This is a genomic window from Microcoleus sp. POL10_C6, assembly GCF_036701585.1.
Lineage (GTDB): Bacteria > Cyanobacteriota > Cyanobacteriia > Cyanobacteriales > Microcoleaceae > Microcoleus.
The window spans coordinates 56,870-114,540 of the sequence record NZ_JAUBRB010000015.1 but is presented as its reverse complement, the minus strand read 5'-3'; the positions used below and the strand labels follow the sequence as shown (position 1 = coordinate 114,540).

Genomic DNA, 57,671 nt, shown 5'->3' with positions numbered 1-57,671 from the left:
TCAACTTTAGACCGTTACCGAAACGAAGTAAATGTAGTAGTTTGGAAGTCTAGGCAGGATGAAAATCTTGCTCTGACAGATTAAACTGTGGCAATCTGGTGTCAGTGAAAACTCTTAGAAGAAGCACTCATTTACTCTAAAACACCCTTAAGTGATATCTGTATGTAGATTCACTGGTGTGGAGCCTCTTCTTTAGGTTTGACGATCGCCCTCAATATAGCAGGCTCGCGATCGTCTATTCGCGTCACGGCAACATGGCATTTAGGGCATTTTCCGCCTTACTACCTAACAATACTGGAGGAATCAGGGTTATGACTACCTTAACGCTAGTCAAAAAAACATCTTTTACAGTCGCCAGCTTGGCAACCACAATGTTGCTCGGCATCTGCTCGCCCGTCCGAGCTTTCATGTTTGGCACTGGCGGCATCCAGTTCGAGCAAGATACAAAGATCAACTTTAGATTCAACAAGTCTGTCAGCCCTTACCAGTCAAGCTTGTGGGTTGCCCAAGCTGAGCCAGAAAACAATGGCTACACCAACATCGCCAGACTGTTTTACGAGACTAAACCTTCAGATAACGGCTCTGCCAACAACTGGGAAGGAACCTTCGGCAACGCAGTCACCTCCGAAAACGGCTCCATCACCCAAACCTTCACATTTTTGCAGGATCAAATTTATGCCCTGCTGCTGTGGAGTGACACGGGGAGCGGCAGGCCTTTCGAGCAATACGTCTCGTCGAGTACCTTCATGAACAGCCCCCAATGGTTTGCCCCCGGCACTCAGTTCCGAAGAGATGAATGTCTGGTGGCGGGATGTCAGCTTGCTGTGTTTGGTGACTTTATGCTCGACTACAACTCCAGCGACTCATTTGCAAACATCAACGGCGGTAAAGGCCCAGAGCAATTTTCATCGCTCACAAAGGAGCAACTGGCTAAGGGCACAACAAGAATCTCCTTCGACGATGCCAAAAAAGGAACCGAGCTTGACTTCAAAGACTTCACCGTGTCGGCTGAGTTAGTCCCCGAACCTGTCCCCGAACCTGTCACAGTGTTCGGGACTATGCTGGGTATCGGGGCTTTGGCTGCGACTCGCAGGAAAAAAAAGCGAGGGTAGGAACCATAAAAATGACTCTTAACGAGCTCCATACAAATCTAAATAGTGCGTCTGTTCAGTGGTAATCTGAGGAATAGCATTTCTAAATGTTAAGACTTTTTCCATAACGGGAAAAATAGCATCCTAACAAAGGCACTATTCATGGTATCCACCGCAACAAAAACGAACGTAGGCTACATCACCCAAATCATTGGGCCGGTTGTAGACGTAAAATTCCCAGGCGGCAAACTGCCCCAAATCTATAACGCTCTCACGATTTCCGGCAAAAACGAAGCAGGTCAAGAGATTGCCGTTACCTGCGAAGTTCAGCAACTGCTCGGAGACAGCCAAGTGCGTGCAGTTTCCATGAGTACCACCGACGGCTTGGTGCGTGGCATGGAAGTAGTAGATACCGGGGCATCGATCCAAGTTCCCGTCGGAATCCCAACTCTCGGCCGGATTTTTAACGTCATCGGCCAACCCGTAGACAACCTCGGCCCGGTCAATACTTCCGAAAGTATGCCCATCCACCGCAACCCGCCGGCTTTCACCGAACTGGAAACCAAGCCTTCGGTGTTTGAAACTGGGATCAAGGTGATTGACCTGCTGGCCCCCTACCGTCGCGGCGGCAAAATCGGTTTGTTCGGCGGCGCAGGCGTCGGCAAAACGGTGATTATGATGGAACTCGTGAACAACATCGCCAAGGCTCACGGCGGCGTGTCCGTGTTCGGTGGTGTAGGCGAGCGCACCCGCGAAGGTAATGACCTCTACAAAGAAATGATCGAGTCGGGGGTTATTAACGAAGAAGACCGCAGCAAATCAAAAATTGCTCTGGTTTACGGTCAAATGAACGAGCCGCCTGGTGCTCGGATGCGCGTGGGCCTGTCGGCTCTGGCGATGGCCGAATACTTCCGTGATGTCAGCAAGCAAGACGTGCTGCTGTTCATTGACAATATCTTCCGGTTCGTGCAAGCGGGCTCTGAGGTATCGGCTCTGTTGGGTCGGATGCCTTCGGCTGTGGGATATCAGCCGACTCTCGGTACAGACATGGGCGACTTGCAAGAACGGATTACTTCGACTACCGAAGGTTCTATTACTTCGGTTCAAGCTGTGTACGTACCTGCGGATGACTTGACTGACCCCGCACCGGCTACGACTTTTGCTCACTTGGACGCTACAACTGTGTTGTCTCGCGGTTTGGCTGCGAAGGGGATTTATCCTGCGGTTGACCCGTTGGATTCTACGTCTACGATGTTGCAAGTTAGCGTTGTCGGCGAAGAACACTATGGTGTTGCTCGTCAGGTGCAGTCTACTCTGCAACGCTATAAGGAATTGCAAGACATTATTGCAATTTTGGGCTTGGACGAGCTGTCGGAAGATGACCGCTTGACAGTTTCTCGCGCTCGCAAAATTGAACGGTTCTTGTCTCAACCGTTCTTTGTGGCTGAAGTGTTCACAGGTTCCCCCGGCAAGTACGTCAAGCTGGCAGACACCATTAAGGGCTTCCAGATGATTTTGGCTGGCGAACTTGATGAATTACCTGAACAAGCTTTCTATTTGGTGGGCGATATCAACGAAGCGATCGCCAAAGCTGAAAAAATGAAAGCTGACGCCAAGTAATTTTAGTCATTAGTCAGTAGTCAGCAGTCATTAGTCATTGGTCATTAGTTGTTAACTATTAACAGTTAACAACTAAGTGACTGATGATGGCCGACGGCTGACTACTGACTAATTACTAATGACTGCTGACTGCTGACTAATGACTAATGACTAATGACTAAGGACAATTTATGACATTAACTGTGCGCGTAGTGGCCCCAGACAAAACTGTTTGGGATTCTAATGCTGAAGAAGTAATTCTGCCGAGCACCACAGGCCAACTGGGTATTTTAAGCGGTCACGCTCCAATGTTGACAGCTTTGGATACCGGAGTGATGCGCGTCCGTCCCGGCAAGGAATGGGTGTCTATTGCTCTGATGGGTGGCTTTGCAGAAATCCAAGAAAACAAAGTTACTATTCTTGTCAACGGCGCTGAAAAAGGCGAAACCATTGATAAAGAAGCTGCTCGTACTGCTTACACCGAAGCAGAAGCTCGTTTGCAAAAGGCTACTACCGGCACTTTGCAAGAGCAAATTCAAGCTAAGCAAGCAATCAAACGCGCGAGAGCTCGTTTCCAAGCTGCCGGCGGCACGCTCTAGCTCTAAGGTTAAGGACATAGTGCTTTTGTAGTAGGGACACAACATTGTTGTGTCCCTACTGTTTTTCTCACGTTGTGTCCCTAATGTTTCGCTAAACTCCCGCCTCGGACAATAGAGATTGCATTGTTTCCCAAGATAACCCCTGCTGAAGATAGCGGGGGTTATTTGGATTGTAGGGACTCTCCACGCGAGCGACACTGACAATTTTTGCTTCCTCGGGCAAAACAGGAACCTCTGGATCGAAAGCGGTCGATCGCGTCAGGGAGCTAGAAAAGCCTTTAAAAATAGCAATTTCATCGAATTCGCCGTTAATTTCGGCCTTAACGATTAAAACTTCGTGCGATCGTTTTACCGTGTATTGTTCCAAGCGACGAGCAATAGAGTCAGCCATAGCAAATCTCACTTTCCTGAAATCTGCTATAATATAGCTTAATTTTGTGGCTAATTTCAGGGACAGCCCGCTAAATTTTTATTTTTAATTCGACCTTTTTTAACCGCAAGAAGTAAGCACACATAATATAAATTTTGTAAAAAACATCTGCAATATTTCCCGTCGGCAAAACCTACTTGTTCAATATTTTACAGCATGTTCCATGTAGATTTAGTACGGAGAAACCGGGTTTCGATCAACAGAATCAGTACCAGATGTGAGAACTGTAAAGAAACCCCGTGAGAGCGCGGTATAATTCATCAACCTGGAATATTCTGTATGATGCAGGAACAGAACAAAGCATTCAACTAAAACAGGCAAATGCTGCTGAATTTCAAAAATGTCTGGAGCTTTATTTCGAGAAAAATTTTACTGAGACGCAAAAAATATTCAATAAGATTTGCGAAAGAAAGCCTCAAGATAAGTTAGCAGCAATTTACTCTCAGCGCTCTCTAAAGAATGGAATGTCTGGAGTGCCTGAAGGATAGTGGGGGATAGAAGCTTCGGATGAAAAGTAGTGATACAGATATATTGTATGTGAACATCGGTTGGGACAGGGAAATGCCTTGTCTGGCGCGGAAAGTAGCACACGGAAATCCCGTGTCTCTACGGTTCGCTTTGACTGTTAATAATTTGCTATAAGATGAAAGATTGTAGAAACGAGATCGGCTCTTCCTTGTGTAAGTTGTGTTTAAGTACAAAATGGTTTATAATACTTACCAGCGGTAAGAACTCGCTCCAAGTATTAACTGGGTTTTTCAACCTAAACTAATGTTATGTCCACTCCTTCTCTCAAGCACTTAGTGGCAAAACTTTCAAGAAAAGCAACGCTGCAAACCGTACTCATAGTTCCGTTTGTCTTGCAAGTATTTGCAGCGGTGGGTATTGTAGGATATTTATCATTTAGGAACTCTCAAAGAGCAGTGAATGACCTGGCGGATCAATTGATGGGGGAGGTGAGCAATCGCATTGAGCAAAATTTGAGAACTTATCTGCAAACCCCGCACCAAATCAATCAAAGCAAGCTGGATGCGGTAAAACTGGGTTTTGTAAACATGAAAGACTTGTCCGCTTGGGAAAATTATCTGTGGCGACAAGTGCAATTATATCCTTATATCAATTTTACGTCGATCGCTAATCAAGATGGAGAATATCGCACTGGCGAAAAGATGTCTAACGGCACTTTATTGATTAACGCATCGGGCCCGTCTACAAATTTTGATTTTTATTCTTACAATACTAATGATACGGGCGATCGCACTACAGTAGCCGCCTCCGTTAAAAACTTCGACATCCGGCAGCACCCTTCCTACGCCTATGCGGCTCTAGAAGCCAAACCAACTTGGAGTTCAGTCTATATATCCTTCCTAGAACCGACCTTGATTCTCAGCGCCCTGCAACCAGTTTACAACAGCCAGAAACAGCTAGAAGGAGTATTAATTGCTGCGTTACGTCTCGACAGTATTGGTCAATTTTTAAACAGCCTCAAAATAGGTAAATCTGGTCAAACATTTATTATCGAAAGAAACGGCACGCTGCTGGCAACTTCCACACACGAAAAACCTTTCCGCAGCCAAAACGGTCAAAAAGAACTGTTTAAAGTTACAGAAAGCAGCGATGCAGTAACGCAAACTACAGCTAAATATTTAGAAACTCACTTTCAAAACTTCCACCAAATTACAAAAGCGCAGCAAATAAATGTTGAGATAAACGACCAGAAGAAATTTTTAAAACTCCTGCCCTTCCAAGACGACAAGGGTTTAGATTTGCTGATTGTAGTCGTCGTTCCAGAAGCCGACTTTATGGAACAAATTCATGCCGGCAACCGAACTACAGTTTTGCTATGCTTGGCAGCTTTGGGCATGGCAACTGTGTTAGGACTTCTCACTTCTCGCTGGATTATCAAACCTCTTATAAAATTAAAAAATGCAGCAATAGCTTTATCTGAAGGACAATTTGACCAAACTGTAAAGCTTGATCGCTCCGACGAGTTGGGCGTACTTGCCGCTGCTTTTAACAGCATGGCAGCACAACTGCAAGCATCTTTTACTGCCTTAGAAACTAAAAATATCGAATTGCAGCGACTCGACAAACTGAAAGACGAATTTTTAGCTAATACTTCCCACGAACTTCGCACTCCCCTCAACGGCATTATTGGGATTGCAGAATCTTTAATAGACGGTGCTACCGGAAAACTGCCAGACTCAACAAATTTTAACTTAGCTTTGATTACATCCTCGGGGAAAAGATTGTCTTCTTTAATTAACGATCTTCTGGATTTTTCTCAGCTCAAACACAAAAAGCTCGAACTGCAAATTAAGTCCATAGGCCTTCGAGAAATCGTCTCTGTAATTCTCACTTTGTCTCAGCCATTAGTAGGCAAAAAAAACTTGCAGTTGATTAACTCAGTCGCTCCTGAATTGCCGCCAATAGCAGCAGACGAGAATCGGTTGCAGCAAATACTTTACAACTTAATCGGCAATGCGATTAAATTTACCGAAAGTGGCAGAGTAGAAATTTCAGCAGAATTGGTAACTGGCAAGGCACAATCACCCCTTAATTCCCAATTAGCAATTACTGTATCCGACACCGGTATTGGCATCCCCGAAGATAAATTAGAGCGAATTTTTGAATCCTTTGAACAAGCTGACGGTTCCACTGCTAGAGAATATGGCGGCACTGGTTTAGGGTTAACGGTTGCCCAACAATTAGTGGAATTGCACGGAGGTAAAATTTGGGTATCTTCAACTGTAGGCGTCGGTTCCCAATTCATATTTACTTTGCCCGTATCTGAGAGTCAACCGGATGTTAGCAGCCGGCAGCCGCTTTTAAGCGAGAATTCTCCCATTTTTATCACTCCTGAATTGGGCCGCAAATCATCTCTAATAAATTCTCCGATCTCAGACAATAGCGACTTGCTAGAAACTGAAAAAATAAAAGTTTTGGTAGTCGATGATGAACCCATTAATATTCAGGTTATCATCAACAGTCTTTCTATAGAAAACTACGAAATAACTCAAGCGGGCAACGGCTTAGAAGCTGTAAATCTGATTGAATCAGGATTTAAGCCGGACTTAATTTTACTCGATGTAATGATGCCGCAGATGACTGGTTATGAAGTGTGTCGAGAAGTCCGCAAAAAATACTCGCCGTTAGAAATGCCGATTCTGATGCTGACGGCCAAAAATCTAACTACCGACTTGGTAGAAGCTTTTAACTTAGAAGCAAATGATTATGTAACTAAACCTTTTATCAAAAAGGAATTGTTGGCAAGGATTAATACGCAAATTCGCCTAGCAAAACTGAATGCAGCCTACGGCAGGTTCGTGCCACACGATTTTCTAAACTTGCTGGAAAAGCCGAGTATTATTGAAGTAAAACTAGGCGAAAATCAGGAAAGAGATATGACAGTGCTGTTTGCTGATATTCGCTCGTTTACGGCGCTTTCAGAACAGATGACGCCACCGGAAAATTTTGCATTTATTAATACTTATTTGGGAAAGGTTAGCCCTGCAATCAGGAAGAACCACGGGTTTATTGATAAATACATTGGTGATGCAGTCATGGCACTGTTTCCTACATCTCCTGATGATGGTGTACGAGCAGCAATTGATATGCAGAAAGAAGTGAATATCTACAACCAGCAGCGAGAAAAAAATGGCTTGTTTTCGATCGCGATCGGCGTCGGTTTACACGCGGGCAACTTGATGTTGGGTACAATTGGGGAGCGAGAACGGATGGAAAGTACGGTGATTGCTGATGCCGTCAATCTCGCGTCTCGTTTGGAAGGATTGACTAAGGTTTACGGATCCGGCATTCTAGTTAGCGGTGCAATTATCGATCGCCTCGACGATCCAGAAAAATATAAGTACAGATTTGTCGATCGAGTAATGGTGAAAGGAAAGACAAATGCTGTGTCGGTGTTTGAAATTTACGATACAGAAACAGAGGAAAGCATTGTACTCAAGCAGCAAACGGCGGAGGTTTTTCAAGAAGCCCTCAATTTTTACTACGAGCAAAAATTTGTTGCCGCCCAAAAAGTATTTCAGAATATTTTACAAATCAATCCGGACGATCGGGTAGCAATGCTGTATTTCAAACGCTCTCGCAAGTATCGAATGTACGGAGCGCCGGAGGGGTGGTCTGGGGTGGAAACTTCGACGGAAAAATAGGGCGCACACTGCACGCCCTACTCTCTTTAACAGATGGTTGCACAAACTTTAAAATATATTTGTACAAACACCCAACTTATTCCATGTTTTAGGGCCGACAATGCCATCAGCAACGATTTGTTGTTTGTTTTGAAAATTGATAACGGCTTGTTGGGTTTTTGGGCCGAATCCTCCATCAGTATTTACAGAAAATCCGCTGGCGTTCAAGAGTCGCTGAAGGTAGCGAACGTCCTCATTTTGGGTGACGCCATCGTTGCGTTTGAGTAGGGGAAAATAACGGCAGGAAGGTAATTCAGTGCGAATTGCGTTTGTGGTTTGCATGGTTTGATTCTCCATTGGTTGTTTGCAAGTTGTTTAAAAGCAGAGAATTGCAGAAAAGATGTTAATTAATAGTCCTGGATGCACTTTTGACGGGCATAAACGAGGTTTCGGCTTCGCTCAACCACCAGGTTTTTTAGCGTTTATGAGGGCGTAAAAGAAGTATTGCTGTGAAAAAACCCAGTTTCTTGCTACCCGTGGGCCTAGGATTAGTTAACTTGGATTTAACATCCGGGTTCACCTGTATAACAAGCGCCTAAGAGACTCCAAGTTTGAGGGCCGACAATGCCATCAACAGCAATCTTATTGTCCTTTTGAAATTTGATGACTGCTTGTTCGGTTTTTGGGCCGAAGAATCCATCAGTTGCGACGGGATATCCCTTTTTAACTAAGGATTGTTGGAGATAGCGCACGTTCTGATTGACAGTGGTACTATTATTTCGTTGCAGTGTGGGCAGTGAAGAGCAAAGAGGCAATTGAGCGTAAATTGAATTTGTGGTTTGCATGGTTTGATTGGGGATTAGTGGTTTGCAAGTCGTTTGAACTTGCTATTCCCCAGTTGTAGCTGTGGGGGGAAGTGCTTTAACAGTCGCTTTTTATAGTGACGCTTATCTGGGGTAGCTCAGATGAGTGACAGGCAGCTATCAAATCCGTTTTGTATAAAATAATTGTCAAAGGCAAACAGCAGCGAATTTCCATTGTTTATCAACTTGTAAAATCTTTGCCACCAGCCCCACACCATAAGTAAGTCGCCGCCAAAAAACGCCCCTATGAAACAAGGGCAAAGTCTCCAAAGGCTCTCTACTGGCTGACTTAAACCTGTTTACATAGTGTTACATTATTCGGTTTAATCCCGCCTACCTACTTACCGGTACGGCTGTTAGTGCCGGGATGGATAGGCTGATTGACGTAGAGAAAGCGAGGCAATCAATCCTGTCACAGTGTAATCGCACCACTGTTGTATAAGCTGAGTAAGGGTCTTTTCTATAGAGAAGGCAAAAATACTGTATTTAAAGCTAGTTAACCATTGGAGCGAAAAGGGCGATCGGGAAAATAGCTCTGGGGTTGGGACTTTAACTTAGAAGTGATATCGTAGAATCGGTAGATAGTAGACTTCCGGCTGTCAAACAACTTGAGAATTGAATCAATAACAATTTCTGTAACTATCGGGTTAAAGCCGGAAATAAAGTCGTCGGCGTTTAGATTTTCTCGAAAAAAGTCCTTAGCTCGATCGCACTGATAGCGCATTTCGTCAAAGCCAACAATTTTTACCACAAACGTTGTCAGGGGCGAACTCTCCAAATCGGTATTAGAAGTGCTTTTAGCCCGCCCATTTTCTAATAAATTCAATACTTCCGCTTCTAAACTAATTTTAGGTTTATAAGGTTTCTCTATTTCGGGAAAAAAGCTTTCCAGCCGCACGCAGTTAGGAGCTTGAGCCGGAATTCCTCCCATCATCATCGCCAGAGAAACCTCAATCCCCAAATCCGAAGAAAGAGCTTCTAGCAGGGCTAGGGCAGACAGTTTGCACCCCAAATAAAGCTTCGCAATTTCGAGATTGTACTTAGCAGTAGTTTCCCAGCGTTGATATGTGCGCTCGTCTGGATATCCCTCAAACTGTCGGAAAATTATTTCTGGCTTGAGATAATTCAGAAAACCTTCCATCTTGAGCAAAGCAACTCGGTAGTCGCGAATCGTGTAAAAACCACAGCAGATGAGATTGTGATTGGTTTCCGGCAGTAAATTCCAGGTATTTGCCAAAAAATGGGCTGAACTATGGTGAGCAAAACTCATAACATCCCGGTTAGAGATTCGCACAGATTTTTTGACCGTTTCCCGCATTTCCTCGTCAGTCAAACTGAGGTTAAATAAGCCATTAATTGCTTGTAAGCGGTTATAGAGGCGCTGGCTTACCGTTACTCCAGAATCGGCGGTGCGAAACGGAATTGTTGCTTCAATGCAGCCTGCAATTTGAAGCAATTGCTCGCGTTTTAGAAATGGTTCTAGAGCTTTTGCTGCTACGACAGCGCTGAGAAATTCGTTTTGTCCGGCGAAAGGATTGAGGATTTCGCCCGGTACAAAATTGAATACCAGCATTACCATCTCGAAGATAGCATCCGCAGGCAGTTCAGATTGATCCCGAATTTGTAGTTGTTTGTTAACCTCTTTTGCAACAGGAGTGATGTAGTAGCTGACGTTAAAGTTAATGCTGCGATCAACTTGCACGTAGACGGTATCGTGAAATAAAGCTGCCAAAACCTCGATCGCGTCTTCCTTTCCCCCCACATCAAAAATATGTTCGGGAGTGTGAAAAAACCGCCAGGGGCCCATCATCGGCTGAACAATCAGTTCGGCAATCCGAGCGAGTTCACTTGGTTCGACTTTTGCTTCGAGGCGATCGATCGCCCAAATCAGCCTTTCTAAGCACTGTAAGTATGCTTGTTTGCTATCCATCACAGTCTTTCCCAATAACATTGCTGTCAGTCGATTTTAGATTTTAGATTTTAGATTTTAGATTTCTTCCACAGATGAATCTGGAAGCTTGAACCTTAGTCTAAAATTTTTATATCTCCACGACATGAGTCGGCGGCTTGTATCCGTTTTTGGGCGGCGTCACGTCAGCTACTCTGCTGTTAGTTCGATTCTTTCGTATATGCGCCCGGTTTTTTTTTTGATTTTTGAGTGTTTTTTTGAAGACTTTAGCTGCTATTTAGGAGGCAAATACGTACTTAAAATTAACTTAATTTCCGGTAGCTGACCTCCCCTGTTTTCCTAGTCTAATAAGCACAAAGTATGACAAGTAAATTACATAGATTCCTAAACCTATCAGACCCAACAATCCAAAAAATTGAGGGCTTGCCGTAGGGTGAAACATTTGTTTATAGAGCCAAGGTGGGTCTAACCAAATGCGGCAAAAAGGTTCATCAATTACCTCAATTTGCGATTTAAAAGCACAGCTTAAGAAGGGAAGTTGAGCAAGAGCGCCCAAACCGCTGTAAACAGTAATCGCCCACCGCCAAGCTGTAAAAGCTAATTTCAGGGGCGACTGCGGTCGATCGGCAATTTCTTCGTTTAAATCCTCCCAAAACCACAGACTAGCAGGAATTAAGGCCCTCCCAATCACCGACGATACAAAGCTCACAGGCAGCGCAGCCATCATCAGGTAAAGTGTAATTGCCAGCAAACTCGCCACCCGCCAATAAATAATCGACAAACGGACGATCGCATCAGCTTTTGCCACAACAGCCCAAATCAGCACTACCAGCGGGATCGAAATTGTTAATAACACAGACAACCGGTAATCCATCCAGACTAGCGGTTGAAACCAAGGCCCGGTGGCTGCCAATAAAAGACTCAACATCTTTGGGAAAATATACTCACTTATTTGTCACAAATTTTACTACAAAAATGCTAAAAAATCAGCAACCCGAACACGGTCTTAATGTTTTAGTTACTGCTACCTTTTCTAAGGTACTTGGCGCGCTTTGAAGGCTACTTGAGACACGATAGACGGCAATACGCTTGAGTTAAAACTGTTTATTCTTGAGATATCTCCTTCCCATCCTCGCCCCTTTGGGGGACGCAAGAGTAAATGCTTGTCACCCTTGGGGGGCGAGGGGGAAGCTGGCGGATTTGAACCGTATTGGGATAGAGAGCAAATCTCGCCATTATTTCAAGGCTCAACCCCTAAAATAAAATTCTCCCGCGCCAAAAGTTAGATTTCGGCGCGGGAGGGAAGGCATAGAGCTAAATGGCTCGTTTATTCCTCGTAGATGCGGCACTCAGCAGCGTCAGGATTGTCGTCGCAAAATTTTTCAAAGGAATTCTTAGGTTTGACTTGCTTTTGGTGGGAAGCTTCTGCTTGCAGTTCTTCAACTGCGTCCCACGCCGCCGCGCATTCCCCGGAAGTTGCGCCCTTGAGGTCACAGACGGTACGAGCGCTTTCTAGTTCTTCTTCAATTTTCTCTTGGATGTTGCCTGCGGGTGTTGTTGTCATAAAAATTGTTGGTAGGAAAGTGTAGGAGAATATGGTTGTCCCCGACCTATTTCTAGGTAATGTTAGCACGCGCCTTTGTTTAGTGAGCTTGTTCGGCTAACGGCACGTCCTTAACCCAAATAAAGATGTTTAACCGTTAACGACTGAGCAAGGGACTAGCTAAGCAGCCACTTGGTGTCATAACTCAAAAAACCTAGACTTCTAAAGTATACGGCGGGTCAACAGTGGTTTAAGTCTTAGGCTCGAAGCGAGCGTGTCTTTAGACCTGGGTAGTTGACCTTATTAAGTAAGAAAGGTTTTCTTTTTGGATGTTAGTTTGGGTGGGATTTGCTGTTTCGGTCTGGCGACCCCAGCTAATAATAGCTTGAGATGCGCTGCGGTTGCAGCAGCCCAGAGACAAACCATCCATAACTGCGATCGCAGCAGCCGTCTCTACTTCCTGCTTTTCTCTACCCCGTGGGCGGGGGAAGAGTCCCCAGGCATCAATGTAGGTCGAGCTGACCTTACTTTTGATGAAAACATTACACGAGGTTGGTGTGTCAAACTGTATTGAGCTTTATCTTTTAAGATTTAGCTGAATACGGCATTTTACACTAAACAGATTAATGGGACACTCATGTTAACTTATGTTAACACAAGAACGGCAATCGATGGGGAATCGATCGCCCAAGAATAGCGTCCCCCCAGTGGCCAGTTCCAGTTAGCCTAATGTATAGAGATAGTTTTATAGAGAAGTTTGTCTTATGTACACTCAAAACCAAATGCAATGGGTCAGCGCTTTATCAACCCGTCCCTCTTTGGAATCCGCCCTCAAAGAAGTTATAGAACAAGCCGATCGCGACCTAGAAGGCCCGGCTGATTTAGCGCTGATATTTATTTCGTCTGCCTTTGCCAGCGAGTATTCTCGGTTGATGCCTTTACTCCGAGAAATGCTGCCAGTGCCCGCGATCCTGGGATGTGGCGGGGGAGGAGTCATCGGCACGAACCGGGGCGGCCTCACCGAAGAAGTCGAGGGAGCTCCCGCAGTCAGCCTGAGTCTAGCGCGCTTGCCGGGAGTGAATGTCAGAACTTTTCACGTCGGTGCAGAAGAACTGCCGGACTTAGATAGTCCCCCGGATACTTGGGTGGATCTCTTGGGCGTGCCGGCCCAGGAAGAACCGCAGTTCATCATCTTGGCTGACCCCTTTTCCGCAAAAATTAACGATTTGCTCCAAGGGCTAGATTATGCCTATCCGGGCGCGGCGAAGGTAGGGGGACTAGCCGGGGGGGACGGTGCGGGCAGGGGCGCGGCGCTGTTTTGCGACTATCAGCTTCACCGAGAAGGGACGGTTGGGGTAGCTTTGAGCGGCAATATAGTTTTGGAAACGATCGTCGCTCAAGGCTGCAGGCCGATCGGGCATCCTTATCGGGTGACGGAAGGAGATCGCAATATTTTGCTGAAACTCGAAGAACAAACCGACGATACCGGCAGCGGGGGCATCGAGCGATCGCCCTTAGAGGCCTTGCGAGAGTTAGTTCAAACTTTGAGCGAAGAAGACCGAGAATTAGCTCAGCACTCGTTATTTGTAGGCTTAGTTAGCGATGAATTCAAGCTGAAATTAGAGCCAGGAGATTTTTTAATCCGCAATCTGTTGGGAGTCGATCCGAAAGTGGGAGCAATTGCGATCGGCGATCGAGTCCGTCCCGGACAGCGCATCCAATTTCACCTGCGGGACGCGCGCACCTCCGCAGAAGACCTAGAAATGCTGCTCGATCGCTATCAGCGGGCCGCCGAGTACAGTGGTACATCCAGCGCCGGCGCCTTGATGTTCTCTTGTCTGGGGCGCGGTGAAGGGCTTTACGGCGAATCAAACTTTGACTCCCGACTGTTCGGCCGATACCTCAAAAACATCCCCCTGAGCGGCTTTTTCTGCAACGGCGAAATCGGCCCCGTCGGCGGTAGCACATTTCTGCACGGCTACACCTCCGTATTCGGGATTTGCCGCCAAAATTCATAATTTGTGAACTGTTGACTGATGACTGATGACTGTTGACTGTTGACTGATGACTGTTGAAAATCTAAAATCTAAAATCTAAAATCTAAAATCGATCGACTGATGACCAATAAATAAAAGCGGCAGTCGCCTGCCGCTTTTAGCTGTAACTAGATGTCTGGAAACCTTAGAAACTAAAGGTAGTACGGAGGAGTCCGACCCAGATATCCTCGTTGTTGTTGTTGTGTTCGGGATTCAGAATCACGTACACGCCCGGTGTCACCGAAATAAAGTCATTGACTTGGAAGCGATAGAAACCTTCTAAGTGATAAGAGGTGTCGCGGTTTCTGGCGACATCGCTCTCGGTAACTTTTGGCGGTACACCGAAGACGAAGCCGAGGAGGTTGCCTTGCCGGCCAAAATCTGCCAGGGCCAAAGTGATAGCACCATTCTGGATCGTCGCGTCATTGTTGCCGCCCCGCAGTTGCTCAGCCTTCGTATAACCGTACCAGCCGCCAATCTGAAAGCGACTGCTGGGTTTGAAGTTAACTTGCACGCCATAGTTATCTGCTTGAGTGGGTGCTTGACCGAAGGGCCGGTTAGCCAAAGAACTGCCGGTGCCACCCATGATGCCAACATCGCCTGCGCGATTGTATTTGTGGGTGTAAGTCAGGCTCAAATCAAACGGTCTGCTAAAAAAGCCGATCTGACCCAAAGCGCTGAAAGAACCGTCGAAAACGCCCCTGCCGTTTGCGGGGTCGGGAGCATCGCCGTCGGAGGCGAGATAGCCCGCAGTAGCTCGGAAGTTGCCGAAGTTGTAACTCATACTTGCGCCTGCTCCCTGCGGACCGCGGTGTACGGCCGGGTTGCGAACTCCAAATCTGGATAGAGTGCCATTACCCGTAGAGTCCCTAAAGGTACTAGTAGCAGCCACGTCTCCAATTTCATTTAGGTCAAGTCCTTTAGGACCGACCAAGAATGTAGCGTTACCTAGCGGGAACTGATACCACACTTCATCTAATGTGAAATTGTTGTTCTCAGCCCCATCCTGGGCTACGCGAGTCATGTTAGTACCCGTAAATGTTGAATAGTTAGGGACGTTACCCGCTTGCAAGCGGGTTCTGAGCAAGTCTCGACCGGTGAAGCTTGTCAATAAGTTCAAGCGCACCCGGTAGCTGAAGTCGGTGACTGTTTTGTCGTCGTGAAGGCCGACACCATCTCCGAAGGTGTCGGTGACGGCAAAAACGGCTTCTCCAGCCAATTTGGTGGTGGTCGAGAACTGGTTGGCTTCGAGTTCTGCGGTGCGGGCTTCTAGGCCGTCTACTCGTGCGCGGAGGGTAGCTAGTTCGGCTGCAAATTCTTCTTGCAGGCGTTGCAGGATGGCTAAGTCGTCTCGGGTAACCAAGTTACCTGTTGACCCAATTAGTTTGGTTATGCTGTCTAAGCAAGCGTTGACGCCTGCTGCAAATTCGTAGCGAGTCAGGGCGCGGTTGCCGCGGTAGGTGCCGTCGGGATAACCTACGATACAACTGTAGCGTTCGACTAGGGATTGCAGGGCTTGGAATGCCCAATCTGTCGGGCGCACGTCGGAGAGCTGAGTGACTGATGTCACCTGGGACATGGTTCCCGACGGTTGAGCCGGCAGCGCTTGGGGAGCGACAGGGACGATGGGGCCGCCCATTCCGGCGGCTGGTGTCTGAGCAATTTCTACCTTAGTAGCTGGGGTGCTGGCGACTGCTGGCACTTCAATTTTCCCAGCTACTTCTGTCTGGCTGCTTTGCACTGCCAAGTCTGATGCTTGGGGCGAGGGTTCGGCTGTGCCTGCTGCTGCTAGGGGTTCAGTCGCTGCTGCGCTGGCCGGAGCGATTGGGGCTGCTAACCCGATGTCGCTCCCTGTTGTTTGCAGTGTTGTTTGCAGTGCTGCTGCGCTGGTTTCTGGTTCGATTGAGGCGATTTTTTCAGCGTCTGCTTCGTTAACGACCGGGGTTTGGGCCGCTTCGACGCTGCTGTTTAAAGCCAGGTTTTCTGGGGCAGCAGGGGCTGCTGCAACTGGTTCTGCAACTATTTCTCCAACTATTTCTGCAATTTTTGACTCAGATGACTGAGCTTTAGCTAGTTGGTTGGCTTCAGGGGTTGCGGTCGCTTCTGCGGCGATCGCAGTGGCACTCATGACTGATGATAGCCCCAGAATTGCCGGGGATACTAGCAGTAAATTCCAAAAAGTTCTGTTCATTTTCCTCACACCTTCACACTCTATTCAACTCGACGAGCAGCAATTCCCAACTGCTGATTTTTGTGGTTGCTTGCCTGTTGACAATAACTGCCAAAATAGAACCTATCCATAACTGTTGATTCACTGTTGATTCACAGTAGGCGTGTCTACTTCTGCTTGAACGTAGGGGGCCCACCCCTTATACCGCCCCGGCATCAATTCAGGTCAAGCCCACATTACCTTACGGCTGATTATACCATCACCTGCTAATTTCATCTCTCGATCGCCCGACTTGCTTGAGTTGCTCTACGGGCGATCGACAACTGGTTCTACGGGTTCGACCACAATCTCCCTCTAACTGACAACTGCCCAGAGTCCTCGGTTACGCCAGACTTAACAGACAGTTATAGGTAGGATTGTGGCTGCTTGTCGCATCCCTTATACAGCTTTATATCCTATAATGTCAAGCTTTTTAACCTAACTTTAAACCTCGCGACCCGGCAGGGGCTATTTTCCCGCCATGAGTGGGGAACTGAGACCTAAAGGCTGGTAGATTGACCCGATCCAAACCAAAGTTCAGGCTTGACCAATTTGGGTTTTTTGATGCCCGCTGCCGTCGGGACTTGCCAGGACGATCGCCATTTTTGAGACTAACCGTCGGCGGGTTTAATTTCCCGCTACTTTAACACAATTTTTTTGCGGTCTGGCAGCAGCAGCCGACTGAATCCCTGTTAGCTGAAATTATAGTTTTGTGGCCTCGCTGTCTTGGGTTTGACAACCAGTTATTTTTTTGGTACAGCCTCGGGATCTCAAAGCACATTTTCTCTGTGATTTATGCCACTGCCAAAGATATCCCCTCAATAATCCGGGATAAATCGCTCAACGATGCACCTCAAATGACGCAAAATCCTTCCTGAGTGGGTAGTCCGCCCCGAATTATGGAGCGGATACTGGCAAAGTATCCATTGATTCTCCGGGCGTCCAGGACGCATCAACCGAGTTTGAGGAATGCAAATACTTCCTTTTAGGCGATCGAAGTTAAAAAACCGGGTTTATGAGAGTAAGGAGTGCATCCAAGACGGTTTTAATTTGCTAAGAACACAAGTAAATGCCGTAAGTTATGGGAGGGCGATCGAACAACCTGTAGATTGGGCAATGCACTCGCTCTTTCTATGGTATGTTAAATTGACGCGTACAATCTATATTTTTTACACCATCTCTGACTGGGATGAAAAGAGAACTGCGGCTGTTAGTAGTGGTATTATTGCTATTAGGATTTTTCTTTCGCTTCGTCAACATCGACAAAAAGTTTTATTGGTACGATGAAGTATTTACTTCCCTGCGGATTTCTGGATACACGCAAACAGAAGTCCTTCGTGAAATAAGCAGCGGTCAGTTAGTAGCACCAAAAGATTTAATGAAATATCAGCGCCTCAATGCGATCAAAAATTTTGGCGATACTGTTAAAAGTTTGGCAATAGAAGAACCTCAACTGCCACCACTGTATTTTCTGGCAGTCAAGTGTTGGGCAAAACTATTCGGTGATTCTCCTGCAGCGACAAGAAGTTTCTCAGTTTGGATGAGTTTGTTAACGTTTCCTTGCCTGTACTGGCTGTGCCGGGAATTGTTTGCATCGCCGGAAGTGGCGTGGATAGCCGTGGGATTGCTAGCAGTTTCTCCCTTGCACGTGCTTTACGCTCAAGAATCACGTCCCTACAGTTTGTGGTCGGCGCTGATTTTGCTTTCTTGTGCGTCTCTGCTGCGAGCACTGCGGCTGCAAAATAAGCTGAGTTGGAGCATTTACTCAGTAGCAAATATTATGGGATTTTACACTCATTTATTTAGTCTGTTAGTGGGGTTAGGACATGGATTTTATATCTTAGGAACTCAAGGTTTTACGTCGAATAAAAAACTACTGAGTTACTTGATCGCAATTGCCGTGTCCTTGCTAGCATTTCTGCCTTGGATGGTAATTTTAATGGTAAATAAAAGTGCAGCTTCCGGGGCAACAAGTTGGGCCAATCTAGAAATTCAGAGGCTATCTTTAGTTAAGAATTGGGCCGGAAATATCGGTCGCGTTTTTTGGGATTTCGGACTAACTTCTAATGCGATATCCGTAGATATTATTGGTTTAGTGGCAGCGACTTTAATTTTATTGACAATCGTAGGGTATGCAGTTTATTTTCTGTGTTCGGAGACGAAGAAACAGGTTTGGCTGTTTGTGGTGACGGTGATGGCGGTGACAGCACTGGCACTCGTGCTGCCGGATGTTATATTGGGAGGAATCCGATCGACTAAAGCTCGCTACCTATTTCCGACTTATTTGGGGATGCAAATCGCTGTGGCTTACCTGTTAGCGACTAAAATTACCGCGCTGGGCGTGCCAAGCTGGAAACGGCAAATGTGGAAAGTTTTGACAGTTGTACTGTTAACGGGCGGGGTGCTGTCGAATGCCGTTAGTTCTCAAGCCGAGACTTGGTGGACTAAGGAATGGGGCCGGGAAAATCCCGAAATTGCTCGCAGGATCGATCGTGCCCCAAAGCCGCTGCTTGTCAGTGATATCTCGGAAGTCAGTCTGGGAAATATACTGTCAATGAGTCATATGTTACAACCGAAAGTGCGGCTGCAATTGGTGTTGCTTGACCCGAAAGCGCGCCGTCGAGCTCAGTTGTTTGACAGACCAACTATACCCAATATTCCTAGCGGTTTTAGTGATGTTTTTGTCTACGGGCGATCGCAGAAGTTTAGTGCTAAGCTGGCTAAAATGCAAAACTTGAAAATCGAGCTGCTTTCAGAACAAAAAACCGAAACGCTGTGGCTAGGCAAGTTAGTAAAATAGTGAGGGTTTATGGAAGATTTTGGTGTTATTATTGCTTGCTGCGACCAAGATTATTTGTTGGCAAAGGGTTGCTGTGCTAGCATCCGATATTTCCTGGGAGATGTTCCCATCTGCCTGTTGATTGACGGTACGTTTTCCGTGAGTCCCCTAGAAAAAGTTTACGGAGTGCGCGTCATTAATCACGATACCGTCTCTGAGCCACTTCTGAGAAAAAGAAGCTTTGGTTGGGGAAAAAGTCATATGATTCCCTTTTGGGAAAGTCCTTGGCAAAATTTTCTCCTGATGGATGCAGATACAATTGTTTGGGGAGATGTCCTCAAATTGGCTAATTTTGAAGACTTCGACTTTATTATTGACCAGCCTTGTTACGATTACTCGGATGCGGATATCACGGAATTTTTCTTTGACATTCCAGGAGTCGAAAAGTATTTTCCAGATTTTCGTTGGCAAGACTATCGCTCTCGCTATGTCTGTCCAGGCACATTCTTTGGGAAACGAGGTGTTTTCAGCTTAGAGGAGTATAGAAAGATTCTGGATTTTAATGATGAACATCCAGACATATTTAAGTATGGAGACATGGGCTTTTTTAACCTGATGGTCTTCCGCGCCGCTCAAGAAGGCAAACTGCGGGTGCAGAATGTGGATATGCAGTTGTTGGTGCCGGATTTTGACCAGGATTTGCTAAGAAAGCAGTTTCCGGTGGAAGAAAGCGGGCCTGCGGGCGATCGTACTCAGGGGACGGTGATTCACTGGTGCGGCCCGAAGCCTACTTTATCTAGTCGGAAAGTTTACTCGGAACCGATGAATTTTTGTCGCCGCAAGTGCCAGGAAGATGTTTGGAACCGCACGGGTTTGGCTGCCGAGATGTCGCTGCAAGTTGAGGATTTACAGCGATTGATCTACGTGTATAAGAATAAGTTTAAGAAGAAGTTTCGGCAGTTGGCGGGAACTAAGTAAGATTTTTTAACCGCAGATGTTAGCGGATGAACGGGGATGCACGGGGATTTGAGCTTACCCTTCGAGGGGCAAACTTGGCCCGGCTGGGGGTAAAACTTGGCGGTGAACGCTTATTTTGTGGCTTTCCCGCTGAGTTTGCATTTCGACGGCGATCGCCTCAAATTCGACTTCCATGCAGCCGTAGGGAATCTCTAACTCGACACTTGCTCGCACATTTCCCAACCCGTTAGATTTAAATTCGGTAATCCAGCGGGGCCCGTCGAGAATCAGGTAGGTTTGTCGATCGTACACCCAAACTTTTACATAAATCCGGGGCATTAATTCCGGCAGTTGCACTTGCACTTTTACAGCCTGGCCCGCGATGATTTCGGCGCGCGGCAATTCCAAAACCGGCATCGGTACTAACTCGTCTTCTGGCAAAACGTAGGGAGTTGGGGGATTTACTTCTGCTACGACAGTTGCGGTTTTTTGAGCAACTTGTTTTGGTTGCGGGGGCTCGTCAAAAACCACAAATTCTCTGGCTTCCGGGCTAGTGGATTGGGGATCGGAAATTGTTTCGCTGGTTTCGGGTTGCTGCTGGGTTGGGCTACTTTCTTCCACAACGGCAATTTCGTCGCTGCTATTTGCGGCGGCTGCTGGAGTTGGTGACAGGGTGGTTGCTTTCAGCCAGTCGGACGATTCGCCGTTGCTGGCTAGGGAACTCAGTCGCGACCAAAATCGACTTTCGACATTTAAGGTTTGAAATGCCTGTTTTGTGGGTGCTGGCGGGGTTTCTGGGGCTGTTGTTTCTGGTTGGGGGATGTTTTCGGGTTTTTGGTCGATCGCTCCGATTTCGGCTGTTTGAGTGGGATTTGGGATGTCTGAGGGTTTGGTTTGCGGGTCGATCGACTCTGGGGCAGTTTGAGGCGAATTGGAGATTTCTGAGAGCAATTGCGATCGGCTGCTGTCGGGCAGTTTGTTACCGAAGGCGGGCAATTCTAAACCGCCTGCACTTGGGGTGTGACGCGAAGCCAGTAGAGGGGGTAGGGCTTCAGTGGTTGGGACTTCGGCGGGGGAGGGAGGGTCTAAGGATTTTTCTACTAGCTTGAGGAAGGATATATTTTTGGCGCTTCCAGACGGTTTTGAGGCTGTTGGGGAGGGTTCAGCTTGATGCTTTTCTTCGATGAAATTGTCTTTAATTTCCTGTAGAAGGTGCTCTAAACGAGCTGTAATTGTGAATAGTTTGGTGGCTAGGGTGACGCCGCCGCTGCTGAGAATTGCTTCTCCTAAAATTAGGCGGCTTTTGCACTCGGTTGGGATGTAGGTGACGCAGGCAAAGATGCAGGGGGGAACTTGTTCTGGCATCGGCTGCTGGATTTCTGCGAGAATTTTTGAGGTTTGGGGGTCGCGCAGGTAAATTTGCAGTTGTGCTGAACCGATGAGTTGTTTGAGTTCTAGCGCTTCGGATTCGGGGATGAGAGTTGCTGTTTTTCTGCTTGGTTGCGGGTGTTGGGGAATGTCGATTTTGCCGGAAATGATTAAGGGGCGACCGAGTTGGGTGACGAAGGTTTCTTGATCGAGGACGAGTTCGAGTTTGACGTGCGGTTTAGGTTGGGCGGTTTGGGGAATTGGGAATTGGTAGATTTTGGTCTGCTGCGGTGCTGAATCGGCTGCTGGGATTTCGGTGGGTGCGGGACGATCAACCTGTGCTGCAATTTGTGGTGCGGGGCGATCGACCGGTACTGCGATTTGTGGGGCTGCGGTGGAAGCAGCAGGTTCGATTTGGTCGATCGGCGGTAGGGGTTCGGAGGTTTCCGATTCTGCGGGCAATACTTCCAACTGAACGCCGTACTGCCAAGGTTTTAGTGGTGTTGCTTTGGGATCTGGCAAGCAGGAGAGTTCCCACAGTCCGGGTTTGAGCCTGGTGTAGGGAATGATCACGACTAATCCTTCGGGGTTGGTGCGGGCCGATCGGCTTTGGACTTTCCGCTGCGCCCCTTGGTCGAAGGAAGTATGGGTAACGCGAATTTCGATGTCGGTGTTGGGGTGCTGAATGCGAGCAACCACGCGGTATTTACCTTCTAGAATTTCCACGTCGGAGGTTTCTAGGGGCAACCAGGCGCGATCGCCTTCTTTCTGTAGCAAAAATTCTAATTTTTTCATCTTTCTTTCCCCTTGAAGGCTCCCGCTTGATTCGTCACAGGTTGGTGGTGGTTGGTTGAGCGACAGCTACAGATATTAAATTACTTATGTTTTATAGCCTATCACCAGTTTCGGTCAAGAGGCCCACTTACCAAGGACTGCCGATAATGCTGAAAGCTGCCCAATAATACGGATGGGATAAATCTTTGCTGTCGAGTTTGGGGATGGACGGGGGCAAGGGAATGTCGCCTCGCGCACTTCGCAGTTGACCGCCTTCGATCGTCACTTTGCCTTCGATCGCGGCAATTTGTGCTTGCCGCATTGCTTCAGCTTTAATGATTGGAGGGTCGTTTGGCCTGCGGATTCTTAACTGCTGGTAAAACTCTGTCATCAGGGCGAGAGTCCCCGCATCGCTGACGTACCACAGGCTGGCGAGGGCTGATTTTGCTCCCGATTGCAGCGCTAAACCGGCAAATCCGAGTTCTGCTTCTTTGTCTCCCAAGGCGGTTCTACAGGCGCTTAATACTAATAGTTCGAGGGGCGGATTGTTCCATTTTAAATCTCTCATTTGATCGAGACCCAGTTGGGTGTCCCAAAATTGAATGTAGGAGTTATTTGGGGTTCCAGGGCGGAATTCGGCGTGGGTGGCAAGGTGGATGATTCCGTATTTTTGTTGCAGTCGCTGGGATTGCAAATTTACTATGGTGAAGTCTTGGTTGAGAAAGGATTGACCGGGCCACTGTCGGGCGATCGCACCTAGTTCTAATGGAACTGCTGGCAGCGGTTCTTTGTTCGCCGTTTCTGCGAAATCTGATGCTCCCATTGCTAGAACTTGCGCGTTTCTGAGGTCGGTGTAATTGCTGTCTGTGAGTTTGAATGCGGGGATGCGGGCAAGGCTGTATTTTTGGATCAGAAATTGCTTTCCGTCGTGCATTGCAGCTAGGGGTACGGTTCGCAAACCTGCGCCGACGCAGAACAGCAAGGTTTCAATTTTTGCTGTTTGCAAATCTGTTTCTAGGGGTGCAACTATCCATTTGTAGAGTTGTTGGGCTGGTTCTAGATAGGTGGTGGTGTTGAGTTTTACGGGGTTGGTGATTTCGCTACCTAATTCTTGGACTACTGAGAGCAGTTTCTCTTGTTTGGCTTCCGGGACGCTGCGGTGAATGGGCGGGCGATCGGGCAATATTAAGATTAATTCTAGTTGGTCGGTACGCGGGATAGCGTAAATTAAAGCAGGTTTTTTCTTTGTTTGAACTGCTAGGCGGGAGAGAGTTTTTGATATTGCTTGGGCGGTTTTCGCACGAGCTGAAAAGTCTTGTTCAAAGTATTTTTGATAGTCTTCTTCCCAGTTTTCTTCGATTCTGGTTACTGCTTCGGTGAGGTTTCCCCGATCGAGCAAATTTCTCATTTCTTGCCCGTTAAGCCCGCCCTGGCCTGTGTTTTGAGCAATTGTAGCGAGGTTCGCGGTACTCCAGCAGAAAAATATTGCTGTCAAACAGTAAAAAATAGCTTTTTTAATTTTTTTCTGAGTCGTGTGTTTTTGGCGTTGCTGCTGGGATTGGTAGTGCATGATTTTGGGGCGGTTAATAGCGCCGTTGGCGGCAGCAGTTGGCAAAAGTTTGGATGTGGGTGAATTTTGACTGTGCTGGCGATCGCGGCACAACTCTAGCATTCAAGACCAACCCCAAATATCTACCGTAGGGTGTGGATACCAGCACCAACCGACTCCCCGCACCAAGAAATGCACGATTTATGTAAAAGTTTGTAAATTATGCAGGGGTTTTGCATAAACAGGACTTACGCAAAAACCCGGTTTCTTCAAGTCAGTCCTATTTTTTACATAGCAGCCAGGTAAATTTAACTGAGATGTTGCACCATTCTCAATAATCCTTTTATGAACAGGCTTTTCGGCCTGTTCCACAAAAAAATAATCTTTTGTGGAACGGGCCGGAGAGCCCGTTCTTAAGAATGGTGCAAGATGTGAGTTTAAGCGGCATTAGCTATACGGGCGTCTTTGAATTTTTGTGGCACATCCGCACTTCTCAGGTTGCATCGAGTTTTGTCTTGGTATTAAGTGAGGAATACCCTGCATCGATCGCCGATATATTGAGTTAGCTCAGTAGATATATTCTCTGTATTTACTTATTTTAAAATAGTTAAGTTTTTTCGCGCCAACTTACTTAAAGCTCGACTGATTAATTGTTTTGCCTTGGATATCTGCTCGGTTATTTCGTACAATTCGCCGAGACTGCCTTTGGCCTAAGATTTGACCTGACAATCTCCTAGTTTTTTAGCATCATTGGCGGCGGTTGCCAAGAGTTGATCAACATAAATAAAAACACTTAATTATTTAGAGGATTTTACGCGATGCGGTCGATCGCTTTTTCCTTGTTGATTCTTGCTTCTCTGCTAGATAACTAAAGCCTTATTTTTTCCACTATACATTGTGTGCGATCGAACTTGGCACGGTGCGTTAGCGAAGCCCTCGAAGAGGATCGCGATCCGATTGGGGGATGTGTCTTAGTATTTCTTCACATATCCTGATTTCGGTCTATGATATATGCCTTATGGCGTATTTGTGTTTAAAGCCCGTTACCGCGTACCGCTGATGAGTCAATCAACCAATTCACCGCTATCCCAACCAGTTTCTCGAAGAACCGCCCTCAAATTCCTCGGAGTCGGTGCCGCAGGCGGGCTGCTGGGCTACTCTCGGTTTTCCAAGCCAGAGCCCGCCGTTTTTGTGCAAGATTCTCTTGACTTGCCGCGAATGCTGAATAACCGCAAAACCGTTGCAGTTGTAGGCGCAGGCTTGGCCGGGCTCGCCTGTGCTTACGAACTCTCCCAGCGGGGTTTCGCCGTAACATTGCTCGACAAATCGCCCCAACTCGGCGGCAAAATTGCGAGTTGGCCGATACAAGTCGGGAACGAAACTTTTATGATGGAACACGGTTTCCACGGTTTTTTTCCGCAATACTACAACCTCAAAAGTGTTGTTGAAGAACTAGAAATTACCGATAATTTTGTATCTTTAGAATCCTACGCCGTTGTGTTTCGAGACGGCAAATACAAACCCGAAGTTTTCCGTCCCAACCATTCAGCTTTTCCCTGGAATATAGTTGATTTGGGGATATCTTCTCCTAATCGGCTCAAGTGGGGAATCAATCTGACAAAACCTGCTCACTGGGAAGTCTTTCGAGAAATAGGCGGTTTTCAAACTCAAAAAACTTTCGCTCGCCTCGACAATATATCCGTTGCCGACTGGGTAAAAGGTGAATTCCCGCGCGGACTTTATGACTTGTATTTTCTGCCTTTTGCCAAATCCAGCCTCAACGCTCCCGACGAATTGAGCGCGGGAGAATTAATGCAATTTTTCCACTTTTACTTTTTCGGAAATCCAGAGGGTTTGGCCTTCAACGGCACGCGGCAAGATATGGGCACGAGTTTGGTGCAGCCTATTGCCAGATCCATTGAAAGCAAAGGCGGCAAAGTATTGACAGATGTCGCAGTCAGTGAGATTCGCTGGGAAAACGGCAAGATTGATTCTCTGAGTTACCAGTCTGGAGACGTGCAAAGTAAAATACCTTTTTGGGTGAAGCGAAACGCGCTATTAACTGACAGCAACTCTACCGAATATTTCGGCGCTGGGGACAGCGTATTTGCCGCCGCACCGTCGGGAAAAGAGGCAATTTCTCTGAGCTGCACTCACCAAGGCTGCACAGTTCAGAAACAAAACGACGGTCAATTTCACTGTCCTTGTCACGGGGCCGTTTTTGATGCCGAAGGACGAGTTGTCAGTGGGCCTGCTCAGCGGGATTTGCCTCGATTTAAGGTAGTAGATGAAAAAGCAGATGAAATACAGTTAGTAGCAGCGGTTAAGCAATCGCAGCCGCAAAATTTGGCGGAAACATTGAAGGCTGATTACTATGTTTTTGCGGCGGATGTTCCGGGGATGCAGCATTTGTTTAGTTTGGCCAGCGGTGAGGTAAATCCGCAGGTGCAGAGCCGGATAGAGAGCTTAAAAATAGCAGATCCGTTTGCGGTGGGCCGTTTTTGGTTCGATCGCGAATTTCCGTGGGAACACAGCAATTTCAGTTCGCTTTCCGGCTACAAACTGACTGACAGCATTACGCTTTACCACCGAATTCAGGATCAGTTCATCGAATGGAATCAGAAAACTGGCGGTAGTGTAGTGGAACTGCACGCTTATTGTTACAAGGAGAAAGAATTTCCCAACCAGGAAGTTTTACTGGCTACTTTTGAGCAAGAATTGTACGAAATTGTACCGGAATTAAAAGAGGCAAATATGCTGCACCGGGAATTGGTAAATCAAAAGAATTTCTCTGGATATCCGCCCGGTAGTTATGCGGAACGCCCGGAGACTTGCTGCGCTGTACCTAATCTTTTGTTTGCGGGAGATTGGGTGAAAATGCCGTTTCCTTGCGGTTTAATGGAAAGGGCAGTGAGCAGCGGTTTGTTGGCAGCTAATGCTATTTTATATCAAGAGGGTTTGCAGAGGCGATCGCTCTTGACGGTGAATCCCGAAGGCGTGTTAAAAATCTAAGCTTGGCAGCGGGGGCGGGTTTTATCAATCGTCAATTATCGGCTGCTATTCTCGGTAAAACCCGCCCCCAGCCATACCATTTTAGATTGTAGATTTGAGATTTGAGATTTTAAGGAATGAGAATGACTGATTCAATAAGGGTTTAGAGGTTTCCTACAGTTACATTCTTTTGTTAAGATGAGTTACGGTTTGTGGGTGTGGTTTCGCTGAGGAGAAAAGGCAGAGCTTGCGAACAAAAAAAATATCTGCGTTGAGGGGGGTGGATATGCGGTTAAAATATTATTGAATGAGTATAAAGCAATAATAGATGCTGAATAGTAACTGCAAAATTGGTAATAAATCTGTAATGTTTGATGCTTTTGCAACAGAATACGATTTCGCCGCCACCTTGCAAAACCAGAACGATTTCTTTACTAACAACCTATCGACCAGCAAAGGTGCAGCATTAGATATTGGCTGCGGTTCTGGAATTCTTGCTTTTGAATTAGCCCAGTATTACGATAATGTTGTCGCCGTCGATTTGTCAGCAAAGATGCTGGCGATCGCCAGTCAAAAACGTTCCGCTCCCAATATCGAATACATCCAAATGGATGCCAGTCAATTAGCGCTCGATCGCCAATTTGATTTAATAGTTAGTGCTGCTACTTTTCACCACCTGCCCAACCTCCCCGCAGCCCTCGATGCAATAAAAAAAATGTTAAAGCCCCACGGAAAAATCGTTTTTTTAGATAATATTTCGGAAGTCGAAACACCTGCTACAATAGGCTACATATTAGGTGCTGCGAGAGATTTTAGACCCGACTGTTCCACCTACGGATTTCGCAATGCTTTAAGATTATTAAAATTTCGATTGTCCCCTGGGTGGTTGAAGCATTTAGCTAGCGATAGGTATTTGTCAGAACGGAGATTTAGAAAAATTTACGGTCGTTGCTTTCCAGGCTGTTATTTTGTAAAATTGGGTTGTTTTATGGGCGTAATTTGGGAACATTTGTAATGCAAAACAACGCGATAAAATCGGAATCTGCAAGGGAACAAAAAACTCACATCCGCCAGTTGGGCATTAATCTCGATCGGTGGTATGCGATCGCCCGCAGCAGCGAGGTGCAAACTCAGCCCGTCGCTGCGAAAATCTGGAATCGGGCGATCGTACTTTTCCGCGACAGTGCAGGTAAAATCAACGCTTTAGAAGATAGATGTCCCCATCGGCAAGTTAAACTCAGCCACGGCAAAGTTAAAGGCGATTTAATCGAATGTGCTTACCACGGATGGCGGTTAAATGCAAGGGGAGAATGCGCCGAAGTCGATTATTTAGCAGAAAACCAAAAGCTACCTAACTGCAAAATTCGCTCCTATCCCGTCCAGGAAAAAAACGGTTTTATCTGGCTGTTTCCCGGCGACGAAACCCCAGCCGAAAAAACTAATTTACTGGATTTGCCAGAGTGGGAACATCTCAATTATATTGCCACAGTTTCAGTCATCGACTGTCAGGCACACTATTCATTTTTAATTGAAAACTTGATGGATATGTACCACGGACACTTGCACGATGATTGGCAAGCTTGGGCAAATCCGGTGTTAGATACTTTAGAAGAAAACGAGCATCAAGTAACTGCTCGCTATCAGGCACAAAGTTATTACAAAATAGATAAAATTTGGTCAATTTCTCAGTTATTTTTTAAATCTCTGCGCCGACTGCACCCGGAACCGCTGGAGGTGAGTTATGTTTACCCGCACTGGGTTTCAACTTTGGGGAGCGACTTTAAAATTTACTGCTTGGTTTGTCCGGTGAGCGAGACGGCAACTCGGGCTTATTTAATTCATTTTACCTCATTAAATGCGTTTTGGCGGCTGCACAAATTGCCTGTATGGTTTCGCCGGTTTATCAAAGATAGTTGTTTCGGTGCTGCTCAAAAATTATTAGATGGTTTGGTGCGGCAGGATGTGTTAATGATTGAGGAAGAACAGCAGGCTTTTTTGCAGAATTCAGAAAGAAAGAGTTACGAATTAAATCGAGCTTTAGCCAGCGTGCAAAAGTTGATGAGAAGTCAGGCAGAAAATGAATAATTCAGTCGCAGAGTCCAAGCTGCACAGGTTAATATGTATATTTCACAAAAATCAGGGAAGTATAAGCGAGGAAAATTCGGCTAGTCCTGAACGCAGAAATTGTATTTGGATGCGCTAGGATTTAGACTAAAAGTTACTTTAAAAGAAGATGAATTGGCGGGGAATAAAACCCAGCGCAATTCATCTGCGTTAATCCGCGTGCATCAGCGGTAAAAAAATCTAAATCCCGCAGCAAAAACCTTACTTTTTAGGCCGCTGCTGCTGGTAAACGCTGACAACCTTATCCGCATAAGTAGCAGTTGCGCCACTTTTGCAAGCTGCGGAGTCCCCAGTCATCCACCAGCAAGCGGCGCGGCGTACAGCGGTTAATTCATTGCTGCTGCTAGCTTTGTATTCGTCGCGCAGCAAATCGCCCACGATACAGGTAACAATTGATTTGGCTTTTGTCGCGTCGGCCTCAAATTGTTGGGGTGTTAAATCTTGTTTGGTACAGAATTTTGCCCAGCGGGAAATATTCCCTGGCAAAACTTGCCACTGACTGTACATTCCGTCATTTGCTGCTTGTGGCGGGGCGGCTTGTCGCATTGCTTCTACGAGGGCGGAAACTTGTGCGTCGGTGACTGCTTGCGCTGTGGCTGGAAGTGATTGCAATCCGAGGCTAATTATCAGGCTGCCGAATAGTAGATTGGTTTTTGCGATCGATTTAAAATTCATTCACAATCCCCTGTTTGATGTAAAGTTTATTCCCTCAAACAAGGTTTACTATTTTGTCGATCGAATACCTCTGTCTTAAGTATGATTTGCTTGTTGAATGGACTGTCGATCGCCCTATTATACAAATTGTTGAGCAAATAGGATAAAATCATGGAAGTACAACCCAGGGAAATTCGACGTTACACTACAGCAGAGGGTAGGGCACCATTCACCGAGTGGCTTGATGCCCTCCGCGATCGGAATGTTAGAGTTAGAATCAAATCTAGGCTTGACCGAGTTGAGCAAGGTAATCTCGGAGATTTCAAGTCAGTGGGACAAGGAGTTTTTGAACTCAGAATTAATTATGGCCCGGGCTACCGCCTCTACTTCGGACAAGTCGGCTTGACAATTGTGGTAATCCTCATAGCTGGGGATAAAAGCACCCAAGAACAGGACATTCGACAAGCTATAGAATACTGGACAGATTATGAAAAACGTGAAAGCACCGACAAGTGATAGCTACCGCGAGTACCTAATTGAATCTCTCAAAGAGCCGGAAGAAGCTGCTGGTTTTATCGGCGCTATCTTGGAAGAAAAAGACCCTGAACCCGCACTTTTGAGAAATGCCATCCGAAAGGTGATTGAGGCTCGAATCAGGATGAATGCTCTTTCGGAGTCAGCAAAAGAACATCACGAAAAACTCGACAAGATGCTGACTGAAAGCGGCGGTTTGGAAATTTACAGCTTTGTAGAATTGCTCGAAGCATTAGGATTTAAACTAGAAATTACTGTCGCAGATACTGAGTTGTCGGCTGACTCGAAATCAACGGATTTTGGGGAATCAGAATTATCGCCCGAACCAGTAGTAATTAATCCCAGTTAATGAGTAATCGCGCCCTCACCCTTCCCTCACAAAATCTAACAAACGATGAGCCATTTCAAGCTTGCTGCAAGGTGCTATTTCTACTTGCTTGCCGGCGGCATTAATTAATATTGCTTGATTGGTATTGCTGCCGAAACCTGCACCTATTTGATCGATCGGGTTTGCGGCAATTACATCCAGTTTCTTTGCCCGCAATTTCTCCAAAGCTGGCTTGACAATATCCCCTGTTTGTGCTGCAAACCCGATTAATTTTTGGTGCGGCTGTTTCAATTTTCCCAACTCTGCCACAATATCCGCTACCGGTGCCAACGGTAAACAATTCGGGAGCGATCGCTTGGGCAGTTTCTCACTACTGTACTCAGCCGGCTTCACATCCGCTACCGCCGCCGCCATCACCGTCAAATCCGCCTCGTGAAAGCATTGCAGCATCGCCTGCCGCATTTCTTGTGCACTCGTAACTGCGATCGCCCGCACACCTGAGAGCGGCAATTCGCCAGTTATACTGTGTACCAGCGTCACTGTCGCGCCGCGGTGCTGTGCAGCTTGCGCCAAAGCTATACCCATTTTGCCAGTGGAAGGATTGCCGATAAACCGCACCGGATCGAGGTGTTCCCGCGTTCCTCCCGCACTAATCAACACCCGAATGCCCGCTAAATCTCGATCGCCCTTCGCATACAACAGCGATTCAATATGAGGCAAAATCTCACCAGGTTCTGCCATGCGGCCGACACCCGCGCGATCGCACGCCAGCATTCCCGCCCCCGGATTCGCAGCATGATAGCGCCCATAACTCAACACTTCACGCCAATTCCGCTGCACCGCCGGCTGTTCCCACATATCCGTATTCATCGCCGGTGCCAGCAAAATTGGGCAAGTAGAAGCTAAGACAGTATTAGTCAGCAAATTATCAGCAAAACCCCCCCCCAACTTAGCCAAAGTATTAGCTGTCAAAGGAGCAATCACAAAAACTTCCGCCCATTCTCCCAATTGAATATGCAGGGGGCGCCCGTGACTTGCTTGCCAAAAATCTTTGTCCGTAAAAGCAGGATGGCGGCACAGAGTAGCAAAAGTCAAAGGCGTTACAAACTCCCCAGCCGCATCAGTAAGAATAGCTTTAACTTCCGCTCCAGCTTTTGCTAAAGTTGAAACTACTTCGCAAACTTTGTAAGCCGCAATCCCGCCACTAACGCCGATTAAAATTCGTCTGCCTTTCATGTCATTTTTTCATAAAAAAGAATCAAGAAAGAAATTAAGATAAAAACAGGCTAAAATCCCTAATTCATCTGTTTAATCCGCAACAAAATATGCTGCTAACTTCTTCCTCAATTCCGTCGAAAATTTTGAGCGAGATTTTTCAGTCTATGCTTCGTCGTAGGCTTCCATATCCAGAAGGTGGAGATAAGGTTCAACCAGCTCCGGCCGCTGAAAGGCAAGCGATCGCAACAAATGCCAATCATTCAATCCCTCAAAAGGATCTGTATAATCGTCAACTTCCAAACGGACAGCCAATTCTGCCACGTCCTGAGAAGTAAGTACAGCTATATCGCGCGATGCTTTGGTTAAAGTTTTCATTTTTTTCCCCTGCCCGAGACTTCCGCCATACTATATACTAAACCTTTAATCAGATTTCGACACAGTTTCTACAACAAAACTTCGCATTACCTCTATAACTTCCGGCAGAATCTCGTGTCCCATGTTAAATTCTTGATACTGCACCGCAGCTCCCCAAGCCGTCAAACTGTCGCGCGATCGCACAGCAGCACTAACAGGCACAATAGTATCTTGAGTACCGTGTACGATTAAAACAGGTGGCAAAACACTCCCAGCAACTGGCGAAATCTGGTGTAAATAACCACTCAGACAAATTAAACCAGCTAGGGGCAAAGTCAATCCCACATCTAGAGTCATCGCTCCGCCTTGAGAAAAGCCGCCTAAAATCGTGCGAGACAAAGGCACGCCCGTGGTGCTTTCCAAAGACAGCAAAAATTCCCTCAGCAATTGCCGGCTTTCTACCAATCCCTGAGCGTCTTTGCTTTGAAGGTTATACCACGCTTTGCCGCTCGTTACTTGGGGATGGGGGAACGGGGCATCGGGAAACAGAAACTGATAATCCGGCAAATTGAAAAAGGGTGCTAAGGAAGTCAAATCGCGAGCATTAGCACCCCATCCGTGCAAAGCGACAATCAAAGCGACAGGTTTGCGATCGGTTTTTGGCGGAATGCTAATAAATTGTAAAGACATCGTAGTTAGTAATTGGTAATCTGGCATCGCTACAATTATAAATTGTCACGACGGGTAAAACCCCAAATATTTGTTTTGGGCGATATTTAACTATAAATTAAGACGCGCTTGGCAATAACTCTAACTCAGGACAGTTGACTGTTAATTGTAGGGTGCAACCTAAGCACCGCGAGCATCTTTCACAGGAATGCAAGCCAAATTCTCGCTAGGTATATATAGCCCAGTCTCATTAAGAGTGAGGTATGTCTGGTAATGGGTAATGGGTAATGAATAATGGCACTACCCTGCTTTTGAACAGCAAGCTTTTTCATGATGACCTTTTTCCCGATTCCCGATTACCGAACACCGAAAACCCAAGCGTCCGCGAATCTTTTTGAGAACTACTATATATCAATCGAGTTCTCCGGTTCGCGCTCCTAAAAAGTCTTTTGACAAAATTGAAATGTTCCCAATTTCTGCAGCTAATTGCAATTGATATTAGTTCTCAGAAAAGCTGCAACTGTAGCAGACATCTAAACCATTAGACAGTAAGTTATTCTCAATCCTAAAATCTAAAATCTAAAATCTAAAATGGTATGACACTTACCGCAGGTGAAACCTTAGAAACAGATTGCTCGAACTGTTGCCGCACCGGCACCTCAATCAAGAATTCAGTTCCCTCTCCCGGAGCCGATACGCACCTGAGCGAACCGTGATGTTTGTCTACTATTTGATAGCAGATCGACAATCCCAAGCCAGTACCTTTGCCTACAGGCTTGGTAGTAAAAAACGGATCAAACAAACGCTTTTTGACATTTTCCGTCATGCCCGTTCCATTGTCAGCGATTCGCACGCATACACAATTAGAACTTAAAAGTTCCGTGCGAATCCGAATAGTAGGTAAAAATGTAGAATTCGAGGCGTTGTTTTCGAGCTTGTTTTGATTTGCTGCATCATATAAAACATCAATGGCATTGCTCAAAACATTCATAAATACCTGATTCAATTGTCCCGCCCAGCACTCCACTAATGGCAAACTTCCGTATTCTTTGATGAGTTTAATGCCAGAAAAATCAGCTTTTGGTTTCAGCCGACTCTCCAAAATCATCAAGGTGCTGTCAATGCCTTGGTGAATGTCAACTGACTTCATTTCAGCTTCATCCAAGCGCGAAAAATTCCGCAGAGAAAGCACGATCTGGCTGATCCGTTGAGCTCCCATATTCATAGATTGTAGGATTTTAGGCAAGTCTTCACTGATAAACTCCAAATCAATATCTTTTAGTTTTGCTTGCACTTCGGGCGTTGGGTTCGGATATTGCTGCTGGTATATTTCCACAAGTTCCAGCAAGTCTCGAGTATATGCGCCTGTATGGATCAGGTTGCCAGAGATGAAGTTCACAGGATTGTTAATTTCGTGGGCAACTCCAGCCACCAACTGTCCCAAGCTGGACATTTTTTCAGTTTGGATGAGTTTAAATTGAGCTTCCTGCAAATTTTTTAGTGCCGTTTCTAGTTCAGCCGTGCGCTGTTTTAGTTGAATTGTACGATCGTACACTTGCTGTTCTACTTTTGCAGTACGTTCTAGAGACATCAACAGGTAAATCGTCAAGCTGCCAGTCATCAATAGCCCGATCGCGCCAATTGCCAGCGAACCCTGATGCGTCCTCATGCTCTGGTACCCCTTCCCAGGCAAAACTAGCAGCCTCCACTGGCGGTCTGCTACGTTAAATAGGCGAGTGCAAGCACTAGGATTTTGACAGATTTTTCCCCGGATATTAGCTAACTCTGGCTTTTCGTGTTTTGGGTTATCTATTAACTGCTTAGCTTGTGAGTCGTAGCGCACTAGAAAGCGTTCTTTCTCTATAGCAGAGTTGTCATAGAGGTAAAAATTAATCTTGTCTAAATTTAGCGATTCTAAAGAGGAATCGACCATACTGGTGATCTGAAACAGGCCCGCAATAACTCCCATGAGGTTTTGGCGGCCGTTGACGGAGTTATCAGCAGAAGTTGTGCGGCGGTGTACTGGTAGAAATACTTGCAATCCCGGTTGATTGTTGCTGACTAATCTAATCCGCCCGGAAGCCCCTATTTTCCCGGTATTCACCGATTTCTCTAAAGCTGCTTTGCGATCGGGGCTGGAGGCAACATCAAAACCGATCACTTTGTTATCTTCTTCTAGTGCTTCTCTGTAAATAATTGGAAAGTATTCCGATCGCACTTTTGCTTTGACCTGCTTTTTGTCAGGAGTTCGTTCGTAAACTTGAAATGCCGGAAAACCTTCGGCTCGAATTGTCCGTTCATAAGCTGCTTTTTGGGCAGCAGGCACGCGCCGAATCCAGTTAACAGAATGTATAGCAGTATTGCGGGCAAGTGCAGGTTGAGCGAAGTGCTTAAAATCTTCTCGGGTAACTTCAGTAGACGCCCTGTAGAATCCTTCAAGTGAGTACAAAACTTCTAAATTTTTATTGATGCTTTGCTGCAATGCCACATTCAGGCGATCGGCTTGCTGATGAAATTGAGCTTGCATTCGTTGGTTTTCCGAATGCCACACAACGGCTGCGGCTGCCAATGACAAACTCGTACCAGTGCAAAGAGTCAGGGCTGCTGGAATGTAGCGACGGTGCGACAGTAAACTTTCGGTCAGCGAATTAAACCAATTGCTCGCAAAATTCATATTTCCAGACCTTCTGCCACCGGAGTGCAATTTTTTAAAGACTTGTAAAATTCCTTGATAGCACGAAGGGCAGCGCAGAAACCAGATTGTCTAAAAACTTATGATCGCAGGAATAAGACTTACCCTGAGCAACTCAGTTTCTACGAAACTATTGGTCTGGTAACGAGAAAGTTGGGAAGAAACCGGCTTTTTACGAATAGTGTATCCACGACTGAGGAATTGAAAGCGATTGTAACTAAGTGTAACGAAGCCAGTTCCCATCTGATCCCTCCCAAATTCCTTCCCCGGAAGAACCTGGGAACGAGAAAAAACCTTGATGTGGTGGGGCGGGTAATCAATACCCACCCTACAAAACCAACTTAACTGTGGAAGCGCCTACAAAACAGTCCCTATTTCCTTCAAATAAACCCGTGTAAACGGTTCATCATCCCCCAGAGTATACTGTTCGATCAACCCCTGGCGGCGAAGAGAAATACTACTTCCTTCCCTCACCACAACAGTATCGTCATCAGTGCTTTCTCTAACCAACATCATCTCAGTTTCTCCCGGATTATCTAGCACCACCATATTGCTGCCCCGATAAAACATTCCCTCAGCTTCCAAAATATCTTCGGGATATTCAGCAATTAACAAATCGAGCTTGGGATTCCGTAGCAAACTTTGCACGTTAAGATGGTAATTCTTATTCAAAACTTTTTCAGAGCGGTTAACAAAAAGTCCACCGCGACAAACAGCACCGATTGTCCAATCGGGATGCTGCAACAGAATATGGTCGATAGTTTCTTGTAGGTCATGTACCGAAATTCTGTTGAAAGTAATAATTGGGATTCGAGCTGATTTTCCCGATTCAAAGAAAGTTTCGATAATATGCGAAGGCACATCAACTCCTTCGCCGACAGCGGGGTTAAGGTGCATAAAAATTCCCGGCGCGGCATTGATCTCGATAATCCCAAAATTGCCTGTTTTCCAAGATTTGGCGAGAGTTTCTGTTACCACATCAATCCCCAAACAAGTTAACCGAAAATGTAGGGCGATATCTTGAGCCAAAACAATGTTATCCGGGTGAATAGTGCGGGTAGCGTCGATGCTGACACCGCCTGCGGAAAGATTAGCGACTTTGCGTAGATACACAGTGCGATCGCGAGTTGGCACACTATCCAATGACAGTCCTTGTTCTTCCAGATACATTTCCATCGCTTCGTCGGACTGAATTTTGCTCATCGCCGAAGTTGGCGTATCCAAACGTTCTGGTTTGCGGTTTTCACGGCGGATCAATTCGCGAATTGTTGAGTCGCCATCACCTGTTACGCAAGCGGGTCGGCGTTCAGTGGCAGAAACAAATTTGCCGTCAACGCACAGCAGCCTAAAATCCGATCCTTTGATGCTGTTTTCCACAATTACTCGTACCGGATCTGTTTCGGGAATGGCCTTAACTGCTCTTTTAAAAGCTGCCTGCAATTCCTCGGCCTCCCGGACATCTGCTGTGACGCCAATTCCTTTATGACCCACTACTGGTTTGATAGCAACTGGGTAGCCAATTTCTCTAGCAACTGCCAGAGCTCCGTTTTCTGTGGAGACGATATCGCCTTTGGGAACAGGAAAGCCTAATGTAGCGAGAAAAGCTTTACAATCGTCTTTGCGCGTGGTAAAATCTGAGTCTAAGTGGCTGTCAGAATCAAAGGTAGTTGCAGAGCCACGAACCAGTTTTTTGCCGTACCCATATTGCATTAGTCCTTCATCCCACAAATAAAATGCGGGAATGCCTTTTTGGGATGCCGATCGCATTAACGAATAAACTGTCGGGCCTCCGTAAACTGACTGCCGGAACATATTTTGCAGCGCGCCCATTTGTGCTTCCAAGGGAAAGTCTTGATTTTGATTAATGGCTTCAAACCAATCCCAAACTGCGTACACTACTGCTCGGGCAGTGCGGGCGTGAAGTGCTTCTATGCTGATTCTGTTAAACTGAGAAAACGGCTTGATGTTCCAGTGTTGAAAATGCAAACCCATGTCGAGTTTTGCTACTTCTGAGGCGGTACGGCCGAACAGTTGGGCATGGTTCGAGAAAGTTTCGTGCAGCAGTTGCGGGTAGCGATCGCCAATAATTTTCTGGTAATGTGCGATCGGCAAAGGTTCGCTCGCGCCCGTCACCGCGAAATCAAAAACTAAAGCCGCGGTGTCTAAATAAGGGTTGGGCCCGATATAGTGTTTGAAGTTGAACACATCAAAAATATCGGTTTTTCGAGCATTGACGCGAGCTGTTTCCGTGCTTTTTTCTTGCAGCATTTTCTAACCTCCTTTGAGCTAATTTTTTACGGTAACTTTATAGTCGGTGCAGGGGATACTACCTGCGGGCATAGATATTCCAGCAGTGAGATAAATACTCCCAGCAATTCTGCCCTCAGTATTGCCCGATAGGGGGAGTGGGAGAGTAGGGGAGATGGGGAGAGGGGGAGAGGGTGAGAGTGGGAAAATATTCCTTCTTCCTTCAACATCTAACTAAGCATAGATGACTAAGCATAGATAACTAAGCATAGATAACTAAGCACTTATGACTAACGACTACTTCTTTCCCCCCTTGCAAAAAAAAGCTATAACTTTTGAGAGGTACACTGTGTACTTATAATTGTTTATGACAGTGAAAGAAAATTTAAGAGGCAGCAAATTATGAAGATCGCACAAACTGCTCTCAGGGAAAAAGTTCACCACTTAGCTGAGGAAGCATTTCACCGGAAGCTAATTTCTGGCTACGGTGATGGTCAAAACAGCAACGAATATCAGATTGTCTGGAACGGCAAACCCAGACACCTACCTTTAGAACGGGCGAGTACCATATTGAGCAATTTGATCGAGCGATCGCACTAACGGGCGATCGGACTAATTGAGGACTGACGCTCATCAATCTGATTTCTACGAGCAATCAGAGGAGGATTAGCGAAGAATCGGATCAGAAACCGGATTGATCACCGCGCGCGCGTGGGCCCTGTAATTTAAGCTCATTTCTTGACCCCTCCTATCTCCTGTTAGGGGGGGTAAGTTTGTTTTGTCGATCGTCGAGGATGAGTCAACACCCACATCACCCTTGAGCTGTGTGCGTGCTGGAGGGGTAGAAGTATGAGATTTTTTTGTATCTATATATACCTTTGGGCCGTTTTCGGAAAAAAGAAGTTTGTGTTTTAGTGAAATTAAATAAATTAACAGTGGAGATATTATGGCGAGCAACCAAATTCAGGGGAAGTTGCTAATTATTGGTGGCGCGGAAGACAAAGAGGGGGACTGCAAAATTCTGCGGGAATTCTTGCGGTGCGCCGGAGGAACTAAAGCGCGCATTGTTGTCATGACTGCTGCAACAAGCTTGCCGGGAGAAGTAGGAGATAATTACATCCGAGTGTTTGAGCGACTTGGCGCTGAAGACGTGCGAGTTGTTGACACCCAGAAACCCGAAGATGCCAGCAATCCAGATTATTTAGAAGCGATCGAACAAGCCACTGGCATATTCTTTACAGGCGGAGATCAAGCGCGGATTATTAGCTGCTTGAAAGACACCAAACTCGACGCAGCTATGCACAAACGCTACTCGGAAGGGGCGATTGTTGGTGGCACCAGCGCCGGCGCGGCAATGATGCCAGACATGATGATTATTGAAGGAGACTCAGAGACAAATCCCCGCGTTGATGTGGTAGCAATGGGCCCGGGAATGGGTTTCCTTCCAGGAGTTGTCATAGACCAGCATTTCGCCCAGCGAGGCCGTCTGGGACGCTTAGTTTCGGCACTCTTGCTGCAACCTGCCGTGTTGGGATTTGGTATTGACGAAAATACAGCTATTTTAGTCCACGGTGACGAGTTGGAAGTCATTGGCGAAAGCGCTGTAACTGTCATCGACGAGTCGGAAAAACTCCACGACAATGTAGAGGGACTTTTGAAGGATGAGGCTTTGGCGATTTGCGGCGCTAAGTTGCACATACTCCCCCACGGATACCGGTTTAACTTGAAAACTCGCCAGCCGGTGCTCCATAACGTAGCAACTACAGCAGAGAAAGAAAGGGCGATCGCCTAATTTACTTGCAACTGGCAAACATCTTAAAATTATCTAAGGTGAGCACTGCAAACCTTACCCATTCTAGCAAGTAGGACGGTTAAAAACCCAGTTTCTCTCTCCACAAGCAATAAAAAGAAGAGGATTTTACCTCTTCTTTTATTGCTGCGGCTTCGGATTTTTTAAGCACTTTTCTGTTCGCCAAAAATCGACTGCTGCCCTTCTGCAGTCGATATTAAATTCCACCCTTGAGTTCTCAGCTTCTGATAAGTTGCCCATCCCTTAGAACCGCCCGGTTCCCGGTAGTCGGGTACAGCGAACTGCGGAAAAGCTGTATAAGGCCGCCACCCCTGACGGGCATCGGTGCGTAAGTGCAATATCTTTTCTCCCTTGCCTCCGAGTCTGGGCAACCAACACATTTGTTTTAGCATTTTTAACACTCCAGAGTTTTACAGTAACGGTAATTCGCCAACATCCCCAATTAAACTTTTAGAGCTTTAGAGCCACTGCTCGGAATATCTAACGGGTAACAGGGACGAATGAGATTTTCACCAATTACCAATTACTGAGGTAGCAGCAGTCGTTAAAGCTGATTTCGGTTCTGCCAAGTTTGCCAGTCAAAAAATATAAAACAACTGCTGCCAAGACATAAGCAAAAATAATCATTGCTATTCTCGGCTCAAACTTGGCTTAAAGTCGATGGCGCGAAAATCCAGTGGAATAAAGCATTCATTCTTGTGGTTTTCCTTGCCTTATAATTACAATCACATCCTCGCTATTTCCGCCTAAAATGACATCTTTCTACAGTATTAGCTCTGTTAGCGAAAAAATGTTCCTTTAGTTACAAATATTAAACTCTGACCACGATTTATATAGTTATCAAAAGTTAAATTACTTTTCATAAACAGCCCTTAATATTTTTTAGTTACTTTAACTACATTTTTGATTGATTTAAATCTGGCCTCCGGGTGCTTAGTGGCGCACCTTACTCAATCGCTAGGGTGTCTACTACTAAACCCTCCGGGTGCGCCTATAACTACCTAACAACATAAGAGTTACACCTGTAACTCTTAAGAACGAGGGCGACAGATTTACCAAATTGTAAAAATCAATACTAATCACACTTATAATTTCTGCAAACCAGATATTCAGGGCCGCTGCAATTGAATTCAAACTCTTCGCTCCCAACCACAAAGCAGCTACACTGCTCGGCTCTTTTTCCCAATGGGAAAAAAAATTATTAGAAAAAGATGACAGAGGTTATTTCCGCACTAAAATTCAGGGCGTTGCTTAATCAGGGTATGAAAAAAATAAGTTGAAAATCCCGAAGCTTTGTAGATACTGGTTTCTATGACTTGCATATTTAGCCTGTCATACCATAAATCAGCAACGCCCGGTTTTGTTAGTCACAGCAGTAGGAATACCGATGCTGTGGATGGGCGAAGAGCTTGGAAAATCCACTCGGCAAACTCGCAACCAGTCGAATAAACTGCAAGGGTTTTTGTTGAAAAATTAGCCAAATCATGAGTTCTTGGAATACTACAAACACGTGATTCGGCTGCGGGAAAAAGTTCCGGCCCTTTATACCGAAAATATTGATATTTATCCACGAAAATCCCGAAGCCAAAGTGCTGGCTTACTACCGCTGGAGCGATGAGGAAACACGAGCAGTAGTTGTCGCTAATTTTTCGGATACTTATCTATCTGGTAACAGCATTCCTAAGTTTCCGGCGGCAGGAAGTTGGCACGAGTGGATGTATAACAAAATAGTAGAAGTTGGGGAAGAAGGGTTTAAGTTGGATTTGCCGGAATGATCAGCGCAAGTATTTGTTTGAGAGCCGGAGAATTATGTCTCCAGGCAGATGATCGGCTCAGTTGTACAACAGTAGATTGTATTTAGGATGGGCGCACCAAACTCAACAAACTGGGTTTTTCTACCTAGGTGGATGGCTGTAACGATACTTTTTTGTAAAAAAACTCGGTTTCTGCATCCAAGAGTGCGATCGTAATTCCTGGTATTGAGAAGAAAAATTGCACGGCGACGTGCCAACTGTCAATTAACAAGTCAATTAACACAAACTTTGTCGGAGGACAAACTCTATGGGCTGGCTAAAAAGATTGTTTGGTTTAGAAAAACTTGAAAATCAAGAAACTGTTGATGCTCCTGCTTACCAAGCACCTGTAGCTCAATCTCAAGCTCAAGCTCAACCTGCTGCGAGCGCTCAGACAATCCCGCCGGAACGCATGGGCTTGAACGGAGAATACGATCAAAGCGGTTTAGCTAAACGGGTTGCTCAGGCTTTCGATGCAAATCCAGATGTTGCGGATATTGAGACTGTTTATGTGGCTCAACTTGGCACTACGGTGGTTCTCAAAGGTACAGTTCCCAGTCAGGAAATTGTCAAGAAGTTGGTGACAATTGCTAAAGGCGTTAAGGGTGCAACTGGGGTGGAAACTAATGAAGTTACTGTCGGATAACGCGACGGTTATTTCTAACAGTTAACAGTTAGCAGTTAGCAGTTAACTGTTAACCAGTTAGTAGTTAACAGTTAACTGTTTTTTTGATTTATCTTTATCTCAATAAAAAATATGACAGGCGAAACATTAGAACCTACTCGCGGGAAATTAGAACGCACTCTTTCGCAGGGAATTCAAGCTTTGTACCGCTCTCAGCTCGGACACCAAACGAGTCAAGCGCTCTGCAATCTTTTGGATAACAAATTGATAATTGTTATCGAAAATGGGCTTACTGAACCAGAAAAACTGCTGGCTCAGAACGGTCAGCACGATTTGGCTTTGCAGGTGCGAGCACAATTAGAATCAGTTCTGGAATTGCCACTGAAAGAATTAATTCAAAAGGTTTTGGGCGTGGGAGTCACTGATTTGCTCCGCGATGCGACCTTAGAGACTGGCCGCACGGGAACGATCGCAATTTTGGACTCTGCACCTCAATTTCGTGATTCTAATTATAAATCTAAAACTCAACCAAAAGCATTTCAGAGTTCAGGTACTGGCGGATAATTCTTTCTAAATCTTTGATGTTAAAAGGTTTGGAAAGGTATTCCACGCAGCCTGCTTGGAGAATCCGATCGCGATCTTCTGCTTTTGCTAGTGCTGTGACAGCAACAATCGGAATATGTCTGAGCTCGGGGTTTTGTTGGACCCGCTTTACTACTTCCATACCGTCTATATCCGGCAGGCAAATGTCGAGCACGATTAGGTCGGGTTGTCGATCGACTGCTGCTGAAAGAGCTGCGTACCCGTCAACTGCTCCCACACACTCGCAGCCGAATAAATCGAGTATTTGTGTCAGCAGCTCTAAGTTGTCCGGATTGTCGTCTACAGCCAACACTAAAGGACGCTTGTCAACCTGGGGTTGACCGCTAATCAAAGACGAGGATTCCAATTTATTGTCCCAATGAAGGTAGTTCATAAATGCCGCTCGAAACGATCAAAAAATTTGTTACCGAGGCATTCTTCAAGTGGCACTGCGGCACTTGAAACAGATTGGCTCGTATTGGTAGCTCTTCCATGACCAGTTTTTGGTCTAATCCGATACAATATCGCTACAAGCTGCGGGCAAAATGACCGCTGTTGATTAACCCCATAGCACCTGCTTAATTCTACCTCTCCCAGCGCCAATTACCAACTTAGGGGCTCTTGGTGCGTCAGCCCTGGTAAAAACACGCAATAAATACGGATAATCTTACCAATAAAGCATCCTCGCTTAATAGCATTGAAGAGTGGCGACAGCTTTTAAGGATAATAACAACATTAGACGTGGGTTCCCATACATGGATCTACCTAAAGGAATATTCTAGCCCCAACTTGAATTTAATAACTTACACCTGCTGAGAGATACTTGATTACTCTACTTTATACTTCAATGTTTTTAAGTAGTAATCATCACAATTTAAGCCAGTAAAAAAATTAAGTTTTTACATGAGCTTTACCGGATATTAACCTAGGAGGTTTTAATGACAATTCCAATCAGAGACGACCTGACTTACATTTTGCTCAAAAAGATTGGCAGCGGAAACGGCAGGGGAGAGTCGGAAATTAGGAACGCAGCCGAAGAATATGTGGGTCACCAGGTGGCGGAAGCGGAATTGCTCGGTCATCTGGAATACCTCAACCAAAGAGAATTTATCAAAGCTGACTTTAGTGGAGAACCTTACGGAGGAACTGAGGTATTGCCGCCTTTAGTCGCATTTCAAGAAGCTGATTTAACAGAAAAAGGTCGCAAACTGTTACACAAAATGGAGACGAATCCTCCGAAGTCGCTCCATCAAGAAGGGTCGGCAGTTCCTATCGCTTCAAAGGATATGCCGTTTTTGGAAAAAGTGATGGTAAACGGTCACTTGGAGGATATTTTTGATGCCCGTGACATTACCGAAGTAGTGTACCGGGTCATGCGCGATGTGATGACAAAAGACGCCATCGAGCACGTGGAATCTGAATTGCACAAAGAAGTTTTGCCTACGGATGACAAAACCCTGCAACAAGAAATAGCCGACCTCTGGAAAGATACCAATCCGCTGGTGGGATTGCTCAGCCGGATACGTCAACCTTTGACCGGCCCGCCTGCACCTGCGGGGATCGATGGCAATTTGTTTGCACGGAGGGTGGAACTAGAAGGCGCACTTCCTTCAGGAGTAAAACCGGAAACTGCGATCGCCGCTGTATTTTCGGCAACGAAGGATGAGCTGTCCGAGGAGCGAATTCAGGAAATAGCTGGCTTTTTGCCGGACAGAATTCGGGAAATTTGGGCGTCTGCTTAACGAGACGTTTTAAGGTATAAATACTTACCAGCCGGGTTGAGCAACCAGTATTTTCCCTCCCGAGGGCAGAATACTGGTTGCTCAACCCGGTTTCTTTATACTTTTGGTCTGGTAGCTCTGCAATTGCTTTGTAGTGAGGACTTGAGTCCTGATCAAACTCGATCGAACTTTCGTCCTCACTAATTGTCAGATCGCTCTTGCCTTGCCTTGTAAGTGCTGTGAAAAACCCGGTTTATCACTCAAATTTGTCTAAAAATCAGAAATATCCCCAGAAACCGAGTTTCGCGCTCTTGGGTTGGGTCAAGCCCCTAGACAGAGCGAAAGTATTGTAATGTATAATACAAGGCAAGTTAAGACTGTGGCTCGCAAAAATGCTGTCAACAGCCCGGGAGATCAAAAGGCATGACCCGCACCAAAGTTACACAAATGTCACGATCGACTTTAGAACAAGAGATTTTACTCAATCGAATTACCAATCGCATCCGCAACTCTTTAGAACTGCAAGAGATTTTGACGACAACTGCCCGAGAAATCCGCAGCTTTTTACAGAGCGATCGAGTAAAAGTTTATCGCTTTGAGACCGACGGTAGCGGTGAGGTCATTGCTGAGTCCATCAACGGTGACAATTTGCCCTCTATGCTGGGTTTGCGCTTTCCACCAGGCGACATTCCCCATAGTGCTCGGGAAATGTTTCTCAAAGCGCGGCAGCGAGTGATTGTAGATGTGGAATTGAAGCATCAAACAATTAATCGGTTAGATTGTCCCGAAACCGGTAAAACTTTAGCAGTTGAAGATATTACCTATCGTCCTGTAGACCCTTGTCACGCTGAATATCTGAAGGCTATGGGGGCACGTTCTTCTCTGACGGTGCCGATTTTGCATCAAAATCACCTTTGGGGGCTGTTGGTGTCTCACCATAGTCAACCGAAACGGTTTAGCGATCGAGAATTGAAAATGGTGCAGTTGCTTGTGGATCAACTTTCAATTGCGATCGCCCAATCTTTTCTGCTGAGTCAAGCTAGACAGCAAGCGCGTGACGAAGCCGTTATTAACCAAATTACCAGTTTGCTGCATTCTCCTCTGGAACTAAACGAAATTCGGAAAGTAGTTCTCGAACAAACTGTCAAGCATTTGCGTGGTTCAGGAGGGCGACTCTACATTGCAGCCGAGTTTGGCGATCGGCCCGCTTTGCTTTATACCTGTGGCCAGCAGCCCGCGGACATCGACCTTGAACTCAGCCCATTTTGGCAGCAGATTATGGGGAGGGCAAACCAAGACGATCCACCACAAACAGCTAATCATACAAGCCAATTAGGTATTTTTGAAAATCTATATTCCCAGCATTACAGCTCAATTGACAGCAATATTTCCAGTTTTCTCGTACCGCACTTGTACGCAATTTCCGATATTTCTAAAGAACCTCAACTCAAATCTGTATCTGCCAATTTAGTCGCAGCTTGCATTCGAGCATTTTTGGCAGTACCGCTGCAATACCGCCAACAGTGCATCGGCTGTCTCACCGTTTTTCGCAGCCCTATACAAACCGAAATTTTGTGGGCGGGCCGTTGCAGTTCGGACACCCGGCACGATCGTCCCCGACAGTCATTTGCAGCTTGGAAAGAAATCAAAACAGGCGAAGCTCAAAAGTGGACCAGCGAAGAACAGAAGCTAGCACAATCTTTAGGAACTCACCTGTACATGGCTGCAATGCAGAGGCGTGTCGAGGCGATGATCCGACATCAAGCTTCTCACGACCCATTAACCGGTTTACCTAATAGATTACTGTTTAATGAAAGGCTGTCTTTAGCTTTAGCTAGCGCTCACCAAAATGGAGAAATGCTGGCGGTAATCTTTCTAGATTTAGATAGATTTAAAAATGTTAACGATACCCTCGGTCATCCAGTGGGCGATTTGTTGCTGCAAAGTGTATCTCGGCGTTTGACTAAGTGTTTGCGCGTGGGGGATTCGATGGCTCGTTGGGGCGGAGATGAATTTACTGTACTGCTGTACAATATCAACACCCCGGAGGAAGCAACTAAAATTTGCAAGCTAATTATCCAGAGTTTAAGCAGTCCTTTTAATTTTGAAGGTCTGGAACTTTATATTAAGGCTAGCTTGGGAATTGCTTTGGCTCCTTACGACGGAGAAGATGCAGAAACTTTGCTAAAAAATGCTGATGCTGCGATGTATAAAGCTAAACAGAAAGGTCGCAATAATTATCAGTTTTACACGCAGGCGATCGGCAGTAAAGTCTCCGAGGATCTTAACTTAGAAAATGATCTTTACAAAGCTCTAAACAAATCTGAGTTTGTCCTGCACTATCAACCGCAAATAAATTTAAATACTGGCAAAATAGCGGGCATGGAAGCTCTGATTCGCTGGGAGCATCCCGAACGGGGTTTGATTCCTCCCGATCGATTTATTCCCTTAGCTGAGGAAACAGGATTAATCTGCCAAATTGACGAATGGGTGATGCGGACTGCTTGCTTGCAAAATCGAGCGTGGCAATTACTGGGATTGCCGCCGATTCGGATAGCAGTGAATTTATCAGCCCGCCAGTTTCTGCAACCTCACACTGTACAAACCATCGCTGAAATTTTATCAGAAACCAAGTTAAATCCCGAATATTTAGAAATAGAAATTACCGAGAGCATTGCGATGACAGATGTGAGCTTCACGGTGTCGGTATTGCAGCAGTTGCAGGACATGGGAATTCACATTTCTCTGGACGATTTTGGCACTGGTTATTCTTCGCTGTGGTCTCTGAAAAACTTTCCCCTCAATAATTTAAAAATAGACAAATCTTTCGTGGCCGATTTGGTGACAGGCAGCAGCGGTGCTACTATTGTGAAACTGGCGATCGCCTTGGGACAGGGGCTGAATTTACAGGTGATTGCGGAGGGAGTGGAAACAGCAGAACAGTTAGCGTTTTTGCGATCGCATCAGTGCGATATGGGTCAGGGTTACTTCTTTAGCAAACCAATACCGGCGGCGGCGGCAACGCAATTGTGCTTAGAAAATCAATCTGGGAAATAATATCGATTCCGGTGCAACCGGAATCGATATGACAGCTTACTGCCAAACAAACACTTTCGCTTCGTATTCGGGCAAGTCAATCATAATATTGTCATCGCCAGATTCAATATCATAATTCCCCGTCCATTCGTGCCAAGTTCCGTTGGCAGGGAAGTGGGGAACGCTGTAACCTGCCAGATAATTTTCCGACATATTCGCCACTACTACAACTCTGGAACCTTCATCATTCCAGCGAGTGTAAGCAAAAACTTTCGAGTCGGGATCTTCGTGGAAAAACTCGATGTTTTCTGTGTAAAGTGCTTGGTTATTTTTACGCAGGTGAATCAAGCCTTTGTAGTATTCCCACAAACCTTTATTCAGGTCATTTCCTAGCAGCGTCCAGTCAATTTTAGATTGCTCAATTGTTTTGCCTTTGTATTCGCCAAATTCTTCGCCCATCCAAATCAGCGGCACGCCAACTGCTGTCATTAACAGTACGGTTCCCAACTTCGCCCGCTTGAATGCTGCTTCATCCAAAATTCCGCGATCGCCCAATTCGGCAAAAATGCGATCGTGATCGTGATTGCTCAAATAATTGACTACATTCGTAGCACCCAAGTAACCTTGCCGCTTGCAGTCGATTACCTCTTTGAGCCGTTCTAAATCAAAATTGTCCCCGCAGAGTTGTGGAATTATGGAGTGATAGAAACTGTCGTGCCAGCAGCCGTCCATAGGCCCGTCTAGATTGGTGATGCTGGGCTCGTCGGGAATGTATTCGGCAACAGTGTAAAACGGTTTGGGGCCGGCGACATTTTTGGCTTCTTGAACTACCCAGTGCATAAAATCATAGTTAGCAATTTGTCGCGCCGCGTCGAAACGAATGCCGTCGAGATGATATTCTTGAACCCAGAAGCGGACTGTATCGCCAGCAAATCTGCGTGCGGGGAAAGTTCCTAAGTTTTCGTCGTAGAATTCGTAGTTAAATTCCGGGCCCCAATTGTTGTCTGGATCGCGGGGTTCATGGTGATACCAATAATCGTGATCGATTTGAGTGAGGGGGCTCGATGCTTCCGAGTGGTTGTAAATCCCGTCCATGATCACGCGAATCCCGCGCCCGTGACACTCGTCTATCAGGTTTTTGAGTTCTTCTGTGGTTCCGTAGCTGGACTCGGCAGCGAAGAAGTAGCGCGGGTTGTAGCCCCAACTGTAGTCGCCTGGGTATTCTTTGAGGGGCATGAGTTCGATCGCGTTGATGCCGAGTTCGACTAGGTAATCGAGTTTTTCGACGACGTGCTTGTACTTGCCGCGGGCCAGCGGGTCTGCTTCGCCACCGGAAAAGTCGGCAACGTGCATTTCATAAATCACTAATTCCCGATCGGCCGGTAGCGGTTTATCGTCGTGTTTCCAGACGTAGGTATCGACAATGCGATCGCCATCTTTGATCCGAACAAGGCCGTTTTGAGTAGGATCGTCGATGTCAGTCGCGTAGGGATCGACCACATCTACCCACTGATCTGCTTCCAGAAACCAGCTTTTCGACTGAACGCGAAATTTGTATTGATAAACGCCATCCTCCAACTCAACTCGCGTGCGAAAATAACCTTCTTCGTCCTTTTCCATCGGAATATCTTCCCAATTAGAAAAAGAGCCAATCAAGGCAGCTCCTTCGTTGTAGGGAGCAAATAACTTGAATTCAATTGGGGCGGCCATAATACCTCTTTCTAAAATATTTCAGTAGCAGTTGATACTTTTAATTTCGCAAATTTAAGCGAACTCAGGCATCACTCTACGGATATAATTTTTTTAAGGCTTAACTCTTCCTAAAAGTATCGTAATCTGGCCTCTGTATCCGCCTTTTATGAGTTGGTATCGCGCAATATTGGCAGTGCCAGCGAAATTTATCTAACTGGGGATCGCTCAACAACAAGTATTAGTAATACGCTATTTTTTTAGCATCTATCTTAAGGTAGATTTACTGATTAAAAAATAAAAAAATATCTGTACTGGGATAGATGTAACTTTAAAGTTTACTTTTTTTTAACAACAAACAATTGCTCGGCGGGTGCACACTGCCTATCCTAATTTTTTGGTAACAATTAGTGAGTCGGTGTGCACTGCACACCCTTAATCCGTGGCCGTAAGGTGCGCCCAGCGCACCCTACTTTTAACTTGATTTTGCCTGATGATCGGGCTTCATCCAACCAAGCCAGAACGCAGGGCGAGAACGGCTGCCTGAGTGCGGTCATCAGCGCACAACTTGTTCAAAATATTGCGGACGTGAGTCTTGACTGTACCGACAGTAATGTAAAGCTTTTCGGCGATTGCAGCATTGCTGTAACCCTGCACGATCAGTTCCAAAACCTCTAATTCCCGTTCGGTTAAAGGGTAAGTCTCAATGATGTGACTGAACTCAGGTTCAGCAGCCTTAATTGTGACTCTTTTGCCCTCAGCCTTCGGTTCTTCCGGCGCGGCTTCCTGAGTGCGAGCTTGTTTCAGGACGATACGGGCGATCGCCGGATCGATCCAAGAGTTACCTTCGTGAGTTACTTTTACTACATCTAATAACTGATCGAAGCTAATATCTTTCATGCAGTAAGAGTCAGCTCCGGCGGCAAAAGCTGCCAGAACTTCTTCTTCATTGTCCTGAAAAGTCAGAATCAAAATTTTTGTATCAGGATCGGACTCCGCTACCGATTTCTTGAACTTTTGTGTAAGTTCAATGCCATCAAAATCCGGCAAGCCAATGTCTACAATTGCCACGTCAGGTTTTGAAGACTGAAGCAGTTTCAAACCCTCTGTAGCGTTAGCTGCATCGCCGACAACTTCTATCGTGTCACGCTGTTGTAAAGCTGTGCGGATGCCGACTCTTGTCAGGTCATGGTCTTCTACCAAAGCAACGCGAATTTTACTCATCTTTCTTCCAATAGCCCGCTAAACTTTTAAAATATCATCAACTGACTCAGCTTAACTGAGTCAATTTGAGAATGTGTCCTGATTTAGGGTTTTACAGGCCGCACATCATTTTCAAGCATACTCATGCAGCCGCCAAGAAAGCAAGTTAATTTTTAAGTTATTTTGCGGCGATGCCTACACGAGCCTTCATCGGGACAGGTAAGCTCTCTATGTTTTAACAGTTTAACTGAATTATGCCATTGTCCCCCCCTTGATAGAGGTATAGATACCATTACCCCGATAAATTTAAAGTATAAAAAATTTTGATGCACTTGAGCCGTCAAAATAAATAAAGCTAGCAGCAGGAGTCTTTAGCCGGTGTTAGGGCTCTAGTCCAATGCTTATTTATATAACCTGTTATGACTCAGTATCACGGCAATAACTCTTTTCCCTCGGAGTTTTCCGACTCTGAAATCTTACACAAAGTATCTGAAACAACATCCCCCCAACCGCAAGTTGGCGACTGCGAAACTCAGGACGGTCGCCTGTGGTCGGAAATTCCTCACATAGTTTGGAAAACAAAGGCCGACGGCTGGGCGACTTATTTCTGTCAGCGCTGGGAGGAGTACACGGGCGTACCAGCAGCAGCAGCTTTGGGTTTCCGATATCTGGCGCAGATTCACCCAGAAGACCGCCCTCGTCTATTGGCGAGATCGCACAGTTCTAAGTTCCCGCCGCCAAGCTACGAAATTATATTTCGTCTGCGGACGCGAGAGGGCACTTACCGCTGGAACCTGGTCAGAGGAACGCCCGCTAATGTAGACAGTCAGGAAGTTTTGGAGTGGGCAGGAACCTACACAGAAATCGACGCCATCCAAAAAACTCCAGCCGAACCCCAAGCAGAACCAGAGTTTTTGCCCCATCCAGTGCCCTCGGAAGACAATTTCACAGCAAAAGATTTGTGTGAAGCCCGGACGGTAAGGGACGCGGAACAGGAGTTGCACGCGATTGATCGATTTACAAATCAGTTGAGCCAGCGCGCGGGTAGCTTGTGCCAGTTGTTGCAAGGCATTGCGGATGCGACTGTAGAGGCGCTCGCAGGAGCGGAATTTTGCCTAGTTGCTCTCCTGGAGTACGATTGCAGCGGCCTCAAAGTCAGCGCTGTCGGGGGCACGGAAAACTTTGGTGAGGGTAAAACCCCGCACGTGCAAAACAAGCTGCTGTGGGAAGCATTTGCGACGGGAGAGTCTGTACTGTTGCGGTCGGAGTGCCCTGACGGCTGGCTGCCGGCGGCGGCCTGTGCTGCGGCGATCGAGTCGGCGCCAAGCGGGCGTTTGGGTGTGTTGGCCATCGGCAACGGGAAAGACAGCAGGGCGATTGACGGGCATACTCAGCAACTGCTGGCGGTGATGGGAAAACAAGCTGCGATCGCAATTAACAACGCGCTGGCGATCGAAAAATTAAAAAAGCAGGAACAGCTTTTAGACTTGCAAAACGAGCTGCTAATTCGCCAGCAGGAAGAACTGGAAAATCAGGGGCGACGCATTCAACAGCAAAAATTGCAACTGCTAGAAGCAGCCAAGTTAAAATCGCAATTTTTGGGCATTATGTCCCACGAATTGCGAACTCCCATGAATTCGATTATCGGCTTTTCCCAATTGCTGCTGCGCCAGCACAAACAACTGCTGAGCGCCCAGCAAACAGAAATGGTGGGGCGCATTTTACATAACGGCAAAAACCTGCTACTGCTAATTAACGATATCCTCGACCTCTCCAAAATCGAGAGTGGCCGCACAGAATTAAAAATTGAAAAATTTAATTTAGCGCATTTAGTAATGGATGTCGCCCTGGAATTCGGAAATCAAGCCACCGATAAGAACGTGGCATTGTCCGTCAGCGTCTGCTTGCAGGATCAGTTGATAGTTAATGACAAGTTGCGCCTGCGGCAAATTTTGGTGAATCTCGTTTCCAACGCGGTTAAATTCACGCATGAGGGCAGCATTTACATTGAGGTGCGGGAATTAAATCGCGATCGGCTAAGTATCACCGTTCGGGATACAGGAATCGGCATCTGTGAAACCGATCTTCCCCACATTTTCGACAAATTTCGCCAAGGCGACCAAACAACAACTCGCCAATATCCAGGCACCGGTTTAGGACTCGCTATTTGTGCGTCTTTAGTCAAGATGATCGACGGTACAATTACTGCCGAAAGTCAACCCAACAAAGGTTCGATATTTCGGATGGAATTCCCGCGAAAAGTTTACCCTAAAAAACTCACTTGCTGACTGAAAACCTTTTTATATTTATCAGAATGGCAGATTTTAACTGATCATACAAAAACTTTCGTCCCTCTCTAAGACACGAAAGAATAAATATGAGTAAGAGCAAAAAAAGGTTTTACCTACTAATTATAGCGGTAGGGTGCGCCGAGACGCACCCTACATATAGAGGTTTTGGGTAATTCCTTTATTCTTGAGTCCCTCTCTGCTAAGAGGAGAGTTTGTGTAGGATAGGTTGCAACAGCAGACTCTTATCTACAGACTAGAAGTTTTCCCTACTTCCGCCTGAGTAGCAATTGGTTTAACATCGGTGTAGCCCATATTATTAGCTACGTCGCGCAGCACTGTAATTTGCTGTTCAAACTCAAGACCTTCAATTTGACCCAACACGCCATTGACAGCCTCAGTTGCCTCATATCCTTCGGGGATATCGACAATTGTTTCCCCCATACCAATAGCCCAAGCATACCAAACTACCAACTGATTGTTAGCAGTTAAAGCTCCGTAAGCGTGAGAATACGGCGTGTCATCGCCGTTGACAATACCGCGCATTATATTCAGTTGTTGGTCATGGGAAAGCTTGTAAAAATCATCCAGCAGCATGGGAGCTAATTGTGGGTCGGCGGCGGCGGGAGCGGCTGGTGTAACTGAATCTCCCATTTTTTCATAAACAAAATAGAGCAGCGCCAGTTTTTCATCTGTACCCAACCCGTTGATTGTCTGAACGATGTTTTTAGTGTCGTTGGAGAGAGAGTGAGGATTGGTGGCGGCGGGTGAGTTCATAAACAAAATTCCTTAAAAATGCTTCCAGAATATACAAATATCAAGATTTGTAAGTACAAGTCACCATCCCCGAGAGGTAATACGATTTTAGATTTTAGATTTTAGATTTTAGATTAAACAATGGGGAATGGCTTAGTATGTATGGGTTGGGAGCTTGCCTAAAGCTGCATTCTTTTCGGAAAGTGATGTAATGTTAAGGCACTAACCTAGAATAAATCATCCTTAAGATAGAAGCCAACGATACATCTGCGGGTAGATGAAAAAGCCGGGGAGCAAAGTAATAATTGATACAGTGAATTGTTAAATAAAACTAGCAAGGAGTCGGCTATGTCTCAAATCAATACAGAAGTCAATAACACTGAAAACTTTGACGCTCAGCAGATCACTGAAAGCGCGGAAGCTGGAGAACAAAAGTTGCCGACCGTGGATGTATCAGCAGACTACGAAGCTTCAAAAGAATTCAGCGTTAGTGACATCGATCGCACTGGTGCCGGCGCTCAAGCTGCCGCCGCTGCAACTGCACCTAAATTTCCTATTCCCGCCCCTACAGATAATATTGCAAAGCCGGCAGATACAAGCGGCAATCCCGCTGATTTTCGTTCGATGGCTCAGGAAATTACGCCTGCAGGTACACCGGGCGAAGTTACCGACGATTTGATGCAGAAAGCGATCGATCTTGGGACTCCTGGCAGTTAATTTAGAAATTCTCCATCCTCGATGCAAAACCTCTGTATTGTAGGGTGCTGATGCCCCGCCTTAGCCCTATAATTCCCGCGTCAAATCACGTTTTGCATAAGTCCTGAATTGTCAAGTGAGTGCACGATAAGCTGCAATATAGTAGGGACACAACAATGTTGTGTCCTTAAATTTTTAATTTTTAGTGTCCCTAATCGTTTAATTTTAAGTCGATCGCCCGACAAATTTTGCCGACAGTGCGATCGCCCAAAATTTCAATTACTAAATCAACGCGATCGCCCTCCAGCATCGACTTAATAAATAACTCTGGATGCAGCGCTTTCCAGAAATATTCGACAAACCGATTAATTTCAGCTTCTGACATTCCCGACTTCCCCGCCGCCATCATTTCCCGTTCCGCCTGATTGCGCCACACTTGAGAAAGGCGATAATCTTGGGGATACAAAACCATCAACCGATCTAATCGGTTCCACAGCGGCAGATAGTCGTGCAGCTTCGCATTCATATCCCGCGCAAACTGACAGTCGTTTTCTGTGGAAATCGGAAACGGTGCAGCCGCCAAAAACTCGTTTAACTTGGCATCAACCACCGGATTCACACCGACAAACCAACCTTCAAAAAGTACAATATCCGCACCGGAAATAATTTCGGGTTGACTTCTATCTCCTGCACCTCCATAGGCAGATTTGTCAAACCTGGGAATTTCTATATTTTTTATTATATCCGGTTTGAGGGCATCAGATTGTGGATTGTCAACTGCTGCTAAATTGCGAGTTTGAGAAGCGCGCAACTTGTCTAAAACTGCGATTCCCAAGTCAATATCGTGAGTGCCGGGGGGGCCGCGCCAAATTAAACGCGGGTCTGCTTTTTGGAGTTGTTGGCGATCGGCATAAGTCTTGTAAAGATCGTCTAAAGAAAGGCTGACAGTAGAATATCCCAATTTTCCCAGAATCAGCCTCAAAACTTGGCATAAAGTAGTTTTTCCCGTTCCTTGCACTCCTAAAATTCCTTGAATTAAAGGACGGTTTAAACTTTGTTTGGCAGTCGATAATTGCATGGCCAGCGGCAGCCACAGATTCCACAAAGTTTCGAGGAAAACAGTTGACTTTAGGGGGAAAGTATGCAGATCGTCAAGAAGAGAAAAGAATAAATCGGTTTTGCAGCGGACAACATCGGCTACATTGTCGGGAGTAATACCAAAAGCGCGCGATCGCACATCATCCGCAAGTTCCCACAAAGCCAGTTGATCGAAGTCGGGAGCTTTTGGGCGATCCTCTTCCAGGGCTTCGTTAACGCCGGCTTGCCACCGATGTAAAATTTCAACAGGGGTAACAGTCGATCGAGCCATATCCTAAAAACTCTCTAGGCGGGGGCGGGTTTTGTACAAATACTATCTGCAATTGACAAATATTTGACCCCACCCAACAACGAATACAAGCCCCAACTCCGGTCGTGGAGAGTTCAAAAATTCCGACCCTAGTTCAAATTAAAATTTTTTAAGAGCACGTTTTTATAAATACTATCTACAGCAGACCAATATTTCACCATTTTTTAAGAACCTAGTTTAAAAGCCTCCACAAATAAATTGTAAGTCAGACCAATTTTCAGAGCATTGAGCATCTCCACCCACAAAGAACCTGCCCCAGGCCGCAGGCGGGCGTAAACCAGCCAGTTGGCGAACTCCGTCAACAACACTAACAGCCCGGCCGCGATAATATCCCAATCAGCGGATTGTCCCGCGATCGTCGAAATAGCTGTTCCCAAAAAAGTGCCGAACAGCAGGCTAATTAACAGGAGCGAAATCCGTCGCCAAGGATTGTTGAGCCAGCCTCGGAAGCGATCGCCCAGAACATCAATTAATCTGTTAATTCGGGTATTCTGCATAAAAGTTATACCATTTGAGATTTGAGATGCGGAATTACTGATAACTATTGGGGTTTGGAGTACGGGCCTATAGTGGTACTCTTTTTTTCAACTGGTATTAAAAGCTATACCGATAAGTAAACAAATGACCCCCCCGACCAACTCCAAATCCTTACCAAAGTCAGTATGTCGCCATCTAAAATCTCAAATTTAACATCTAAGATGGTATTGAGCGATCGCGGACTTATAGCCGAGAACGGTCAAGTAATTAAGTGTAACTGTATCTTGTGGCACAGCAGCCCCTGGTTTTACATTAAAAATAGTTAAGACTCATTACCGGTGCAGTCTATCCTGTAAGCCTAAAATTTATGAATCTTAAAATTTACCAGATCGTAATTGGAGTGTCGATCGTCCTAATTACAGGAATGTTTCTAGGACGTTTTGAAATCACTATCTCCAACGGTTCAAATCCTTCCAGCGATTGGCCCTCACAAGCCACCGCATATCCCCCCACACTCCCCGTTTCCCCAGTCGCCACAGCTTCTGCCGACACGACCAGCGAGCCCAAGCCCGACTCAACACCAACCCCCCCAGATGCAGAGGAGGAATTGCTTTCCTCAGTCCCTGTAAATGCTAAAGCCTCCGGCCTTTTGCGCGTCAGCAACCGCAGCGAACACCCAGTGCGAGTGGCCCTGCTGTCGAAACGGCAAGCCAAGGAATCCTATGGAAAACCCGCGCACTGGGATTTTGCGCCGGGGGAAGGCGGTGGCAAGGGACTGATGCTATCGCTGCCGGAGGGCAAGTTACAAGTCAAACGGGGAGACATTCTGGTGGTTTTTGCTCAGGATGGTTCTCGCCGCTACTGGGGGCCTTTCGTCGCCGGGGAGACACCCTCGCCGGCTTGGAACAGCACAGCCGGAGAATGGCAGTTAATTTTGCAGCCGTGAACGCTTAGCTGCAGGCCAAGATTTTGGTCGAGAAAGACGGTTGATACGGTTTTATTGAGAATGGTGCCGCTATGGGAGTTAACCTCAGATAGCGACATCATTATCAGGAACAGGCTGTCCGGCCTGTTCCACAAAGAGTGAATTTTCTTGTGGGGAGTAGGGGTTGGGCATCCTACGCGCCCATGAAAGCCTTGTTGAGAATGGTGCAACATCTGTGTTTAACCGGATTCGATCGAATGGGGAGTTTCGAGAATGCGAATCTTTCGGTAGACTCTCTATGCGAGCTAAAATTTAAAATCTAAAATCGCAGGAAGTTTGGGTGAAGGAAGTTATTAAAAGTTTGTCAGAGTTTAGAAATCGCCCGATCGCACCTTTGCTGCTATCGATTTTATGGCTGTGCGCGATCGCCTGGGTAGGTTTCTTGTGGAATCTCGGCAACATCGGTTTAGTTGACGAAACGGAACCGTTATTTGCCGAAGCCGCCCGTCAAATGACGGTGACAGGGGATTGGATCACTCCTTATTTCAACGGCGAAACCAGGTTTGACAAGCCGCCGTTGATTTACTGGCTGATGGCGGTGGCTTACCGCACGCTGGGCGTTAACGAATGGGCCGTGCGTCTTCCCTCGGCTTTGTGCGCGATCGGTCTGACTTGCCTCGGATTTTATACCTTATGGAAGGAAGAAGGAAGTTCGGCAACGAGCAATGTACGGGATTTAACGGATGTCAGGAAGAAGGAAAAAGTCCTATGGAAGCCGGAAGAAGAAACAGAGAATAACAACTCACAACTCAAAAATCGTCGTCTTCCCCTCTTTTTTTCTACTCCTTGGATTGGTGCGGCCCTAATAGCTTTAAATCCCCAAACTATTGCCTGGGGAAGGACTGGCGTTTCAGATATGCTATTAGTCGCCTGTATGTGTTCGGCACTACTCGCATTTTTTCTCGGTTACACTCTAGAAGAACAGAGAGAAAAA

Annotated in this window: 49 protein-coding genes (1 of these 49 cut by a window edge); 26 read left to right on the top strand and 23 right to left on the bottom strand. The window is 46.2% G+C overall.

Annotated elements, in window-relative coordinates:
* The first annotated feature begins 311 nt into the window (after positions 1-311).
* The 3 genes from QUA34_RS11035 (at position 312) to atpC (ending at position 3,289) form a co-directional block, all read left to right on the top strand.
* On the top strand, positions 312-1,112 hold the full coding sequence (locus QUA34_RS11035) for a PEP-CTERM sorting domain-containing protein (protein ID WP_333386477.1): 801 nt from the start codon (positions 312-314) through the stop codon (positions 1,110-1,112).
* Between the two features lie 141 nt (positions 1,113-1,253).
* Positions 1,254-2,711 (top strand): F0F1 ATP synthase subunit beta, encoded by a 1,458-nt coding sequence (gene atpD / locus QUA34_RS11030; RefSeq protein ID WP_333386475.1) that lies wholly within the window; start codon positions 1,254-1,256, stop codon positions 2,709-2,711.
* A 170-nt stretch (positions 2,712-2,881) separates the two neighbouring features.
* On the top strand, positions 2,882-3,289 hold the full coding sequence (gene atpC, locus QUA34_RS11025) for an ATP synthase F1 subunit epsilon (RefSeq protein WP_333058306.1): 408 nt from the start codon (positions 2,882-2,884) through the stop codon (positions 3,287-3,289).
* A 91-nt stretch (positions 3,290-3,380) separates the two neighbouring features.
* Here atpC and QUA34_RS11020 read toward each other — a convergent pair whose 3' ends face one another.
* Positions 3,381-3,680 carry a DUF7734 family protein gene (locus QUA34_RS11020; protein ID WP_333386472.1) on the bottom strand — a complete coding sequence of 100 codons (300 nt, stop codon included), beginning with the start codon at positions 3,678-3,680 and terminating at the stop codon, positions 3,381-3,383.
* A 278-nt stretch (positions 3,681-3,958) separates the two neighbouring features.
* On the opposite strand from QUA34_RS11020, the gene QUA34_RS11015 reads away from it, so the two are divergent.
* The 3 genes from QUA34_RS11015 to QUA34_RS11005 all read left to right on the top strand — a co-directional run bounded on the left by QUA34_RS11015 (position 3,959) and on the right by QUA34_RS11005 (position 7,891).
* On the top strand, positions 3,959-4,207 hold the full coding sequence (locus QUA34_RS11015; RefSeq protein WP_333386470.1) for a hypothetical protein: 249 nt from the start codon (positions 3,959-3,961) through the stop codon (positions 4,205-4,207).
* Between the two features lie 19 nt (positions 4,208-4,226).
* The gene (locus QUA34_RS11010) at positions 4,227-4,361 is read left to right on the top strand and encodes a hypothetical protein (RefSeq protein ID WP_333386467.1); all 135 of its coding nucleotides are present in this window, start codon (positions 4,227-4,229) and stop codon (positions 4,359-4,361) included.
* A gap of 134 nt (positions 4,362-4,495) precedes the next feature.
* Complete coding sequence (locus tag QUA34_RS11005; protein ID WP_333386464.1) at positions 4,496-7,891, top strand: ATP-binding protein; 3,396 nt, start codon at positions 4,496-4,498, stop codon at positions 7,889-7,891.
* Positions 7,892-7,939: 48 nt separating this feature from the next.
* Here QUA34_RS11005 and QUA34_RS11000 read toward each other — a convergent pair whose 3' ends face one another.
* The 5 genes from QUA34_RS11000 to QUA34_RS10980 form a co-directional block, all read right to left on the bottom strand.
* A complete protein-coding gene (locus QUA34_RS11000; protein WP_333082922.1) occupies positions 7,940-8,212 on the bottom strand; it encodes a peptidoglycan-binding domain-containing protein in 273 nt (90 codons plus the stop codon).
* 221 nt (positions 8,213-8,433) lie between these two features.
* Complete coding sequence (locus QUA34_RS10995; RefSeq protein WP_333332031.1) at positions 8,434-8,715, bottom strand: peptidoglycan-binding domain-containing protein; 282 nt, start codon at positions 8,713-8,715, stop codon at positions 8,434-8,436.
* 514 nt (positions 8,716-9,229) lie between these two features.
* Positions 9,230-10,684 carry a hypothetical protein gene (locus QUA34_RS10990; RefSeq protein ID WP_445242812.1) on the bottom strand — a complete coding sequence of 485 codons (1,455 nt, stop codon included), beginning with the start codon at positions 10,682-10,684 and terminating at the stop codon, positions 9,230-9,232.
* 265 nt (positions 10,685-10,949) lie between these two features.
* A complete protein-coding gene (locus QUA34_RS10985; RefSeq protein ID WP_333295715.1) occupies positions 10,950-11,570 on the bottom strand; it encodes a DUF3177 family protein in 621 nt (206 codons plus the stop codon).
* A gap of 399 nt (positions 11,571-11,969) precedes the next feature.
* Complete coding sequence (locus tag QUA34_RS10980; protein WP_190662788.1) at positions 11,970-12,206, bottom strand: Calvin cycle protein CP12; 237 nt, start codon at positions 12,204-12,206, stop codon at positions 11,970-11,972.
* A 743-nt stretch (positions 12,207-12,949) separates the two neighbouring features.
* Between QUA34_RS10980 and QUA34_RS10975 the strand changes: the two genes are divergently transcribed.
* Positions 12,950-14,203, top strand: coding sequence for an FIST N-terminal domain-containing protein (locus QUA34_RS10975; RefSeq protein ID WP_333386458.1), 1,254 nt, complete (start codon positions 12,950-12,952; stop codon positions 14,201-14,203).
* A gap of 163 nt (positions 14,204-14,366) precedes the next feature.
* Here the strand turns inward: QUA34_RS10975 and QUA34_RS10970 are convergent, their stop codons facing one another.
* Positions 14,367-16,412 carry an iron uptake porin gene (locus tag QUA34_RS10970; RefSeq protein ID WP_333386455.1) on the bottom strand — a complete coding sequence of 682 codons (2,046 nt, stop codon included), beginning with the start codon at positions 16,410-16,412 and terminating at the stop codon, positions 14,367-14,369.
* Positions 16,413-17,619: 1,207 nt separating this feature from the next.
* Between QUA34_RS10970 and QUA34_RS10965 the strand changes: the two genes are divergently transcribed.
* Entirely contained in the window at positions 17,620-19,230 is a 1,611-nt protein-coding gene (locus QUA34_RS10965) for a glycosyltransferase family 39 protein (protein ID WP_333325851.1), read from the top strand.
* Between the two features lie 9 nt (positions 19,231-19,239).
* A complete protein-coding gene (locus tag QUA34_RS10960) occupies positions 19,240-20,187 on the top strand; it encodes a hypothetical protein (protein ID WP_333325853.1) in 948 nt (315 codons plus the stop codon).
* Between the two features lie 54 nt (positions 20,188-20,241).
* On the opposite strand, the gene QUA34_RS10955 is transcribed toward QUA34_RS10960, so the two are convergent.
* Positions 20,242-22,329, bottom strand: a complete 2,088-nt coding sequence (locus tag QUA34_RS10955) for a hypothetical protein (protein ID WP_333386452.1) — start codon at positions 22,327-22,329, stop codon at positions 20,242-20,244.
* A gap of 127 nt (positions 22,330-22,456) precedes the next feature.
* Positions 22,457-23,980, bottom strand: a complete 1,524-nt coding sequence (locus QUA34_RS10950; protein ID WP_333386450.1) for a CHAT domain-containing protein — start codon at positions 23,978-23,980, stop codon at positions 22,457-22,459.
* Between the two features lie 296 nt (positions 23,981-24,276).
* Here QUA34_RS10950 and QUA34_RS10945 point away from each other — a divergent pair, with 296 nt between their 5' ends.
* The 4 genes from QUA34_RS10945 to QUA34_RS10930 all read left to right on the top strand — a co-directional run bounded on the left by QUA34_RS10945 (position 24,277) and on the right by QUA34_RS10930 (position 28,933).
* Positions 24,277-24,423, top strand: a complete 147-nt coding sequence (locus QUA34_RS10945; protein WP_333325861.1) for a hypothetical protein — start codon at positions 24,277-24,279, stop codon at positions 24,421-24,423.
* Positions 24,424-24,916: 493 nt separating this feature from the next.
* On the top strand, positions 24,917-26,869 hold the full coding sequence (locus tag QUA34_RS10940; protein WP_333386447.1) for an FAD-dependent oxidoreductase: 1,953 nt from the start codon (positions 24,917-24,919) through the stop codon (positions 26,867-26,869).
* Positions 26,870-27,176: 307 nt separating this feature from the next.
* Positions 27,177-27,863, top strand: a complete 687-nt coding sequence (locus QUA34_RS10935) for a methyltransferase domain-containing protein (protein ID WP_333325864.1) — start codon at positions 27,177-27,179, stop codon at positions 27,861-27,863.
* Positions 27,863-28,933, top strand: coding sequence for an aromatic ring-hydroxylating dioxygenase subunit alpha (locus QUA34_RS10930; protein WP_333325866.1), 1,071 nt, complete (start codon positions 27,863-27,865; stop codon positions 28,931-28,933). Before QUA34_RS10935 ends, QUA34_RS10930 begins: the two co-directional genes overlap by 1 nt.
* Before the next feature lie 240 nt (positions 28,934-29,173).
* On the opposite strand, the gene QUA34_RS10925 is transcribed toward QUA34_RS10930, so the two are convergent.
* The gene (locus tag QUA34_RS10925; RefSeq protein WP_333325869.1) at positions 29,174-29,647 is read right to left on the bottom strand and encodes a hypothetical protein; all 474 of its coding nucleotides are present in this window, start codon (positions 29,645-29,647) and stop codon (positions 29,174-29,176) included.
* A gap of 150 nt (positions 29,648-29,797) precedes the next feature.
* Here QUA34_RS10925 and QUA34_RS10920 point away from each other — a divergent pair, with 150 nt between their 5' ends.
* Both QUA34_RS10920 and QUA34_RS10915 read left to right on the top strand, forming a co-directional pair.
* Positions 29,798-30,142, top strand: coding sequence for a type II toxin-antitoxin system RelE/ParE family toxin (locus QUA34_RS10920; RefSeq protein ID WP_333333066.1), 345 nt, complete (start codon positions 29,798-29,800; stop codon positions 30,140-30,142).
* Positions 30,114-30,509, top strand: a complete 396-nt coding sequence (locus tag QUA34_RS10915) for a transcriptional regulator (RefSeq protein WP_333325871.1) — start codon at positions 30,114-30,116, stop codon at positions 30,507-30,509. The genes QUA34_RS10920 and QUA34_RS10915 overlap by 29 nt, the downstream gene beginning before the upstream one ends.
* A gap of 15 nt (positions 30,510-30,524) precedes the next feature.
* Here the strand turns inward: QUA34_RS10915 and coaBC are convergent, their stop codons facing one another.
* The 5 genes from coaBC to QUA34_RS10890 all read right to left on the bottom strand — a co-directional run bounded on the left by coaBC (position 30,525) and on the right by QUA34_RS10890 (position 37,689).
* A complete protein-coding gene (gene coaBC, locus QUA34_RS10910) occupies positions 30,525-31,724 on the bottom strand; it encodes a bifunctional phosphopantothenoylcysteine decarboxylase/phosphopantothenate--cysteine ligase CoaBC (RefSeq protein ID WP_333386443.1) in 1,200 nt (399 codons plus the stop codon).
* 144 nt (positions 31,725-31,868) lie between these two features.
* A complete protein-coding gene (gene isiD, locus QUA34_RS10905; protein ID WP_006632739.1) occupies positions 31,869-32,081 on the bottom strand; it encodes a protein IsiD in 213 nt (70 codons plus the stop codon).
* A 45-nt stretch (positions 32,082-32,126) separates the two neighbouring features.
* Positions 32,127-32,750, bottom strand: a complete 624-nt coding sequence (locus tag QUA34_RS10900; RefSeq protein WP_333386439.1) for an alpha/beta hydrolase — start codon at positions 32,748-32,750, stop codon at positions 32,127-32,129.
* A gap of 565 nt (positions 32,751-33,315) precedes the next feature.
* The gene (locus tag QUA34_RS10895) at positions 33,316-35,403 is read right to left on the bottom strand and encodes a CHASE domain-containing protein (protein ID WP_333386436.1); all 2,088 of its coding nucleotides are present in this window, start codon (positions 35,401-35,403) and stop codon (positions 33,316-33,318) included.
* Between the two features lie 375 nt (positions 35,404-35,778).
* Positions 35,779-37,689, bottom strand: coding sequence for an ATP-binding protein (locus tag QUA34_RS10890; RefSeq protein ID WP_333325882.1), 1,911 nt, complete (start codon positions 37,687-37,689; stop codon positions 35,779-35,781).
* Positions 37,690-38,070: 381 nt separating this feature from the next.
* Between QUA34_RS10890 and QUA34_RS10885 the strand changes: the two genes are divergently transcribed.
* A complete protein-coding gene (locus QUA34_RS10885; protein ID WP_015175364.1) occupies positions 38,071-38,268 on the top strand; it encodes a hypothetical protein in 198 nt (65 codons plus the stop codon).
* Between the two features lie 346 nt (positions 38,269-38,614).
* Positions 38,615-39,460: a cyanophycinase gene (locus QUA34_RS10880; protein WP_333325885.1), complete on the top strand. Its 846-nt coding sequence runs from the start codon at positions 38,615-38,617 to the stop codon at positions 39,458-39,460.
* Positions 39,461-39,621: 161 nt separating this feature from the next.
* On the opposite strand, the gene QUA34_RS10875 is transcribed toward QUA34_RS10880, so the two are convergent.
* On the bottom strand, positions 39,622-39,870 hold the full coding sequence (locus QUA34_RS10875; RefSeq protein ID WP_333082902.1) for a hypothetical protein: 249 nt from the start codon (positions 39,868-39,870) through the stop codon (positions 39,622-39,624).
* Positions 39,871-41,034: 1,164 nt separating this feature from the next.
* On the opposite strand from QUA34_RS10875, the gene QUA34_RS10870 reads away from it, so the two are divergent.
* Entirely contained in the window at positions 41,035-41,253 is a 219-nt protein-coding gene (locus QUA34_RS10870) for an alpha amylase C-terminal domain-containing protein (protein WP_333386432.1), read from the top strand.
* Between the two features lie 124 nt (positions 41,254-41,377).
* On the opposite strand, the gene QUA34_RS10865 is transcribed toward QUA34_RS10870, so the two are convergent.
* Entirely contained in the window at positions 41,378-41,515 is a 138-nt protein-coding gene (locus QUA34_RS10865) for a hypothetical protein (RefSeq protein ID WP_333325889.1), read from the bottom strand.
* 24 nt (positions 41,516-41,539) lie between these two features.
* Between QUA34_RS10865 and QUA34_RS10860 the strand changes: the two genes are divergently transcribed.
* Together QUA34_RS10860 and QUA34_RS10855 are read left to right on the top strand one after the other, a co-directional pair.
* Positions 41,540-41,917: a BON domain-containing protein gene (locus QUA34_RS10860; RefSeq protein ID WP_333082899.1), complete on the top strand. Its 378-nt coding sequence runs from the start codon at positions 41,540-41,542 to the stop codon at positions 41,915-41,917.
* A gap of 111 nt (positions 41,918-42,028) precedes the next feature.
* A complete protein-coding gene (locus QUA34_RS10855) occupies positions 42,029-42,460 on the top strand; it encodes a DUF2294 domain-containing protein (protein WP_333082898.1) in 432 nt (143 codons plus the stop codon).
* On the opposite strand, the gene QUA34_RS10850 is transcribed toward QUA34_RS10855, so the two are convergent.
* Positions 42,414-42,872: a response regulator gene (locus QUA34_RS10850; RefSeq protein ID WP_333325895.1), complete on the bottom strand. Its 459-nt coding sequence runs from the start codon at positions 42,870-42,872 to the stop codon at positions 42,414-42,416. The two genes, QUA34_RS10855 and QUA34_RS10850, sit on opposite strands and share 47 nt — an antisense overlap.
* 544 nt (positions 42,873-43,416) lie before the next feature.
* On the opposite strand from QUA34_RS10850, the gene QUA34_RS10845 reads away from it, so the two are divergent.
* Both QUA34_RS10845 and QUA34_RS10840 read left to right on the top strand, forming a co-directional pair.
* The gene (locus QUA34_RS10845; RefSeq protein WP_333386428.1) at positions 43,417-44,220 is read left to right on the top strand and encodes a DUF2267 domain-containing protein; all 804 of its coding nucleotides are present in this window, start codon (positions 43,417-43,419) and stop codon (positions 44,218-44,220) included.
* Between the two features lie 402 nt (positions 44,221-44,622).
* The gene (locus QUA34_RS10840) at positions 44,623-47,256 is read left to right on the top strand and encodes an EAL domain-containing protein (protein WP_333386426.1); all 2,634 of its coding nucleotides are present in this window, start codon (positions 44,623-44,625) and stop codon (positions 47,254-47,256) included.
* A gap of 36 nt (positions 47,257-47,292) precedes the next feature.
* Here the strand turns inward: QUA34_RS10840 and QUA34_RS10835 are convergent, their stop codons facing one another.
* Positions 47,293-48,945, bottom strand: coding sequence for an alpha-amylase family glycosyl hydrolase (locus QUA34_RS10835; protein ID WP_333386423.1), 1,653 nt, complete (start codon positions 48,943-48,945; stop codon positions 47,293-47,295).
* A 483-nt stretch (positions 48,946-49,428) separates the two neighbouring features.
* Positions 49,429-50,148, bottom strand: coding sequence for a response regulator transcription factor (locus QUA34_RS10830; RefSeq protein ID WP_333082892.1), 720 nt, complete (start codon positions 50,146-50,148; stop codon positions 49,429-49,431).
* A gap of 398 nt (positions 50,149-50,546) precedes the next feature.
* Here QUA34_RS10830 and QUA34_RS10825 point away from each other — a divergent pair, with 398 nt between their 5' ends.
* Entirely contained in the window at positions 50,547-52,415 is a 1,869-nt protein-coding gene (locus QUA34_RS10825) for a PAS domain-containing sensor histidine kinase (protein WP_333386419.1), read from the top strand.
* A gap of 249 nt (positions 52,416-52,664) precedes the next feature.
* On the opposite strand, the gene QUA34_RS10820 is transcribed toward QUA34_RS10825, so the two are convergent.
* Positions 52,665-53,192, bottom strand: a complete 528-nt coding sequence (locus QUA34_RS10820; RefSeq protein ID WP_333325909.1) for an orange carotenoid protein N-terminal domain-containing protein — start codon at positions 53,190-53,192, stop codon at positions 52,665-52,667.
* A 327-nt stretch (positions 53,193-53,519) separates the two neighbouring features.
* Between QUA34_RS10820 and QUA34_RS10815 the strand changes: the two genes are divergently transcribed.
* Positions 53,520-53,888: a hypothetical protein gene (locus QUA34_RS10815; RefSeq protein ID WP_333325912.1), complete on the top strand. Its 369-nt coding sequence runs from the start codon at positions 53,520-53,522 to the stop codon at positions 53,886-53,888.
* A gap of 190 nt (positions 53,889-54,078) precedes the next feature.
* Here the strand turns inward: QUA34_RS10815 and QUA34_RS10810 are convergent, their stop codons facing one another.
* Both QUA34_RS10810 and QUA34_RS10805 read right to left on the bottom strand, forming a co-directional pair.
* Positions 54,079-55,236, bottom strand: coding sequence for a glycerate kinase (locus QUA34_RS10810; RefSeq protein ID WP_333386416.1), 1,158 nt, complete (start codon positions 55,234-55,236; stop codon positions 54,079-54,081).
* Between the two features lie 203 nt (positions 55,237-55,439).
* Positions 55,440-55,772 (bottom strand): DUF565 domain-containing protein, encoded by a 333-nt coding sequence (locus tag QUA34_RS10805; protein WP_333386413.1) that lies wholly within the window; start codon positions 55,770-55,772, stop codon positions 55,440-55,442.
* 347 nt (positions 55,773-56,119) lie between these two features.
* On the opposite strand from QUA34_RS10805, the gene QUA34_RS10800 reads away from it, so the two are divergent.
* Positions 56,120-56,698, top strand: a complete 579-nt coding sequence (locus QUA34_RS10800; protein ID WP_333082887.1) for a hypothetical protein — start codon at positions 56,120-56,122, stop codon at positions 56,696-56,698.
* A gap of 319 nt (positions 56,699-57,017) precedes the next feature.
* On the top strand, positions 57,018-57,671 hold the 5' end (the start) of the coding sequence (locus QUA34_RS10795) for a glycosyltransferase family 39 protein (protein ID WP_333386410.1). 1,263 nt of this gene lie beyond the right edge of the window; only the first 654 of its 1,917 coding nucleotides appear in the window; its start codon is at positions 57,018-57,020; the stop codon falls past the right edge of the window.

What these genes read in the sequence shown, in the direction of transcription:
- QUA34_RS10845 (WP_333386428.1), top strand. Translation starts at nt 43,417, where the DNA reads ATGACAATTCCAATCAGAGACGACCTGACTTACATTTTGCTCAAAAAG.
- QUA34_RS10855 (WP_333082898.1), top strand. Translation starts at nt 42,029, where the DNA reads ATGACAGGCGAAACATTAGAACCTACTCGCGGGAAATTAGAACGCACT.
- QUA34_RS10820 (WP_333325909.1), bottom strand. Translation starts at nt 53,192, where the DNA reads ATGAACTCACCCGCCGCCACCAATCCTCACTCTCTCTCCAACGACACT.
- QUA34_RS10930 (WP_333325866.1), top strand. Translation starts at nt 27,863, where the DNA reads ATGCAAAACAACGCGATAAAATCGGAATCTGCAAGGGAACAAAAAACT.
- QUA34_RS10875 (WP_333082902.1), bottom strand. Translation starts at nt 39,870, where the DNA reads ATGCTAAAACAAATGTGTTGGTTGCCCAGACTCGGAGGCAAGGGAGAA.
- QUA34_RS10955 (WP_333386452.1), bottom strand. Translation starts at nt 22,329, where the DNA reads ATGAAAAAATTAGAATTTTTGCTACAGAAAGAAGGCGATCGCGCCTGG.
- QUA34_RS10950 (WP_333386450.1), bottom strand. Translation starts at nt 23,980, where the DNA reads ATGCTAGAGTTGTGCCGCGATCGCCAGCACAGTCAAAATTCACCCACA.
- QUA34_RS10885 (WP_015175364.1), top strand. Translation starts at nt 38,071, where the DNA reads ATGAAGATCGCACAAACTGCTCTCAGGGAAAAAGTTCACCACTTAGCT.
- QUA34_RS10940 (WP_333386447.1), top strand. Translation starts at nt 24,917, where the DNA reads ATGAGTCAATCAACCAATTCACCGCTATCCCAACCAGTTTCTCGAAGA.
- QUA34_RS10890 (WP_333325882.1), bottom strand. Translation starts at nt 37,689, where the DNA reads ATGCTGCAAGAAAAAAGCACGGAAACAGCTCGCGTCAATGCTCGAAAA.
- QUA34_RS10990 (WP_445242812.1), bottom strand. Translation starts at nt 10,684, where the DNA reads ATGTTATTGGGAAAGACTGTGATGGATAGCAAACAAGCATACTTACAG.
- QUA34_RS10895 (WP_333386436.1), bottom strand. Translation starts at nt 35,403, where the DNA reads ATGAATTTTGCGAGCAATTGGTTTAATTCGCTGACCGAAAGTTTACTG.
- QUA34_RS10825 (WP_333386419.1), top strand. Translation starts at nt 50,547, where the DNA reads ATGACTCAGTATCACGGCAATAACTCTTTTCCCTCGGAGTTTTCCGAC.
- QUA34_RS10960 (WP_333325853.1), top strand. Translation starts at nt 19,240, where the DNA reads ATGGAAGATTTTGGTGTTATTATTGCTTGCTGCGACCAAGATTATTTG.
- QUA34_RS10970 (WP_333386455.1), bottom strand. Translation starts at nt 16,412, where the DNA reads ATGAACAGAACTTTTTGGAATTTACTGCTAGTATCCCCGGCAATTCTG.
- QUA34_RS10800 (WP_333082887.1), top strand. Translation starts at nt 56,120, where the DNA reads ATGAATCTTAAAATTTACCAGATCGTAATTGGAGTGTCGATCGTCCTA.
- QUA34_RS10915 (WP_333325871.1), top strand. Translation starts at nt 30,114, where the DNA reads ATGAAAAACGTGAAAGCACCGACAAGTGATAGCTACCGCGAGTACCTA.
- QUA34_RS10850 (WP_333325895.1), bottom strand. Translation starts at nt 42,872, where the DNA reads ATGAACTACCTTCATTGGGACAATAAATTGGAATCCTCGTCTTTGATT.
- QUA34_RS10945 (WP_333325861.1), top strand. Translation starts at nt 24,277, where the DNA reads ATGGTGCAAGATGTGAGTTTAAGCGGCATTAGCTATACGGGCGTCTTT.
- QUA34_RS10860 (WP_333082899.1), top strand. Translation starts at nt 41,540, where the DNA reads ATGGGCTGGCTAAAAAGATTGTTTGGTTTAGAAAAACTTGAAAATCAA.
- QUA34_RS10925 (WP_333325869.1), bottom strand. Translation starts at nt 29,647, where the DNA reads ATGAATTTTAAATCGATCGCAAAAACCAATCTACTATTCGGCAGCCTG.
- QUA34_RS10830 (WP_333082892.1), bottom strand. Translation starts at nt 50,148, where the DNA reads ATGAGTAAAATTCGCGTTGCTTTGGTAGAAGACCATGACCTGACAAGA.
- QUA34_RS10985 (WP_333295715.1), bottom strand. Translation starts at nt 11,570, where the DNA reads ATGTTGAGTCTTTTATTGGCAGCCACCGGGCCTTGGTTTCAACCGCTA.
- QUA34_RS10840 (WP_333386426.1), top strand. Translation starts at nt 44,623, where the DNA reads ATGACCCGCACCAAAGTTACACAAATGTCACGATCGACTTTAGAACAA.
- QUA34_RS10995 (WP_333332031.1), bottom strand. Translation starts at nt 8,715, where the DNA reads ATGCAAACCACAAATTCAATTTACGCTCAATTGCCTCTTTGCTCTTCA.
- QUA34_RS10980 (WP_190662788.1), bottom strand. Translation starts at nt 12,206, where the DNA reads ATGACAACAACACCCGCAGGCAACATCCAAGAGAAAATTGAAGAAGAA.
- QUA34_RS10900 (WP_333386439.1), bottom strand. Translation starts at nt 32,750, where the DNA reads ATGTCTTTACAATTTATTAGCATTCCGCCAAAAACCGATCGCAAACCT.
- QUA34_RS10805 (WP_333386413.1), bottom strand. Translation starts at nt 55,772, where the DNA reads ATGCAGAATACCCGAATTAACAGATTAATTGATGTTCTGGGCGATCGC.
- isiD (WP_006632739.1), bottom strand. Translation starts at nt 32,081, where the DNA reads ATGAAAACTTTAACCAAAGCATCGCGCGATATAGCTGTACTTACTTCT.
- QUA34_RS10815 (WP_333325912.1), top strand. Translation starts at nt 53,520, where the DNA reads ATGTCTCAAATCAATACAGAAGTCAATAACACTGAAAACTTTGACGCT.
- atpD (WP_333386475.1), top strand. Translation starts at nt 1,254, where the DNA reads ATGGTATCCACCGCAACAAAAACGAACGTAGGCTACATCACCCAAATC.
- QUA34_RS10835 (WP_333386423.1), bottom strand. Translation starts at nt 48,945, where the DNA reads ATGGCCGCCCCAATTGAATTCAAGTTATTTGCTCCCTACAACGAAGGA.
- QUA34_RS10880 (WP_333325885.1), top strand. Translation starts at nt 38,615, where the DNA reads ATGGCGAGCAACCAAATTCAGGGGAAGTTGCTAATTATTGGTGGCGCG.
- QUA34_RS10975 (WP_333386458.1), top strand. Translation starts at nt 12,950, where the DNA reads ATGTACACTCAAAACCAAATGCAATGGGTCAGCGCTTTATCAACCCGT.
- coaBC (WP_333386443.1), bottom strand. Translation starts at nt 31,724, where the DNA reads ATGAAAGGCAGACGAATTTTAATCGGCGTTAGTGGCGGGATTGCGGCT.
- QUA34_RS10810 (WP_333386416.1), bottom strand. Translation starts at nt 55,236, where the DNA reads ATGGCTCGATCGACTGTTACCCCTGTTGAAATTTTACATCGGTGGCAA.
- QUA34_RS11010 (WP_333386467.1), top strand. Translation starts at nt 4,227, where the DNA reads ATGAAAAGTAGTGATACAGATATATTGTATGTGAACATCGGTTGGGAC.
- QUA34_RS10920 (WP_333333066.1), top strand. Translation starts at nt 29,798, where the DNA reads ATGGAAGTACAACCCAGGGAAATTCGACGTTACACTACAGCAGAGGGT.
- QUA34_RS11000 (WP_333082922.1), bottom strand. Translation starts at nt 8,212, where the DNA reads ATGCAAACCACAAACGCAATTCGCACTGAATTACCTTCCTGCCGTTAT.
- QUA34_RS10935 (WP_333325864.1), top strand. Translation starts at nt 27,177, where the DNA reads ATGCTGAATAGTAACTGCAAAATTGGTAATAAATCTGTAATGTTTGAT.
- QUA34_RS10965 (WP_333325851.1), top strand. Translation starts at nt 17,620, where the DNA reads ATGAAAAGAGAACTGCGGCTGTTAGTAGTGGTATTATTGCTATTAGGA.
- atpC (WP_333058306.1), top strand. Translation starts at nt 2,882, where the DNA reads ATGACATTAACTGTGCGCGTAGTGGCCCCAGACAAAACTGTTTGGGAT.
- QUA34_RS11035 (WP_333386477.1), top strand. Translation starts at nt 312, where the DNA reads ATGACTACCTTAACGCTAGTCAAAAAAACATCTTTTACAGTCGCCAGC.
- QUA34_RS11020 (WP_333386472.1), bottom strand. Translation starts at nt 3,680, where the DNA reads ATGGCTGACTCTATTGCTCGTCGCTTGGAACAATACACGGTAAAACGA.
- QUA34_RS11005 (WP_333386464.1), top strand. Translation starts at nt 4,496, where the DNA reads ATGTCCACTCCTTCTCTCAAGCACTTAGTGGCAAAACTTTCAAGAAAA.